54 protein-coding genes (2 of these 54 only partly in view) are annotated in these 55,503 nt (G+C 64.3%); 24 read left to right on the top strand and 30 right to left on the bottom strand.

Annotated features, from left to right (window positions below; genetic code table 11):
• From murQ to ACWGS8_RS16155, 7 genes are all read left to right on the top strand, one after another.
• Window positions 1-381, top strand: partial view of an N-acetylmuramic acid 6-phosphate etherase gene (gene murQ, locus ACWGS8_RS16185; protein WP_454581871.1) — the 3' end only. 543 nt of this gene lie to the left of the window's left edge; only the last 381 of its 924 coding nucleotides appear in the window; its start codon lies beyond the left edge, outside the window; it ends in the stop codon at window positions 379-381.
• Between the two features lie 123 nt (window positions 382-504).
• Window positions 505-2,022, top strand: coding sequence for an ABC transporter substrate-binding protein (locus tag ACWGS8_RS16180; protein ID WP_454581870.1), 1,518 nt, complete (start codon window positions 505-507; stop codon window positions 2,020-2,022).
• Window positions 2,023-2,169: 147 nt separating this feature from the next.
• Complete coding sequence (locus tag ACWGS8_RS16175; protein ID WP_454581869.1) at window positions 2,170-3,129, top strand: ABC transporter permease; 960 nt, start codon at window positions 2,170-2,172, stop codon at window positions 3,127-3,129.
• A complete protein-coding gene (locus tag ACWGS8_RS16170; RefSeq protein ID WP_454581868.1) occupies window positions 3,129-3,968 on the top strand; it encodes an ABC transporter permease in 840 nt (279 codons plus the stop codon). The genes ACWGS8_RS16175 and ACWGS8_RS16170 overlap by 1 nt, the downstream gene beginning before the upstream one ends.
• Entirely contained in the window at window positions 3,965-5,713 is a 1,749-nt protein-coding gene (locus ACWGS8_RS16165) for an ABC transporter ATP-binding protein (RefSeq protein ID WP_454581867.1), read from the top strand. Before ACWGS8_RS16170 ends, ACWGS8_RS16165 begins: the two co-directional genes overlap by 4 nt.
• Window positions 5,714-5,966: 253 nt before the next feature.
• On the top strand, window positions 5,967-7,028 hold the full coding sequence (locus ACWGS8_RS16160; protein ID WP_454581866.1) for a serine hydrolase domain-containing protein: 1,062 nt from the start codon (window positions 5,967-5,969) through the stop codon (window positions 7,026-7,028).
• Window positions 6,982-8,097 carry an anhydro-N-acetylmuramic acid kinase gene (locus ACWGS8_RS16155; protein WP_454581865.1) on the top strand — a complete coding sequence of 372 codons (1,116 nt, stop codon included), beginning with the start codon at window positions 6,982-6,984 and terminating at the stop codon, window positions 8,095-8,097. Before ACWGS8_RS16160 ends, ACWGS8_RS16155 begins: the two co-directional genes overlap by 47 nt.
• On the opposite strand, the gene ACWGS8_RS16150 is transcribed toward ACWGS8_RS16155, so the two are convergent.
• The 3 genes from ACWGS8_RS16150 to ACWGS8_RS16140 form a co-directional block, all read right to left on the bottom strand.
• Window positions 8,094-8,516, bottom strand: coding sequence for a GNAT family N-acetyltransferase (locus ACWGS8_RS16150; RefSeq protein WP_454581864.1), 423 nt, complete (start codon window positions 8,514-8,516; stop codon window positions 8,094-8,096). The genes ACWGS8_RS16155 and ACWGS8_RS16150 overlap by 4 nt on opposite strands.
• Before the next feature lie 66 nt (window positions 8,517-8,582).
• Window positions 8,583-9,968, bottom strand: a complete 1,386-nt coding sequence (locus ACWGS8_RS16145) for a sigma-54-dependent transcriptional regulator (RefSeq protein ID WP_454581863.1) — start codon at window positions 9,966-9,968, stop codon at window positions 8,583-8,585.
• Window positions 9,965-11,785 carry a sensor histidine kinase gene (locus tag ACWGS8_RS16140; protein WP_454581862.1) on the bottom strand — a complete coding sequence of 607 codons (1,821 nt, stop codon included), beginning with the start codon at window positions 11,783-11,785 and terminating at the stop codon, window positions 9,965-9,967. The genes ACWGS8_RS16145 and ACWGS8_RS16140 overlap by 4 nt, the downstream gene beginning before the upstream one ends.
• 289 nt (window positions 11,786-12,074) lie before the next feature.
• Between ACWGS8_RS16140 and ACWGS8_RS16135 the strand changes: the two genes are divergently transcribed.
• Window positions 12,075-13,403 carry a dicarboxylate/amino acid:cation symporter gene (locus tag ACWGS8_RS16135; protein ID WP_454581861.1) on the top strand — a complete coding sequence of 443 codons (1,329 nt, stop codon included), beginning with the start codon at window positions 12,075-12,077 and terminating at the stop codon, window positions 13,401-13,403.
• A gap of 66 nt (window positions 13,404-13,469) precedes the next feature.
• Here the strand turns inward: ACWGS8_RS16135 and ACWGS8_RS16130 are convergent, their stop codons facing one another.
• The 12 genes from ACWGS8_RS16130 to ACWGS8_RS16075 form a co-directional block, all read right to left on the bottom strand.
• Entirely contained in the window at window positions 13,470-14,477 is a 1,008-nt protein-coding gene (locus ACWGS8_RS16130) for an ROK family protein (RefSeq protein WP_454581860.1), read from the bottom strand.
• Window positions 14,474-15,196 carry a ribulose-phosphate 3-epimerase gene (locus ACWGS8_RS16125; RefSeq protein WP_454581859.1) on the bottom strand — a complete coding sequence of 241 codons (723 nt, stop codon included), beginning with the start codon at window positions 15,194-15,196 and terminating at the stop codon, window positions 14,474-14,476. The genes ACWGS8_RS16130 and ACWGS8_RS16125 overlap by 4 nt, the downstream gene beginning before the upstream one ends.
• Window positions 15,193-16,026 carry an alpha/beta fold hydrolase gene (locus ACWGS8_RS16120; RefSeq protein WP_454581858.1) on the bottom strand — a complete coding sequence of 278 codons (834 nt, stop codon included), beginning with the start codon at window positions 16,024-16,026 and terminating at the stop codon, window positions 15,193-15,195. The genes ACWGS8_RS16125 and ACWGS8_RS16120 overlap by 4 nt, the downstream gene beginning before the upstream one ends.
• Window positions 16,026-16,844: a sugar phosphate isomerase/epimerase family protein gene (locus ACWGS8_RS16115; RefSeq protein ID WP_454581857.1), complete on the bottom strand. Its 819-nt coding sequence runs from the start codon at window positions 16,842-16,844 to the stop codon at window positions 16,026-16,028. Before ACWGS8_RS16115 ends, ACWGS8_RS16120 begins: the two co-directional genes overlap by 1 nt.
• A complete protein-coding gene (locus ACWGS8_RS16110; RefSeq protein ID WP_454581856.1) occupies window positions 16,844-17,920 on the bottom strand; it encodes a Gfo/Idh/MocA family protein in 1,077 nt (358 codons plus the stop codon). Before ACWGS8_RS16110 ends, ACWGS8_RS16115 begins: the two co-directional genes overlap by 1 nt.
• A gap of 11 nt (window positions 17,921-17,931) precedes the next feature.
• Entirely contained in the window at window positions 17,932-18,753 is an 822-nt protein-coding gene (locus ACWGS8_RS16105) for a sugar phosphate isomerase/epimerase family protein (RefSeq protein WP_454581855.1), read from the bottom strand.
• 63 nt (window positions 18,754-18,816) lie between these two features.
• On the bottom strand, window positions 18,817-19,659 hold the full coding sequence (locus ACWGS8_RS16100) for a carbohydrate ABC transporter permease (RefSeq protein ID WP_454581854.1): 843 nt from the start codon (window positions 19,657-19,659) through the stop codon (window positions 18,817-18,819).
• 5 nt (window positions 19,660-19,664) lie between these two features.
• On the bottom strand, window positions 19,665-20,561 hold the full coding sequence (locus tag ACWGS8_RS16095) for a carbohydrate ABC transporter permease (RefSeq protein ID WP_454581853.1): 897 nt from the start codon (window positions 20,559-20,561) through the stop codon (window positions 19,665-19,667).
• A gap of 127 nt (window positions 20,562-20,688) precedes the next feature.
• Window positions 20,689-21,939 carry an ABC transporter substrate-binding protein gene (locus ACWGS8_RS16090; RefSeq protein ID WP_454581852.1) on the bottom strand — a complete coding sequence of 417 codons (1,251 nt, stop codon included), beginning with the start codon at window positions 21,937-21,939 and terminating at the stop codon, window positions 20,689-20,691.
• A 110-nt stretch (window positions 21,940-22,049) separates the two neighbouring features.
• Window positions 22,050-23,195, bottom strand: coding sequence for an ABC transporter ATP-binding protein (locus tag ACWGS8_RS16085; RefSeq protein WP_454581851.1), 1,146 nt, complete (start codon window positions 23,193-23,195; stop codon window positions 22,050-22,052).
• A gap of 89 nt (window positions 23,196-23,284) precedes the next feature.
• Window positions 23,285-24,235, bottom strand: a complete 951-nt coding sequence (locus ACWGS8_RS16080) for a PfkB family carbohydrate kinase (protein ID WP_454581850.1) — start codon at window positions 24,233-24,235, stop codon at window positions 23,285-23,287.
• A gap of 3 nt (window positions 24,236-24,238) precedes the next feature.
• Complete coding sequence (locus tag ACWGS8_RS16075; RefSeq protein ID WP_454582203.1) at window positions 24,239-25,039, bottom strand: aldolase; 801 nt, start codon at window positions 25,037-25,039, stop codon at window positions 24,239-24,241.
• A gap of 162 nt (window positions 25,040-25,201) precedes the next feature.
• Here ACWGS8_RS16075 and ACWGS8_RS16070 point away from each other — a divergent pair, with 162 nt between their 5' ends.
• From ACWGS8_RS16070 to ACWGS8_RS16060, 3 genes are all read left to right on the top strand, one after another.
• Window positions 25,202-25,963, top strand: coding sequence for a DeoR/GlpR family DNA-binding transcription regulator (locus ACWGS8_RS16070; RefSeq protein ID WP_454582202.1), 762 nt, complete (start codon window positions 25,202-25,204; stop codon window positions 25,961-25,963).
• 269 nt (window positions 25,964-26,232) lie between these two features.
• Window positions 26,233-27,381, top strand: coding sequence for a Gfo/Idh/MocA family protein (locus ACWGS8_RS16065; protein WP_454581849.1), 1,149 nt, complete (start codon window positions 26,233-26,235; stop codon window positions 27,379-27,381).
• A gap of 23 nt (window positions 27,382-27,404) precedes the next feature.
• On the top strand, window positions 27,405-28,355 hold the full coding sequence (locus tag ACWGS8_RS16060) for an alpha/beta hydrolase (protein ID WP_454581848.1): 951 nt from the start codon (window positions 27,405-27,407) through the stop codon (window positions 28,353-28,355).
• Here the strand turns inward: ACWGS8_RS16060 and ACWGS8_RS16055 are convergent.
• Window positions 28,343-29,377, bottom strand: coding sequence for a LacI family DNA-binding transcriptional regulator (locus ACWGS8_RS16055; RefSeq protein WP_454581847.1), 1,035 nt, complete (start codon window positions 29,375-29,377; stop codon window positions 28,343-28,345). The two genes, ACWGS8_RS16060 and ACWGS8_RS16055, sit on opposite strands and share 13 nt — an antisense overlap.
• A gap of 256 nt (window positions 29,378-29,633) precedes the next feature.
• Here ACWGS8_RS16055 and ACWGS8_RS16050 point away from each other — a divergent pair, with 256 nt between their 5' ends.
• Together ACWGS8_RS16050 and ACWGS8_RS16045 are read left to right on the top strand one after the other, a co-directional pair.
• The gene (locus ACWGS8_RS16050) at window positions 29,634-30,587 is read left to right on the top strand and encodes a sugar kinase (RefSeq protein ID WP_454581846.1); all 954 of its coding nucleotides are present in this window, start codon (window positions 29,634-29,636) and stop codon (window positions 30,585-30,587) included.
• Entirely contained in the window at window positions 30,584-31,867 is a 1,284-nt protein-coding gene (locus ACWGS8_RS16045; RefSeq protein ID WP_454581845.1) for a D-tagatose-bisphosphate aldolase, class II, non-catalytic subunit, read from the top strand. The genes ACWGS8_RS16050 and ACWGS8_RS16045 overlap by 4 nt, the downstream gene beginning before the upstream one ends.
• 69 nt (window positions 31,868-31,936) lie before the next feature.
• On the opposite strand, the gene ACWGS8_RS16040 is transcribed toward ACWGS8_RS16045, so the two are convergent.
• The 7 genes from ACWGS8_RS16040 to ACWGS8_RS16010 form a co-directional block, all read right to left on the bottom strand.
• Entirely contained in the window at window positions 31,937-32,728 is a 792-nt protein-coding gene (locus tag ACWGS8_RS16040) for a sugar isomerase domain-containing protein (protein ID WP_019856774.1), read from the bottom strand.
• A 35-nt stretch (window positions 32,729-32,763) separates the two neighbouring features.
• A complete protein-coding gene (locus ACWGS8_RS16035) occupies window positions 32,764-33,534 on the bottom strand; it encodes a GntR family transcriptional regulator (RefSeq protein ID WP_454581844.1) in 771 nt (256 codons plus the stop codon).
• Window positions 33,531-34,406, bottom strand: a complete 876-nt coding sequence (locus ACWGS8_RS16030) for an ROK family protein (RefSeq protein ID WP_454581843.1) — start codon at window positions 34,404-34,406, stop codon at window positions 33,531-33,533. Before ACWGS8_RS16030 ends, ACWGS8_RS16035 begins: the two co-directional genes overlap by 4 nt.
• A complete protein-coding gene (locus ACWGS8_RS16025) occupies window positions 34,403-35,143 on the bottom strand; it encodes a PIG-L deacetylase family protein (protein ID WP_454581842.1) in 741 nt (246 codons plus the stop codon). Before ACWGS8_RS16025 ends, ACWGS8_RS16030 begins: the two co-directional genes overlap by 4 nt.
• A complete protein-coding gene (locus tag ACWGS8_RS16020; protein WP_454581841.1) occupies window positions 35,140-35,997 on the bottom strand; it encodes a carbohydrate ABC transporter permease in 858 nt (285 codons plus the stop codon). Before ACWGS8_RS16020 ends, ACWGS8_RS16025 begins: the two co-directional genes overlap by 4 nt.
• Window positions 35,994-36,899 carry a carbohydrate ABC transporter permease gene (locus ACWGS8_RS16015; RefSeq protein WP_454581840.1) on the bottom strand — a complete coding sequence of 302 codons (906 nt, stop codon included), beginning with the start codon at window positions 36,897-36,899 and terminating at the stop codon, window positions 35,994-35,996. Before ACWGS8_RS16015 ends, ACWGS8_RS16020 begins: the two co-directional genes overlap by 4 nt.
• Window positions 36,900-36,979: 80 nt before the next feature.
• Window positions 36,980-38,251, bottom strand: a complete 1,272-nt coding sequence (locus ACWGS8_RS16010; RefSeq protein WP_454581839.1) for an extracellular solute-binding protein — start codon at window positions 38,249-38,251, stop codon at window positions 36,980-36,982.
• A 317-nt stretch (window positions 38,252-38,568) separates the two neighbouring features.
• Between ACWGS8_RS16010 and ACWGS8_RS16005 the strand changes: the two genes are divergently transcribed.
• From ACWGS8_RS16005 to ACWGS8_RS15995, 3 genes are read left to right on the top strand one after another with little or no spacing between them, the layout of a single operon-like run.
• A complete protein-coding gene (locus ACWGS8_RS16005) occupies window positions 38,569-39,861 on the top strand; it encodes an ABC transporter substrate-binding protein (protein ID WP_454581838.1) in 1,293 nt (430 codons plus the stop codon).
• Window positions 39,861-40,751 carry a carbohydrate ABC transporter permease gene (locus ACWGS8_RS16000; protein WP_454581837.1) on the top strand — a complete coding sequence of 297 codons (891 nt, stop codon included), beginning with the start codon at window positions 39,861-39,863 and terminating at the stop codon, window positions 40,749-40,751. Before ACWGS8_RS16005 ends, ACWGS8_RS16000 begins: the two co-directional genes overlap by 1 nt.
• Entirely contained in the window at window positions 40,748-41,611 is an 864-nt protein-coding gene (locus tag ACWGS8_RS15995) for a carbohydrate ABC transporter permease (protein WP_454581836.1), read from the top strand. The genes ACWGS8_RS16000 and ACWGS8_RS15995 overlap by 4 nt, the downstream gene beginning before the upstream one ends.
• Window positions 41,612-41,696: 85 nt before the next feature.
• On the opposite strand, the gene pobA is transcribed toward ACWGS8_RS15995, so the two are convergent.
• Genes pobA through pcaD form a run of 6 tightly spaced genes read right to left on the bottom strand, consistent with a single transcriptional unit; the run spans window position 41,697 to window position 46,512 of the window.
• The gene (pobA, locus tag ACWGS8_RS15990; protein ID WP_454581835.1) at window positions 41,697-42,872 is read right to left on the bottom strand and encodes a 4-hydroxybenzoate 3-monooxygenase; all 1,176 of its coding nucleotides are present in this window, start codon (window positions 42,870-42,872) and stop codon (window positions 41,697-41,699) included.
• Entirely contained in the window at window positions 42,872-43,924 is a 1,053-nt protein-coding gene (locus tag ACWGS8_RS15985) for a 3-carboxy-cis,cis-muconate cycloisomerase (RefSeq protein WP_454581834.1), read from the bottom strand. The genes pobA and ACWGS8_RS15985 overlap by 1 nt, the downstream gene beginning before the upstream one ends.
• A gap of 19 nt (window positions 43,925-43,943) precedes the next feature.
• Window positions 43,944-44,558 (bottom strand): protocatechuate 3,4-dioxygenase subunit alpha, encoded by a 615-nt coding sequence (pcaG, locus tag ACWGS8_RS15980; RefSeq protein ID WP_454581833.1) that lies wholly within the window; start codon window positions 44,556-44,558, stop codon window positions 43,944-43,946.
• Window positions 44,558-45,313, bottom strand: a complete 756-nt coding sequence (pcaH, locus tag ACWGS8_RS15975; RefSeq protein ID WP_454581832.1) for a protocatechuate 3,4-dioxygenase subunit beta — start codon at window positions 45,311-45,313, stop codon at window positions 44,558-44,560. The genes pcaG and pcaH overlap by 1 nt, the downstream gene beginning before the upstream one ends.
• Window positions 45,303-45,710: a 4-carboxymuconolactone decarboxylase gene (pcaC, locus tag ACWGS8_RS15970; RefSeq protein ID WP_454581831.1), complete on the bottom strand. Its 408-nt coding sequence runs from the start codon at window positions 45,708-45,710 to the stop codon at window positions 45,303-45,305. The genes pcaH and pcaC overlap by 11 nt, the downstream gene beginning before the upstream one ends.
• The gene (gene pcaD / locus ACWGS8_RS15965; RefSeq protein WP_454581830.1) at window positions 45,703-46,512 is read right to left on the bottom strand and encodes a 3-oxoadipate enol-lactonase; all 810 of its coding nucleotides are present in this window, start codon (window positions 46,510-46,512) and stop codon (window positions 45,703-45,705) included. The genes pcaC and pcaD overlap by 8 nt, the downstream gene beginning before the upstream one ends.
• A gap of 93 nt (window positions 46,513-46,605) precedes the next feature.
• Here pcaD and pcaQ point away from each other — a divergent pair, with 93 nt between their 5' ends.
• The 8 genes from pcaQ to ACWGS8_RS15925 all read left to right on the top strand — a co-directional run bounded on the left by pcaQ (window position 46,606) and on the right by ACWGS8_RS15925 (window position 54,694).
• Window positions 46,606-47,523, top strand: coding sequence for a pca operon transcription factor PcaQ (gene pcaQ, locus ACWGS8_RS15960; protein ID WP_454581829.1), 918 nt, complete (start codon window positions 46,606-46,608; stop codon window positions 47,521-47,523).
• A 140-nt stretch (window positions 47,524-47,663) separates the two neighbouring features.
• Complete coding sequence (locus ACWGS8_RS15955; protein WP_454581828.1) at window positions 47,664-48,980, top strand: ABC transporter substrate-binding protein; 1,317 nt, start codon at window positions 47,664-47,666, stop codon at window positions 48,978-48,980.
• Between the two features lie 15 nt (window positions 48,981-48,995).
• The gene (locus ACWGS8_RS15950) at window positions 48,996-49,739 is read left to right on the top strand and encodes an ABC transporter ATP-binding protein (RefSeq protein ID WP_454581827.1); all 744 of its coding nucleotides are present in this window, start codon (window positions 48,996-48,998) and stop codon (window positions 49,737-49,739) included.
• Window positions 49,736-50,464, top strand: a complete 729-nt coding sequence (locus tag ACWGS8_RS15945; protein WP_454581826.1) for an ABC transporter ATP-binding protein — start codon at window positions 49,736-49,738, stop codon at window positions 50,462-50,464. Before ACWGS8_RS15950 ends, ACWGS8_RS15945 begins: the two co-directional genes overlap by 4 nt.
• Entirely contained in the window at window positions 50,461-51,357 is an 897-nt protein-coding gene (locus ACWGS8_RS15940) for a branched-chain amino acid ABC transporter permease (protein ID WP_454581825.1), read from the top strand. The genes ACWGS8_RS15945 and ACWGS8_RS15940 overlap by 4 nt, the downstream gene beginning before the upstream one ends.
• Window positions 51,354-52,421, top strand: a complete 1,068-nt coding sequence (locus ACWGS8_RS15935) for a branched-chain amino acid ABC transporter permease (RefSeq protein WP_454581824.1) — start codon at window positions 51,354-51,356, stop codon at window positions 52,419-52,421. The genes ACWGS8_RS15940 and ACWGS8_RS15935 overlap by 4 nt, the downstream gene beginning before the upstream one ends.
• A gap of 2 nt (window positions 52,422-52,423) precedes the next feature.
• The gene (locus ACWGS8_RS15930; RefSeq protein ID WP_454582201.1) at window positions 52,424-53,209 is read left to right on the top strand and encodes a coniferyl-alcohol dehydrogenase; all 786 of its coding nucleotides are present in this window, start codon (window positions 52,424-52,426) and stop codon (window positions 53,207-53,209) included.
• A gap of 39 nt (window positions 53,210-53,248) precedes the next feature.
• Entirely contained in the window at window positions 53,249-54,694 is a 1,446-nt protein-coding gene (locus ACWGS8_RS15925) for an aldehyde dehydrogenase (protein WP_454581823.1), read from the top strand.
• A gap of 31 nt (window positions 54,695-54,725) precedes the next feature.
• On the opposite strand, the gene ACWGS8_RS15920 is transcribed toward ACWGS8_RS15925, so the two are convergent.
• Window positions 54,726-55,503 carry the 3' portion of an aldose 1-epimerase gene (locus tag ACWGS8_RS15920; RefSeq protein ID WP_454581822.1) on the bottom strand. It continues 149 nt past the right edge of the window, so the window shows 778 of its 927 coding nt (coding positions 150-927); its start codon lies off the right edge, out of view — the gene reads right to left on this strand; its stop codon occupies window positions 54,726-54,728.

The raw sequence follows: 55,503 nt of genomic DNA, 5'->3' as shown, positions 1-55,503 counted from the left end.
ATCGCCGACATCGCGATCTCGCCGGTCGTCGGGCCCGAGGTACTCACCGGCTCGACCCGGCTGAAGTCGGGAACGGCGCAGAAGCTGGTGCTCAACATGCTGACCACGGCGTCGATGATCCGCATCGGCAAGAGCTACGAGAATCTGATGGTGGACCTCAACCCGTCCAACAAGAAGCTGGTCGCGAGAGCCATCAGGATCGTCATGCAGACCACCGGTTGCACGGCGCAACGTGCCAAACAGGTGCTCGCCCAGACCGGCAATGATGTGAAGCTGGCGATCCTCGTGGCGATCACCGGCTTCGATGTCGCGGCGGCGCGCGCGGCGCTCGGCAGAGCCGGAGGCTTCCTGCGAAAGGCAATCAGCGACAGGACGGCATGAAGCCGCACGGGACAAGACGGCGTGAAGCCGCATAGACTGGGCCGATACTCCAAAGCATGTGTGTCTTGGAAGCGGTCCTTAGAACTGCAAGGCATCAAGTTCAAATCATAATGGGAGACGAAAATGACAAGGCATCTCACAAGAACACTCCTGTCGGGCATTACGGTTGCCGCGATGCTCGGCGTGGCTGTGGTTTCAACACAGGCCGCAACGCTGCACATGGCCTGGTCGCAGGACGCCACCGGACTTGACCCGCACAAGCAGACGGCCTTTTCGTCGCTGCGGCTCCTGGAACTGATCTATGAGCCGCTGGTGCGGGTCGATGCCAGCCTGCAGATCATCCCTGCCATCGCCACCACGTGGGAATTTTCGAAAGATGGCAAGGAACTGACCTTCAAGCTCGATCCCAAGGCGAAATTCCAGGACGGCACGGCCGTCACCTCGGCCGACGTCAAGGCCTCGTTCGAGCGCATCCTCGACGAGAAGACGGGCGCGGCCGCTCGCGCCAATTTCCTGTCGATCGCCAGCATCGACACGCCCGATGCGGCAACCGTCGTGTTCCATTTGTCGCAGCCCGACGTGCCGATTCTGACGGCGATGAGCGATGTCAACGCGGCGATCGTCCCGGCGGCCGAAATCAAGGCCGGCTCCATCGGCACCAAGGCGGTTGGTTCAGGTCCGTTCAAGCTCGACAAATGGGACCCCAACGCCAAGGAGGTGCTCAGCGCCAACAAGGATTGGGCCGGCGGCGCCACCGGCGTCGACGGCATCGAGATCAGCGTGCTGCCCGACGAAGCGGCGATCCTGGCGGCCATGCGCACCAAGCAGATCGATTTCGCCCTGCTCAACGACCCGCTGGTCGCCACACTGGTGCCGAAGGAGGCCAGCCTGCAGCTGAACCGCGTGCCGGTGCTCGCCTACCACGTGCTACAGCTCAACCCGTCGCGCAAGCCGATGACCGAGCTCAAGGTGCGCCAGGCGATCTCCTGCGCCATCGACCGCCAGGAGGTGCTGGACACCGCTTCGCTCGGCGAAGGTAAGGTCACCGGACCGCTGACCATCCCGGCGCTCGCCACCGATCCGACCCAGCTGTTCTGCTATAAGCGCGATGTCGAGAAGGCCAAGAAGCTGATGGCAGAAGCCGGCTTTGCCGACGGCTTTTCGGCGACCGTGATCGGCGCCACCGGCGAGCCGCCGACGGCGGCGGCGGAAGCCCAGGTCATCCAGTCGCAGCTCGCCGAAATCGGCGTCAAGCTCGACATCAAGATGATGGAGCTCAACGTCTATGTCGACGCCTGGCTGAAGGGCGATTTCGACATGGCGATCGCGCTCAATGGCGGCCGCGCCGACCCCTACACCATGTATAACCGCTACTGGACCAAGGCAGGCAATCTGCAGAAGGTGGCCAACTACATCGACGACACGCTGGACAGCCAGATGCAGCAGGGCCGCGCCGAGACCGACCCGGCCAAACGCAAGGCGATCTTCGCCGAATTCGAGAAGCACCTCGCCGAGATGTCGCCGTGGATCTGGCTCTACACCTCCTACAGCTACACGGCCCAGCAGAAGAACATCGCCGGCTTCGTGCCGACGCCGACCGGCACGCTGTTCAGCCTGAGCAAGGTTACCATCCAGCAGTAGCCCGGTCAGGCCCTAGAGTCGGATGATTTCAGGTCGAATCGACCTGAAATCTGAATCCTCCTCTAGATCAAAAGATAGAGCATGATGTCGTCCGAAAACCGCTTCACACTTTTCGGCATCATGCTCTAGACGAGAGGACTTCTTCGCGTGAACTATCTGATGCGACGACTGGCGACGTTTCCTCTCGTCCTGCTTGGCGTGTCCATCCTGGTCTTCGTCGCGATCCGGATGGTGCCGGGCGATTCGATCACAGCGATGCTGGGCACCGAGGCCGGCCTGCTGACGCCGGCACAGCGGGATTCGCTCGCCGCCTATTTCGGCATCGACCAGCCCTGGTTCGTCCAGTACTTGCGTTGGATCGGCGGTATCCTGCAGGGCAATTTCGGCATCTCGGTCACCTATGGACGGCCGGTGCTCGACGTCATCCTCGAACGCTTCCCGCTAACGCTGGAGCTGGCCCTGCTGTCGATGATCATCGCGCTTGCCGTCGGCATGCCGGCTGGCATCTATGCCGCCACGCACAATGAAAAACCGTCGGATCTCGGGGTGCGCATCGTCGCCATGATCGGCCAGTCGACGCCGAGCTTCGTGCTTGGCCTCTTGATCATCTACACGCTGTCGGCCGGCTTCGGCGTGCTGCCGGCGATGGGCGAATTCGCGCCGCTCTGGCAGGATCCCTTGCGCAATCTCGGCCAGATGATCCTGCCCGCCATCACGCTCGGCTTCGCCTTCGCCGCGTCGATCACACGCATATCGCGTTCGGCGATGCTCGACGTGCTGAGCGACGACTATGTGCGCACCGCGCGCAGCAAGGGCGCGTCGGCGCGCAGCGTCATCTGGCGCCATGCCTTGCCCAATGCGCTGATCCCGGTGGTGACGCTGAGCGGCATCGAATTCGGCTATCTCCTGGGCGGCGCCGTCATCGTCGAGCAGATCTATGCCTTGCCCGGCCTCGGACGCATGGTGCTCGACGCCATCCTGCAGCGCGACTACGCGCTGGTTCAAGGAGCCGTGCTGTTCATCGCCTTCAACTTCATGATCGTCAATCTCCTGGTCGACCTTGCCTATGTCGGGCTCGATCCGCGCATCCGGCTGGGAGAGGCCTGATGCGCATCCTGCGCGCCATCTTCGGCCATGGCAGCGGCCGCATCGGCGGTATCATCGTCGTCGTCTATTTGCTGATCGCCATCCTTGGCCTGTTCGGGCTGACGCCCCACAATCCGATCACGCAGTTCCGCGTCGACCGGCTGCACGCACCCAATGGCGCCTACTGGATGGGCACCGACTTGTTCGGCCGCGACGTGGCCAGCCGGCTGATGGCCGGCATCGGCCAATCCTTCACCGTCGCCTTCTTCTCGGTAGCCTTCGCGACCCTGGCCGGCACCGTGCTGGGGCTGGCGGCGGCCTGGCTCGGACGCCGCTGGGATGGCGTGGTGATGCGCATCATGGATGTGCTTTTGGCTTTCCCGGCGATCCTTCTGGCATTGCTCATTGTCACCGTCGCCGGGCCAGGCACATGGACCAGCGTGGTGGCGATCGGCATCGTCTATACGCCGATCTTCACGCGCGTGGTGCGCGGCCCTGCCCTTTCGCTGAAGGCACGCGAATTCGTCGACGCCGCGCGCACCTTCGGCAGCAGCTCGAGTTACATCGTCACGCGTCATCTGCTGCTCAACCTGGTAGCGCCGCTGACCGTGCAGGTGACGCTGGCCCTGGCCTGGGCGCTGCTGACGGAAGCAGGTTTGAGCTTCCTTGGGCTCGGCACACAGCCGCCCGCCGCCTCGCTCGGGCTGATGCTGAGCGACAGCCGCAATCTGATGGAGACCGCGCCCTGGCTGATGATCTTTCCAGGCCTGACCATCATGATCAGCATCCTCGGTTTCAACCTTCTGGGTGACGCCTTGCGCGATATCCTCGACCCCAGGATGCGGAGGGCGACGGCATGAGCCCGCTGCTGTCTGTTCGCGATCTGCGCGTCGGCTTCGGCCGCAATCCGCACGCCAACGAGGTGGTGCGTGGCGTCAGCTTCGACCTCGCCGACGGCGAAACACTGGCTATCGTCGGCGAAAGCGGCTCCGGCAAATCCGTCACCGCCCTGTCGATCAACCGGCTGATCGATTTCGGCGGCGGCCGCATCACCGGCGGCGCGATGAAGCTGAAGCGAGCCGATGGCGGCATCTTCGACCTGATAACTGCTATCGAACCACAACTGACCGGCATTCGCGGCGCCGAGATCGGCATGATCTTCCAGGAGCCGATGACCTCGCTCAATCCGGTGCTGACCATCGGCACGCAGATCGAGGAATCGTTTCGGCTGCATCGCGGCCTGACCGGCAGGCAGGCCATGGCCGCAGCCAAGGATGCGCTCGACCGCGTGCGCATTCCCGATGCCGCGCGACGGCTGAAATACACGCCCAACCAGCTGTCGGGCGGCATGCTGCAAAGGGTGATGATCGCCATCGCGCTCGCCTGCAATCCGCGCCTGCTGATCGCCGACGAGCCGACCACCGCGCTCGACGTCACCGTGCAGGCGCAGATCATGGCGCTGCTGGCCGAGTTGAAGCGCGAGACCGGCATGTCTGTCATCTTCATCACCCACGATATCGGCCTGGTTGCCGGCATCGCCGACAAGGTGATGGTGATGCAGAACGGGCAGGCCGTGGAGCAAGGCGAGCTGAACCAGATCCTCGACAGGGCACGGCACCCCTACACCCAGCATCTGCTGCAGGACGTGCCGCATTTCGCCAGGGGAAGCGCGACCCGCGCGGACGGCCAGCGCGACAAGGGTGAAAACACAAAGCCGGCCTTGAAGGTCGACGGACTGGTGGTGCGGTTTCCCCTCAAGAGCAATTTCTTCAGCCGCGCCACCGGCGCGGTGCACGCCGTCGACGGCGTCGATTTCGACCTGATGCCAGGCGAGACGCTGGCCATCGTCGGCGAAAGCGGTTCGGGCAAATCGACCACCGCCAAGGCGGTGCTCGGTCTGGTGCGCTCGACGCGCGGCAGCTTCTCGGTCGGCGCTCGAAAGGCTTCGGCCGAGCGCAGTGCCAAGCCTGTGCAGATGGTGTTCCAGAATCCCTATGCCTCGCTCAATCCGAGGCTGACCATCGAGAGCATCCTGGCCGAGCCGGTGATCGCAAACGGCGGCCGGGTGAATGCAGAAACACGCGCCAGGATGGCGAGCCTGCTGGAACGCGTCGGCTTGCCTAGGAATAGCCTGCAGCGCTATCCGCATGAATTCTCCGGCGGCCAGCGGCAAAGGCTGTGCATCGCCCGTGCGCTGATGCTCAACCCGTCCGTGGTCGTTCTCGATGAGGCCGTGTCGGCGCTGGACGTCTCGGTGCAGGCCAAGGTGCTGGAGCTGCTGGTCGAACTGCAGCGCGAATTCGGGCTGGCTTATCTCTTCATCTCGCACGACATGGCGGTGGTCGAGCGGATCGCGCACCGGATCGCCGTCATCTATGCCGGCCAGATCGTCGAGATCGGCGATGCGGCCTCGGTGCTGTCGAAACCGAAGCACTCCTATACGAAGAAACTGATCGCGGCGGTTCCGACCATCGACCGGCGGCGCGAGCATTTCGAGATCGACACACGCCAGGTTCCCTCGCTCGTGCGCCCGCAGGGGTTCGAGCCGGCTCCGGCGCAATGGGAGCAGTTCGGGCCGGACCATCGAGCGAGGGTTGAGGCGTGACTTCAGTCCTCAAGACATTTCCGGACTTGGCGGGACAGCGCCCCCCTCTGCCCTGCCGGGCATCTCCCCCACATGGGGGGAGATCGGATGTCGCCGTGGCTTTCGTGGGGGGTGAGAAGTGGTCCGCGCAGCGGACGGAAAGCCAATTGCTTGGCTTTCCGAACGACGAACGCCCGGAGCGACAGCGAAGGGCCGGAGCCGGCAGGACAGAGGGGGGCGCGAAGGATCTCGGCCTCTCCAATGGAGGTCGACATTGAGCGACCTCGTCCAGTTGTTCGACCGCGCTTTCCAACCACTCGCAACAGCGGTGTCCACCAAGCGCATTCCCGGCGGCGTGCTCGGCATTGTCGACAGCAATGGCCGCCGCATCGTCAGGGCAATCGGCTCGGCGCAACTCGTGCCCGAGCAGCGTCCAATGACCGTCGAAACCTGGTTCGACCTGGCATCACTAACCAAGGTCATCTTCACCACTCCGCGCATACTGGCGCTGGCGGAAGACGGCGTCATCGATCTCGACGCGCCACTGATCTCGGTTCTGCCCGACCTTCGCCAGTACGATCAACAGGCCTGGGAGCGGAAGGTGACGTTTCGCCAGTGCCTCGGCCACCAGACGCCGTTTCCGGCCGTCGAGCCGATCTACACTTACGGACGCGATCCCGACCTGCTGCGTGCCTTTATCCTGCAGCGCGAATGGCGCGCCCGTGAACCCGTCTATTCCGACATCAATTTCATCCTGCTCGGCTTTGCCCTCGAGCGGCTGTCGGGCAAGACCATCCGCGACATGGATCCCGGCACTGGATTTGGCTGGTCAACCGAGCCGGATGCCGCCGCGGCGACAGAGGACTGCACCTGGCGTCATCGCGTGCTGTCCGGCGAGGTGCACGACGACAATTGCTCGGCGCTGCAAGGCGCCGGTCACGCCGGCCTGTTCGGGACAATCGCTTCGGTGCTGGATTTCGCGCAAGGGCTGCTGGACGGCAGCGGTGCCAGCGAACGGTCGATCGCGCTGATGCGCACACCCTTATCCGCCACCCGCACCCATGGATGGGAGCGCCCCTATGAAGGCTGGTCGGGCGGGAAGTTGTGCAACCCGGGAGCGATCGGCCACACCGGCTTTACCGGCACCGGACTGTGGATAGATTTCGACAGCGGCAAGGCGTGGACCTTGCTCACCAACCGGATCCATCCGACACGTCATTTCGACAGCGGAATCATCTCGCTGCGGCAGACGGTCGGCGATCTCGTCAACGGACTTTGGGAGCTAGATGATGGAACCAATCTGGGCCGTCGGCCTGATGACCGGCACGGTGCTTGACGGCAACATCGACGTGGCGCTGATCAAGACCGATGGCGAGAGCATCGACGATTTCGGCACCTACCGGCTGATGCCCTATCCCCCGTCGATCCGCTCGCTGCTGGAAGAGACGCTGACGGCGGCGCGGGCCTGGAATTTTGTCGGGCCGGAACCGGCGATCTTCCGCACGGCCGAGGAAGCGCTGACGCGTGCCCAGTCGGCCGCGGTCAGGGAATTGGTCGAGGGCTATGGCATGACGATGGCCGATATCGGCGTCGTCGGCTTTCACGGCCAGACGGTGCTGCATCGCGCGCCGCAGGTCGGACGGCTCGGCCAGACCCGACAACTGGGTGACGGCGAGCTGATGCATGCCCTGTTGGGCACCAAGGTCGCCTATGATTTCCGCTCGGCCGACATGCGCGCCGGCGGGCAAGGCGCGCCCCTGGCCGCCGCCTATCATACCGCGCTGATGCGCAGCGCCGGCGCCAGCGGCGAGGTGGCCGTGCTCAATCTCGGCGGCGTCGCCAACATCACCTGGTGGGATGGGGCCGACAATGTCGTTGCCTTCGACACCGGCCCCGCCAATGCGCCGCTCAATGATTTCATCAAGTCGAGGGGGCTCGGCGACATGGATCGCGACGGCGCGCTTGGCCGCGCGGGAACCGTCGACGAGGCAAGGCTCGCCATGCTGTTGCAGCATCCTTATCTCACCAAGCCCTACCCCAAATCGCTCGACCGTTTCGATTTCGGCGCGGCCATGGCCGACGGCCTCAATATCGAGGATGGCGCGGCCCTGCTCACTGCTTTCACCGCCGGCGCCGTCGGCAAGGCGCTCGACCTGTTGCCCATCCGGCCTAGGAAATTGGTGGTCAGCGGCGGCGGCCGGCACAACCCGACGATGATGGCCATGCTCGCCAGCCGCGCCGGCGTCGAGGTGGTGCAGGCCGAAAGGCTCGGCTGGAGCGGCGATGCGGTGGAGGCCGAGTGTTTTGCCTTCCTGGCGGTGCGCGTGCTGCGCGGCCTGCCGATCAGTTTTCCTAGCACCACCGGCGCGCCGCAGCCGATGCGCGGCGGAAAGCTTGCCGGCTAAACCAGCTTCTTCTGCAGGAAGATGCGGCTGCGGCCGACCGGGAAATCGGCCAGCGTTCCGAACGGCTGATAGCCCTGGCGCTGGTAGACCTTGGCGGCGTTTGGATTGAAGGTGTCGATCCAGGCGTTGTTGCAGCCGCGCGCCACGGCTTCCTGTTCGGCCGCGTCCAGCATTTTGCCGGCCATTTGCTGGCCGCGCAGCCTTTCATCGACCCACAGCCATTGCACGTAGAGCCAGCCCCAGGCGGTGTAACCCGAAATGCCGGCGACGACCGCGCCAGTCTCGTCGCGCACGAACACAGCGAGCGCCTTTCTTTCGGACGCGCCGACATCGCCGTCATTGAACGACGTCAGCCGTTCGGCGAGAAAGGCAAGGTCTTCCGGCAAGGGGTTTGCCGTTGTTTCGACTGTCGTGTTCATGGCTCTTTCCGGAAAGCTCGGCTGGCTGGAATGAAGGGTTGCGGGCGTAAGGCTCTCGGGCAATTTCTATGTCTGTACCCGAACAGGGTGCGGATCGCCGCCATTGCGGAATTCGGATGCGGCAATGCCATAGCGCTTGAGCTTGTCGTAAAACGTCTTGCGCGGCACGCCGAGCGCGTCGATGGCGCCGCGCACATCGCCGCCATGCTCGCGCAGCGCATCGCGGATGAGCCGCGCCTCGTAGTGGCCCACGCGTTCGGGCAACGGGGCCGCTGGCTCCGCCGATTGCGGGGAAACCGCTTTCGTCTCGTCGTCAGGCCCAAGACCAAGCGTGACGCGATCGGCGAAATGGGCGAGTTCTCGCACATTGCCCGGCCAGACATGCGACTGGAGATGATCGCTGACTGCGGCGTTGACCTTGGCGACCGGCCGGCCGAACCGTTCGGCCGCCTTGCCGAGGAAATGCCCGAACAGCATCGGGATGTCGCCGCGCCGCTCGCGCAGAGGCGGGATGCGCAGCGTCACCACGTTGAGGCGGAAATAGAGGTCCTCGCGGAAATCGCCGCGCTGGTCAGGCCGGCCGAGATCGACCTTGGTCGCCGCCACGACCCTCAGATCGAGGCGCCGCGTCTCGTTCGAGCCAAGCGGCGTGAGGCTGCGCGTCTCCAGCACCCGCAGCAGCTTGACCTGCAGGGCCGGCGGCATGGATTCGATCTCGTCGAGGAACAACGTGCCGCCGCTGGAATGTTCGACGCGGCCGATCCGCCGTCGCTGCGCGCCGGTGAACGCACCGGCCTCGTGGCCGAACAGCTCGCTTTCGATGACGGTCTCGGGCAGCGCGCCGCAATTCAGCGCCACGAAGGGCTTGGAACGCCGCCGGCCCCAGCGGTGCAAGAGGTCGGCCACCACTTCCTTGCCGGTTCCTGTCTCCCCTTCCACCAGCACGTCGACATCCATATCGGCGATCTGGCGCAAGGTTTCGCGCAGCCGCCGGATGGCGGGCGCCTCGCCGATCAGCGGCAGGCCGTCGGCAGCTAGTGCGGCGGCTTGGCGCAGCCGCCGGTTCTCCATCACCAGCCCCCGCTTCTCTGAGGCCCGTCTCAGCGCCTCGACAAGGCGGTCTCCGGCGTAGGGCTTTGGAATGAAATCGTAGACACCGTCCTTGAGTGCGGCGACAGCAAGATCGACATCGCCATGCCCGGTGACGAGGATCACCGGTATGTCCGGGTCGATCGCCTTGATGCGGTCGAACAGCTGCAGGCCGTTCATGCCCGGCATGCGGATGTCGCTGACGACCACGCCATCGAAGTCCCTGTCGACGACGGCAAGTGCGGCCTCGGCGGCCTCAAGCGCAACCACGGTGAAACCGGCGAGCTCGAGCAATTGCGTAGTGGCATGAAGTAGGTCCGCATCGTCCTCGACGAGCGCCACCCGCCCTGATCCCTCATTCATTCAATTCGCCTCAAATCGATGGTGAAGGATGCGCCCTTGGCGCTGTCGGAATCGAGCCGCAGCGTGCCGCCCAATTCCTGGGCGATCTCCTGCGAGATCACCAGCCCGAGGCCGAGCCCTTTCTCCTTGGTGGTCTGGAACGGCATGAACAGATTGCCGGCCGCTTCCGGCCCGAGGCCGGGACCGTTGTCGCGCACCGAAATCAGCACTCGGTCGTCGCGCTCGGCGAGGTCAATGTCGATGCGGGGATCGGGCTGGTCCTTCATGGCGTCGAGCGCGTTCTGCAAGAGGTTGACGAGGATCTGCTCCAGCCGGATGCGGCTTGCCATCACAATCGGTGATGGGTTGCCTTGCGGCTTGACGATGGTGACACCGGAATCGCGAATGCGGCCGGAGAGCAGCGACAGCGCGCCGTCGATCGCCTCGCGCACCGGCAGTGGCGACGCGGCGACACCGGGCCGGCGCGCGAAGGTGCGCAGCGTATTGGTGATGGCGCCGATGCGTTCGGTCATCGAGACGATCGAGGTCAGATTGCCGCTCGCCGGTTCGGTCTTGCCGCTTTCGAGAAAGCGGCCGGCATTCTCGGCATAGGTGCGGATCGCGGCGACCGGCTGGTTGATCTCGTGCGCCACGCCGGCAGCGATCTGGCCAAGGATGGAGAGCCTGTTGGCCTGGGCAAGATCGTCGCGCAGCCGGCGGACCTTGGCCTCCGCATTTTCACGCTCGGCGATCTCGCCGGCGAGCGCGGCGTTGGAGCGCGTCAGCTCGGCCGTGCGTGTGCTGACCCGGCTTTCCAGCTCGGCATTCATGCGCGCCAGCGCCTCCTGCCGCAGACGGCGTGTGCGGCGGCGCCTCGTGAACACGTAGGCAAGCAGGCCGGTCAGCAGCAGCCCGAGCAGCGTCGTCAGCCGCGCCGTGTTGGCGGCGGACGAGAGAGCGGCATCCGCCGGTGTCAGCAGCCAAAGGCGCCAGCCGGGGACCGCGCCGGACAGGTCCTGCACCACCTCGACAAACTGGCGCGGCTTGCCGGGGCCGTCGATGGTCGCCAGGCCGTCACCGGCACCGCGCCGTATTGGCAGTGGTTCGAAGGCGGGATCGGTCAGCTGAAGCTGCTCACGGGCAGCGGCGGCATCTTGGGCGGAAAGCGGCGCCAGCGCATGAAACCGCCATTCGGGCTGGCTGGTGGCCAGCACGACGCCGCGTTCGTCGGTGACGAAAACGAGAAACCCGCTGGAGCGCCAATTGGCCTCGACACCGTCAAGCTCGACCTTCAGCACCGCTACGCCCAGCGGCGTGCCGTTGTCATCGACACGGCTCGAAAGATAGAGTCCCGGCCGGCCGCTGATCGTGCCAAGGCCGTATTGGCTGGCCGCGCCCTTCGCCATGGCCTCGTTGAAATAGTGGCGGAAATTATAGTCGATGCCGACAAAGCTCGTCGGCTCGCCGGCATTGCTGGCCGATATCGCGATGCCCGCCGTGTCGATGACGTAGATGGCGGACGCCGAGGCATCGCCGGCGATCGCCTTGAGCTTGTCGTTGAGGGCCGCTTCCTGCATCTTTCCGGCCCGGCGCAGCGCCCCGCGCACAGCATCATCGCGGGCCAATACCAAGGGAACCAGGCGCTGCTTTTCGATTTCGCCGGTCAGGGTTCCCGCCGCCAGCGGCAGGGCGGCGAGCGCGCCATCGCGCAGGTCATTGGTCGCCTGGCCGATGGCGATGCGCCCAGCGATCGCGATTGCGCCCGCCAGTATCGCAAGAGCAATGACAACAACAAGCCAGCGGCCATCGCGCAGCCGCGCCACCGCCTCGCGGAGCAAGTCGCCACCGGCCGCGGCGCGCCTATCCGTGCTTGCTTGCGACGTCTGCTCTCTCCTTTTTCTCGCGGCCTTGCCGTCACTCTAATGCGAAATTCCGCCCAGGCAAACGCCTCCTGTGCGGAAATCCGCACACGCCTCCACCGAAGGACGCCCGGAATCCCTGGATTTCGGGCTTCCCACGATCTGGCACAGCGCTTGCAAAACTCCTTGCCAGCGGCGGGCGACCGGAACGCCGCGATGGGAGAAGTCACGCAGGGCGGGTTCCGTCCATCCGGCCAGGGAGAGTTCGATGCACATCGCAGACCAATCGGGCGCGGCTGCCGCGCAGCGCAAGCCCCTCTATGCCCAACTCTACGTGCAGGTGCTGGTGGCGATCACCGTCGGCATCCTGCTCGGCCATTATTATCCGTCGATCGGCGAGAGCATGAAGCCGCTTGGCGACGCCTTCATCAAGCTGGTCAAGATGATCATCGCCCCGGTGATCTTCCTGACGGTGGCGACCGGCATTGCCGGCATGAGCGACCTGCAGAAGGTCGGCCGCGTCGCCGGCAAGGCGATGCTCTACTTCCTCACCTTCTCGACGCTGGCGCTGATCATCGGCCTCATCGTCGCCAATGTCGTGCAGCCCGGCGCCGGCTTCAACATCGACCCGACCACGCTCGATGCCTCGACCGTCAACACCTATGCCGCCAAGGCGCATGACCAGTCGGTCACCGGCTTCCTGATGAACATCATCCCCGGCACGATCGTCGGCGCCTTCGCCGATGGCGACATCTTGCAGGTGCTGTTCTTCTCGGTGCTGTTCGGCATCGCGCTGGCGCTGGTCGGCGACAAGGGCGCGCCGGTGCTCAACTTCCTGCAGGCGCTTATGGCGCCGATGTTCAAGCTGGTCAGCGTGTTGATGAAGGCCGCCCCCATCGGTGCGTTCGGCGCCATGGCCTTCACCATCGGCAAATACGGCATCGGCTCGGTCATCAACCTGGCCATGCTGGTCGGCACGTTCTACGCGACGTCTCTGCTTTTCGTGTTCGTCGTGCTGGGCGCGGTCTGCCGCTACAACGGCTTCTCCATCCTGTCGCTGCTGCGCTACATCAAGGAAGAGCTGCTCTTGGTGCTGGGCACCTCGTCGTCGGAAGCCGCCCTACCCTCGCTGATGGAGAAGATGGAGAAGGCCGGCGCCAAGCGCTCGGTGGTTGGCCTGGTCATCCCCACCGGCTATTCCTTCAACCTCGACGGCACCAACATCTACATGACGCTTGCGGCGCTGTTCATCGCGCAGGCGACGAACATCCATCTGTCGATGGGCGACCAGATCCTGCTGCTGCTGGTGGCGATGCTCTCGTCCAAGGGTGCCGCCGGTATCACCGGAGCCGGCTTCATCACGCTCGCCGCGACGCTTTCGGTGGTGCCTTCGGTGCCGGTCGCCGGCATGGCGCTTATCCTCGGCGTCGACCGCTTCATGTCGGAATGCCGGGCGCTGACCAACTTCATCGGCAATGCCGTCGCCACGCTGGTCGTCGCGCGTTGGGAAGGCGAACTCGACCAGGCAAAGCTGGCGAGAGCCCTGGCCGGCGCGGCCGACGACAGCCTGCCGGCGGATATCGTTCCCGCCGAGTAATTCGCGCGGTCGCACACCAAATGGCCGGAGGCATCGCGCCTCCGGCCATTTTGTTGCGTTGACGTGTCAGCCATTGAAGTCCGGAAACGTGCTTGGACCGACAGGCATGCGGGCCGCCAGGCTGCCATCATCGAACAGGACAAGGCTGGCGGCGCCGACCAGCCCGGCGTGGCGGCCGAGCTGGGCCTGGATGACCGGCACGTCGCGATAGGCGCGCATGGCGCGCTGGCGGATGGTCGCCTCGATGACCGGATGCATCAGGTCGAGGCCATTGGCGATGCCGCCGCCGACGACCAGCACGTCGGGCGAATAGAGATGCAGCAAATTGGTGAAGCCGATGCCCAGCCAGCGTGCCTCCTCCTCGAGCAAGGCCAAAGCGAGGTCGTCTTGCAGCCGCGCCGCCTCGACCACGTGGCGGCCGGTGACCTCAGCATTGGCCGATAGGCGGCGCAGCGTCGAGCCGTCAAAGGCTGATGTCGCCGCGTTGGCGCGCCGGCCAAGTGCCGTGCCCGAGGCGATGGCCTCGAAGCAGCCGACGACGCCGCACACGCAGCGCTCGCCCTCGTTGGTGATGGTCATATGGCCGATCTCGGCAGCCAGCCCACGGCGGCCGTGCAAGATGCGCCCGTCGGCAACGACACCACCACCAATGCCGGTCGAGACGGTGACGAAGACCAGCGAGCGCGCGCCATGGCCGGCACCGAAACGCCATTCCCCGAGTGCGGCCGCGTTGGCGTCATTTTCCAGCCGCACCGGCAGGCCGAGCCGGCGCTCGAGGATATCGGCCAGCGGAACATCCTGCCAGCCGGCGAGCGTCGGCGGCCCGACGGCGATGCCGGCCAGCGGGTCGAGCGGCCCCGGCGCGCCGACGCCGACGCCAATAATGGCGAGGCCCGGCGCCTCGGCATGCACGGTCGCGGCCAGCGCCTCGATCTGGCCGATCACCACGTCGGGTCCCGCCTGCGCCTGCGTCGGCACGGCGGCGAAGGCCAGGATCTTGCCGTCACGATCGACCAGCGCGGCACGAAGCTCGGTGCCACCAAGATCGATCGCGAGGGCGGCTTCTGTGCTCATGCCGCGACCTTCAGCCCATGCAGCCAGCCGATGCGGCCGGCGAGATCCTTGTCGCCGAAGGCGAGCGAACCGAGAACCACGGTCTCCGCACCGGCGGCACGCAGCAACGGCACGGTCTCGTGGCGGATGCCGCCATCAGCGGCAAGCACGACGGCGTCCTCGCGGCCGGCCTCCCGCAGGATGGCGCGGGCGGCGCCCAGCCTGTCGCATGCCTTTTCCGACAGGCTCTGGCCCTTCACGCCGATCGCGGTTCCCAGCAGCGTGACGAAGGCGACCTCGGAGACGAAGGGCTTCACTGCCTCGACCGGCGTCTCGAGCCGCAACACGACGCCCGTTTCGGCGCCGAGTTCGCGCGCCAGCCGCACGGCGCGCAATCCCGCCTCGCCGTTCTCGGCGTGGACGCTGATCATGTCGGCGCCGGCCTCGATGAACTGGCGCGTCTGCGTTTCGACGATTCCCGCATCGACCATCAGATGGACGTGGATGGGCTTGGCCGTCAGCCCGGCGATACGGGCGACAAGATCGGGAAAGAACAGGAAGGACGGTGCAAAATGGCCGTCCGCCACGTCGATGTGATGCAGATCGACATGGGGTTCGATGCGCCTGAGGTCGCTCTCGAAATTGGCGAGATTGGCCGACCAGAGCGAGAATTCAGCGATCAAGCGATCGCGCGGCAATGCGGCGATTGCCGCCGGGCCTGACAGGGGCTTTGAAGTCATGTTTGGTCCTGATTGTTGAAATGTCTGTCTAGAAAGCCGCCTATGGCGGCGCGGATTTCGGCGAAATGGCGATCCTTGTCGGCGGCTTTCGGCGTCACCTCGCCGAAGGCCGCATTGGGGATGGTCTCGGCAAGTTCGCGGGCGGTCGCAAGGGGATGGACGAGATCGGTGCCACTACCGATGACCAGCGTGGGGACTGCGAGGCCGGCGGCTGCCGCCCGCGTCACGCCAGGCCCATCATTGGCGATCGCTTGCATCACCTCGGCAAAGACGGCCGCATTCTCACGCGCGAAGAAGCCGAGCAGCGAGGCCAGATTGTCCGGCGCTTCACTGCGGAAGCGGGCCGATGTCGCGGCGGACGCGAAGGCGTCTCGCGCCTCAGCCAGCGGAAGCCGGCGGATGAGCTCCGCCACTTCCGTGTAAGGGCGCATGTTTTCGGGAGCCGCATCAAAGGCCCAGGCAGGGCGCACCAGCACCAAGCCAAGCACACGGTCCGGGTGTCGGCTCACGAGGTGAAGCCCGATCGCCGCGCCCATCGAGATGCCGCCGGCGACGAAGCGGTCAATCCCGGCCGCATCGGCGGCGGCCAGCACATCGTCGGCGAACATGGCGATCGAGAACGGACGCCTGCTGCCGGCACTGGAGGCGCCCTGCGCGCGGCATTCGACGGTCAGCCGGCGGTATGATGGTTGGTCAGGAAAATTCTGCGCCACCTGGGCGGCATCACCTCCGAGACCATGCTGGAAAACGACCGATAGCCCGCTCTGCCCCGTGTCGAAGACACGAAGCGCGGCATCGTCGCGCAGCAAATTCGTCGGCGTGGCGCCCATCAGAGCAGCCCCCGCAGGAAGGCGGCGACTTCAGGCGCCTCATCAGCGGACAGTCCGTGAGTGACGAGCCCGCCGTCGAAACCCACGGCCTTCAGCCGTGCGACGAAATCGGCGAAGTCAACGATGCCTTGCCCCGCCGTGGCGAAGCGGCCGTCACCATGCCGGTCCTTGGCATGCGCCATGGCGATGTGGCCGGCGGCCTCACCGATCGCGGCGGCGACGATAGCGCGCGCTTCGTCGGGCGTCGCGTGCTCGAACAGGTTGGCCGGATCGAGCACGATTTTCAGTCGCTTCGAGCGCATGTCGGCGATCAGGCGCGTCGCGTCCCTGGCCGAGGTGACGATGTTGGCCTGCTCGGGCTCGATGCCGAGATCGATGCCGGCATCCTCGGCCAGCACCAGCGCCTTGCCCATCTCGGCGGCCATGTCGAACCATGCGGAAGGCGTCGCATTTTCGGGATGATAGGCCCATTGATCGGCGATATTGCGCGAGCCGGTGCAGAGAGTGACCAGCGGGATGCCGAGGGATGCCGCCGTCTCGATGACAACGCCAAGACGCCGCAGGCCATCGTCGCGCACCGCCCTGTCGGGATGCGCCATGTTGTAGGTGCCTGACAATGCAGCGAGCGAAACCCCCGATGATTGCGCGGCAGCGCGGATGGAAGCGATGGCATCCGCCGGGACGGTATCCGGCATGGACGGCAGGCCGGCGCAGGCGAGATTGAATTGCGTCGTCTCGTATCCGGCCTGCTTCACCGCGGGCAGCACGGCGGCAGGATCAGTGCCCGGAAAAGTCTTGGCGAAGATGCCGAGGCGCATCAGACCGCACCCGAAACCGAGGCGAGTTCGACCCGCTCGCCTGATACAACAGAGCGGGCAATCGCCACCATGGCGCGGATCGAGGCGACGCCATCCTCGACATTGGCGCCGCGCATCGGCGCACCGCTCAGCACTGTATCGGCAAGACCTTCGAGTTGGCGGCGGAAGAAATGGCCGTCGGCGCCGAGCGGCTTGCGCGAGGTCGCATCCTTCTCATGAAAGATATCGACCTCGCTGGCGCGGAAGTACCAGGGGTTGAAGGTTTTCGCGATAACGGAACCGTTCTCGCCATAAAGCTGGAAGCCTTCATGCCAGTCCATGCGTACGGCGACGGTGAGGTCGAGATGGCCGAGCGCGCCATTGGCGAATTCGGTCTCGACGAACCAGCAATAGGCGCCGAAACGCTCGTTGAGACGGGCCCGCACGGCAGTGATCTCGCCGCAGAGGAAGCGCGCCGTGTCGACGAGATGCGAGCCATGCGCCAGCATGAAATATTGCCTGAGATCCGCCTTCGGATTGCCCGAAGGTTTCCTGGCCAGCCTGCTGGTGACGGGCAGCGGCTGCACGGCATCGGTGTTGGTGTAGCGGTGGGTGGAATCGCAATACCAGGCCTTCAGCGCCAGCACCTCGCCCATCTCGTCGCGGACGAAGTCGCGCGCCGCCTCCAGCGCCGGATCGAAGCGCTTCATGTGCCCGACCTGCAGCATCTTGCCCGAACGCTTCACCGCCGCCACCAGCGCCTCGCCCTCCTCCACCGAAGTGCCGATCGGTTTTTCGCAGAGAACATGCTTGCCGGCGTCGAGCGCCTTGATCGACATCGGCACGTGATAGGCGTCCGACGTCGCGACGATCACTGCCTCCAGCTCGGGATCGGCGAGCATGGCGTCATAGTCGGCATACATTTTTTGCGGCTCGTAGGTGGCGCCCATGCGGGCGAGCAGATCGGGAGCCGCGTCGCAGATGGCGTAGAGGTCGGCATTGCCGGCCTTGGCGCAGGATTCCAGATGCGCGAACTGCGCGATCGGGCCGCAGCCGAGCACACCGACTCTCAGGCGTCTGTCGTGTTTCTTGATCATCGTCTCGTTCTTCAGGCGCCGTAGCTGCGCATCGTCTGGCGGTTGGTCTTGACCGCACCGGCGGGATCGGCGGCGGCCGTTTCGGATTCCTCTTCGAGCACCAGCCAGCCATTGAAGCGCGGCGCCGTGTTTGCGATCTCGATGACCGCCGGGGTGTCGCAGACACCTTGGCCGAGCATCGCCCAGGTGCCCTTGGCGTCGACGTCCTTCAAATGGATATAGCGGATGCGGTCACGATAGGTGCGCAACGTATCGGCCATGTCCTTGTGGCCGCGCAATATGTGGCCGGTGTCCGGCACCCAGCCGACCAGATCGGGATCGAGCAAAGCAAAGATCCTGTCGTAGTCGGCGCGGTCGAACAGCAGCGTATTGTGGTGCGAACTCGGATGCACCGCCACCTGGACACCAGCCCTGCGGCCGAGCTCGCCGGCTCTGTTGTAAACCTCCGCGGCGATGGCGAACTTGTCGTCGCGCGGCCCGTCGGAGACCACGGTTGCCGACCCCATCGACACCAGCGCGCCGGGAAAGGCGGAAGCAAAATCGATCCAGCGCTGCGCCGCCTCGAGGTCGGCGCCGATCTCCTCCTTCAGCGTAAAGCCGCTGTTCGAGCCGAAGGCAAAGGAGACCAGCGTCAGGCCGGACGACTTCAGCGCGGCGGCGAACTCCGACGGTCGGTCAGCGTAGCGGCCGATCATCGTGCCGGTGATCTCGATGCCGGCATAGCCGCCATCGGCGATGGCCTTCAACAGATCGTCGGGGCCGCCGGCAAAACGGTCGCCGAGCATTTCCCACGTAAAGGTCTGGCAGCCGACTTTGAGGTCTTTCACGTTCATCATTTCAATCCTTGATACCGCTTATTACTTGATGCCGCGCTGCGTCGCCGTGGGAAGGACATCCTATTTGACCGAGCCCGCCGTCATGCCGGCGAGGAAGTACCTCTGGGCAACGAGGTAGATCAGCAAGAGCGGTAGCGAGCCGAGCACGCTCATCGCCATCATCTGGTTCCATTCGAAGGCGTGCTGCCCCATCAACAGCTGGATGCCGATCGGGACGGTCCGCATGGTCGTTGACTTCGTCAGCGTCAGCGCAAAGAGAAATTCGTTCCAGCACAACAGGAAGGTGTAGACCGACGTCGCCACGATGCCAGGCAGTGAAATCGGGACGATCACCCGCCAAAGCGCTGTCCAACTGGTGCCGCCATCGACAGCCACGGCTTCATCTAGATCGCGGGGCAAGGTGTTCAGATATCCCGTCATCAGCAGGATCGCGTACGGCAGTGTAAACACCAGGTACGTCAGGATCAGTGCGACATAGGTATCGAAGATACCGTATGAGACAACAAGCCCGAAGAAGGGGATCAAAAGTGTGATCGGCGGAATCGTCTGCGTGCTGATGATGAGTGTGTTCAGACTGCCCTTGCCGCGGAAGTTGAAGCGACTGAACCCATAGGCCGCCAGCAAGGCGATGAGCACCGTCAGCACGGTCACCGCTCCCGCTACGAAATAGCTGTTGAAGAAGAAGCGCAGCTTTACCGGGTCGCCGAGGATGGCTGCATATGCTTCCAGCGTGAAGGCCTTTGGCAGGATGGTTGGTGGCAGGGCAAAAATTTCGGTATTCGATTTAAACGAACTGCTCAGCATCCAGTAGATCGGGAATGCCGCGAAAAAGAGCCCCGCTACAAGTGCTACATGGAGCGAGACGGTGACCAGCCTGTCTTTTGGCGTATGCCTTTTCCTCATGGTGACTACCGAGCCTTTTGATAGCGGATATAGAACAGCGTCAGGCCGAGAGAGATCAACAAGATGACCACGGCGCTCGCCGAAGCCTGCGACAGGTTGTAACTCGAAAACGCCAGCTTGTACGTGTAGGTGCTGAGGACCTCGGTCGAGTAGATCGGGCCACCACCCGTCGTTATCCAGATTAACGGGAAGACCTGCATGGTCCAGATGAAGTCGAGCAGCGAGATGCTGATGATGATCGGCATCAGCTGCGGGATAGTGATGAAGATCAGCTTCTGGTAGGCTTTCGCCCCATCGATATCGGCGGCCTCGTAGAAATCCTTGGGAATGCCCTGCAAACCCGCGAGCAGGCTGACCATGAAGAGCGGATAGCCCGCCCAGATATTGGCGAAGGTGACGGCGTGCAGCGCGGTCTCAGGCGAGGAAAACCATTCGACCTTGGAACCGATGATGCCGATTTGCATGAGAATGCTATTCACGACACCGTTCGGGTCGAGCAGGAGGCGCCAGATCACGGCGATAATCACCGCGGTGAAAAGCCAGGGCAGTATGTAGAGCACGCGCAGAATATTGCGCAGCGTCGGATTGATGCGGTCGCTGTTCAGCATCAGCGCGAAGACCATGCCGATGGTCATGTGAAAAATGACACTCATGCATGTGAAGTAGAGCGTATGCCAAAGCGAAGCCCAGAACACCGGGTCGTCGAAGATCGCCTGGTAGTGTTTCAGTCCGGCAAAGGATGGGTCACGACGCAGCACCGCGCTGTTCTGGAACGAATAGGCAATCACCGTCACCATTGGCAGCAGCATCAGAAGCCCGATTATGAGCAGCGAGGGCGACAGATAGAGGTAGGGTGCGACCGCTCGTTTCAGCTTGTGGCGGGAGCGCTTTTGCCGGGTCATGTGCCAACCTTGGGATACGCCTTCAAGAGAAGGTAAGCTTCGGAAATAGGTCCATCTCAAATTGCCGATCCGTTATTGCCGGGTGGCCGAAATCAGGCCACCCGATCGAAGACAGCAGGCAGGCCGATCAGAATTTCGCCAACCAGCCCTTCTGAGCGGCGGCTGCGGCTTGTTCCGGAGACTGCTCGCCGGCGAGCATCTTCTGGGCTTGCACGTCGAACTGGGTCATCAGGTCCTCAGCGACCGGCAGGCCCGTGAACTCGTTGGCGAGATAACCGGTCTTGAAGATTTCAAAAGCCTTGCCGAAAGCCTTGTCCGAGGTCACGAAATCGGGCTTGGCGTTGACGTTGCCCGGGAAGGCGTTTGCAAGCGACACCAGCTTGGCGTTCACCTTTTCGCTCATCAGATATTGGACGAGTTTCCAGGCCTCTTCCTGATGTTTCGAAACAGCAGAGATGCCGATGCCCCAGGAGGCATAGGGAAGGCCGCGCTTGCCGGTATAGTTTTCCACGACCGGGACCGGGATGAGGTCGAAGTTCAGCTTGGGATTGCGCTTGCGGATGAGGTTTACATGCGCGAGCGAGTCGATCATCATCCCGACGCGGTCGTTGACGAATTCCTCGACCTTTTCCTGCTCGGTCTTGGTGGCGATGCCGGGCGAGATTGTGCCGGCGTCGTTGAGTGATTTGACGAAGGTGAGCATATCCACCACCGGTTTGCCCTCAAGGCCTGGCTTGCCGTTCGCCATCATCGACTGACCCGAAGCCCAAACCCACGACATCATGTCATTCTGGACGCCGGATGGCGTTTGCAGCGACAGGGGCAGCACCCAGCCATATTGGTTTTTGTCGGCGTGCGTCATCTTCTTGGCGGCGTCGAGAAACTCCGCACGGGTCGACGGCAGCTTGGTCACGCCTGCCTGGGCGGCGAGGTCCAAATTCACGAAGACCGGATAGACGAAGGAAGCCACGGGAAACATCACCGCCTTACCGTCCACCTTGATGATGTCGGCGACTTGGGCTTTGTCGAACTTGCTCGCATCCATCATCGGGTTCATGTCGGCGAGTGCGTTCTGCGCATTCAGATTGTTCACCCAGGCACCGTCGAGACCGACGACGTCGCTGAGCGTTCCAGTTGCAGCACCAACCGAGATCTGGTCTCGCGTGGTCGCGTAGGGGCCGCTGACCAGCGTCACCTTGATTCCGGGGTTTGCGGCCTCGAAGTCATCCATGATTGCCCTGAGCGAGCCAGCCGGCAATTCGGGCTCCCACCATTGGGTGAATTCCAGCGTCGTGTCCGCCGCCATGGCGCCGGTTGCGCCAAGCAACCATGCGGCCGCGGCTATTTTCAGCATCGCGGGTTTTATACGAAATGTCATTTTCTCCTCCTTCTTTAGGATCGACCGCACAATGCGGCCGATCGTCTGGTTATTCGAAAGCCTTCCTATGCAGGCGCCTCACCCTCGCCCGCGGGTCTCGTCGCGGATATTCAGATCGCCAGATGCGTCTCGGGATCGAAGAAATGCAGCTTGGCGTCATCCACGGCCAACCTGATTTCCGAGCCGGAGCGGACTGTGCTGACCGGTTCGAATTTCGCCACCGCATTCGACGCCAGGCCGAAATCCTGCACCGCGTCAGGGTCGCCGGAGTCCACCCGGACCGCGTCGATGTTGAGATGGACGATGTGTTCGGATCCGAGTTCTTCGATCGAGGTCACCTTTGCCGGTATCGTCTGATATTTGCGGCCGGATTCGAGGCTGCTGTCATAGAGATGCTCCGGTCGGATCCCGAACACGACCTTGCGCCCCATATATGATCTCAAACCCGGTCTGCGCAGGAAGGCCGCATCCTGCAGCCGGATGGTGAAGGTGCCGGCCATAAGCTCGTCGCCGGTCAGGGTCGCTTCGAAAAGGTTCATCGAAGGAGAGCCTATGAAGCCGGCGACGAAGGCGTTCACCGGTGATTCATAGAGCCTCTTGGGCGTATCGACCTGCTGCAGCACGCCACCTTTCAACACCGCGACCCTGTCCCCCATCGTCATGGCTTCGGTCTGGTCGTGGGTCACGTATATGGTGGTGACGCCGAGCTGCTTTTGAAGGCTGGTGATTTCGGCGCGCATTTGCACGCGCAGTTTCGCGTCCAGATTGGAAAGGGGTTCGTCCATCAGAAAGGCGGCCGGCTCGCGCACCATGGCGCGGCCCATGGCAACGCGTTGACGCTGTCCGCCGGAAAGGTTGGCAGGTTTGCTGTCCAGCAGCGACGTCAGTTGGAGGGTCTTGGCGATCTCGTCCACGCGCTTCTTGCGCTCGGCCTTCGGCTTGCCTGCCAGCCGCATCGAAAAGGCGATGTTTTCGAACACCGTCATATGCGGGTAAAGTGCATAGCTCTGGAAGACCATCGCAATGTCGCGATCCTTGGGGGGCATGTCGACGACGTCGGTACCGCCGATCCGAAGGCTGCCGCTTGTGATGTCCTCCAGTCCCGCGATCATTCGCAACGCGGTGGATTTGCCGCAGCCGGACGGCCCGACGAGAATCAAAAATTCTCCGTCCTCGACAGACAGGTTCAATTGGTCGATTGCACGAAAATTGTTCCCGTATGTCTTGCAGATATTCTCAAGAATGACTTCTGCCATGTTCCTCCCTCCACAAGTATAAGCCACTGATTGTTGTTATTCTCCTTGGCCCATTTCGCTCGTGAAATACTTCATCGGATAGTTGCAGACTATGTTCCGGTATCGAATTGCACATATTTCAGTTCGACTGCCGACGGCGCACTCGCCGACGCCAGCAGTTCCATGACCTGGTCATTCGTCGGAAGCGCCTCGCGCCCGCCACGCCCCGTTATCGAAAGGGCCGCCGCCGCGGCAGCGAATGCCACCCGGCCTGCGGTGCCGGCGCCGCGCGTCAATGCATGGGCATAGGCGCCGTGAAAGCAGTCACCGGCGCCGGTCGAGTCGACGACGGCGACCCGGTGCGGTGGCAGGTGCCAGAGCCGTGTCTCTTCACGCCCGCGATAGTACACGCCCCTGCCGCCATCGGTCAGAACCACGGCGGATCGCGACGGCGACCACAATGCATCGAGCATCTCTGCGGGCAATCGGCAGCCCGTAGCGGTCCGTGCAAAGCCGAGGGGAAGAATGAGGTGGTCGCAGAGCGCGATCAGCCTCTCGGTGGCTGGGCCGCCGCTCCATTCGATATCGCCGAGGATCGCAAGGCCGAGATCGCGAGCCCGAGCCACGACATCCATCGACCGGATCGCGTAACTGTCGACGATCAGGACGGTCGCTCGGCCGAGGACCTCGTCTGAGAAATCCGGCGTGGTGCCCAGCATCGCGTCGTCGTCATAGGCGATGAACCGCTCTCCGTCCGAGCCGACCGTGATGCGTGAGCGCACCGGGCGCGCGTCGGCGTGGCGCGGCGCGAATGCGGTTTCAACACCGCTCTCAATGAGATCGCACAGCACGGCGTCGTCCGCGGCATTGCCCAGCCATCCGACGAACCCGGCGCTTCCGCCGAGCCGTGCGACGGCGGCAAGGGCCGTCGCGACATTTCCCCCGAAAGCCCGGGCACATCGCCGAACCTTCCCCTTGCCTGCTGACAACGGTTGATCGACATAGACGATGTCGTCGATCGCAATAGCACCGAAGCCGAGGATTGAGGGGACGATGGGCATCGCTCAGGCCCCCGCTTTCGCCAAGGCGTCTTGCGCCGAAAGGCCGTCATGGATGACGCCCCGAAAGGCAAGCGCTGCCTTCTGAGGATCGCCATGCCCCCAGAGATTACGGCCCACCACGGCACCGCGCGCGCCGGCACGAATGGCGTCCGACGTCTGCTGAAGCGCGCCGAGCAGCGTATCGGTCTTCGGCCCACCCGCTATCACAACCGGTACCGGGCAGGTTCGCACGGTCTCTTGGAACGACTCGAAATCGCCCGTGTAGCCGATCTTGATCACGTCGACGCCGGACTCGTAGCCGATGCGCGCCGCATAGGCGATCTCGTCGGGGGTGAAGACGATTTTTGGCCCGTCGGTGAAATCGCGAGGGTAGATATGCGCCACCACCGGCATGCCATAGCGGGCCGCCGCATTCACCGAATCGGTTAGCCAGCGAATATATTTGCCCTCGGTCGCGCCGCGCACCGGAATGGCCACGGCCAACGCATCGGCGCCAGCGCGCACCGCATCCTCGGGCGTTGCAATCAGTTCACTGATGCGATCGTCAGGGGTAAAGCAGCCGGCCTGGATCACCAGGGAAGCCTTGCCGGCGTATTGCGGCCACAGATGGCGCGCGGTGCCAGGCTGGATGCTGACGTAGTCGGGTTTGCCCACCATGACGCGTGCAAGCGCGCTCGGCAGATCGGCAAGACCGCCTTTGCGCACGTCGCCATAGCCGACGAAGTGGTCGACCGCGCCGCCAAAAAGATTCCCCGATGGATGTGAGAAGAGGCGCGCCAGGCGCACCTTGGTTCCGAGGCTCATGATTCCAAAACTCTCCAATCGATTGATTTCAAAATCCAGGATGCAGTGTTTGCGAAAGAAAGAATAAATGCAATCTTTCGAAAGCTTTCGAATTCGCGTAATTTTGGTAGAGTGAACCGAGGCCAGGGCGATCGCTTGGCGCATGAAGGCAAGGACAGGGCAATGTTGTCGGAGCAGAGACGCCAATCGATCCTGGGTGAAGTGCAACGCAGCGGACAGGTTCGCATCAAGGACCTGTCAGACGATTTTGGCGTATCCGAAGTCACGGTGCGCTCCGACCTCGAGATACTGGACCGCAAGGGACTGCTGACCAAGACCCGTGGAGGGGCGGTGACCCGGACCACGGATTCGACCACGGCCGCGTTCGCCCGGCGGATGCAAACGAACCTCGACGCAAAGAAGCGCATCGCCCGGGCTGCGGTAGGGCTGTTCGAGGACAACCAATCGGTCATCTTCGACGGTGGCTCGACATTGATGCAGGTTGCCATGCTGCTACCGCCGCTCAGCAATGTCGTGGTCGCGGCCACGGCAATGAATATCGTGCAGCATCTGATGCATCGGCCCGGGCTCGACGTTCACATGATCGGTGGCCGGGTCTATCCAGACACGGTGAGCACGCTGATCACCGATGCCGACACGGCGCTCGGCGGCCTGGTGGCGCATCAGGTCTTTGTTGGAGCGCATGCGATTGACTCGTCACTGGATGTGGTCGACGTGAACGAAGACATGGCGCGAACGAAGCGAAACCTCGTGCGCATGGCCCGGCGCGTTGTCCTCCTTGCGGATTCGAGCAAATGGGGCGTCAGCGGGACCTCTAAGGCATTTTCGCTGTCGAGCGTCGACGTTGTGATCACTGACGATGGCCTGTCCGGCCCGATACGCAGCCAGCTTGATAGGATCGGGGCCACGGTGATCTACGCCTGACCCGATCGCGGTCCCTGGCAGCGACGGAAATATCCAATGCGCGCGTGCCCCACGGGATTCGCATCGGCGGTCGGCCGTTTTTTCATGTCTGTCATTTTCTCCTCCCAGGGCTGGCAGCCCTCCCGATGCTGCGCCAGCGTTTCCGCATGGTCTATAAAAATTTTACGCGCGTCAATATTTAAAATGTTGTATAGCGCTTTTCCGGTATGATCCATTGCCGGCGCAGCGGATCCAGCAGAGCATGACCCTATTGGGAGGACCGACCAGAAATGCAGGCAAGATCAAAGGCGAAGCTCGCAATTGGCGCCATCGGGTGTGGCAACATCTCGATGACCTACCTGCGCAATGCCGCCCTCTTCGGTGGAATCGAGCTGCGCGCCTGCGCCGACATCTCTGCCGACATGGCGGCGTTGCGGGCCAAGGAATATGGCATCCAGGCGCTTGGCGTCGATGCGCTGCTTTCCGACCCCGAGATCGATCTCGTCCTCAACCTGACCATTCCCGCCGCGCATTTCGACATTTCGTTGTCAGCCCTTTCGGCGGGAAAGCACGTCTTCACCGAAAAGCCGCTGGCGACGTCGGCCAGCGACGGCCGTCGTCTTGTGGAGGAGGCGGCCAAGCGCGGCGTGCTGCTCGGCTCGGCGCCTGATACCTTCCTCGGCGCCGCTGGACGCCGCGCGCGCCGTCTGATGGATGAGGGCGCAATCGGCCGCCCCGTCACCGGCACCGCCTTCATGATGGGGCGCGGCATGGAGCACTGGCATCCCAACCCGCAATTCTACTATCAGCCGGGTGGCGGCCCGGTCTTCGACATGGGGCCTTACTATCTGACCATGCTGGTCAATCTGCTCGGCCCGGTCGCGCGCGTCATGGCGATGGCGACACGCGGCCAGGAGGAACGTCTGATCACTGCCGAAGGGCCGTTCAAGAACACGACATTCAAGGTCGGGACGCCGACCAACGTGCTGTCCCTGCTCGAATTCCGCTCGGGCGCCACCGTTACGTTCGGCGCGTCATGGGACGTCTTCAAGCATTCCAACCATCCGATTGAACTGCATGGCACGGAGGGCTCGCTGCGCCTGCCCGATCCCGACACCTTTGGCGGCACCGTCTCGCTGTCCGAACGCGGCGCGGGGTGGAAGGATTTCGCCAGCGAAGGCGAGTTCTATGGTGCCCGCAACTGGCCGTATGTGGCGCCTGATCGTGCCAATTATCGCATGCTTGGCGTCGCCGATCTGGTGCGTTCGCTGAGGACAGGCGCGACGCCCCGCGCCTCCGGCAATCTGGCGCTGCACGTGCTGGAGATCATGGAGGCAATCCTGCATTCCGGCGAAACGAAAAGTTCCGTCGCCATCACCGGCGATGTCGTCCAGCCGGCGCTGTTGACCGAGGACGAGGCAAGCGGTTTGCTGGCCTAAGCGCGGCCATTATGGAGATGGCGATGACGCTCGACCCCGATGCCTTGCGCGCCCTTGAAATCGGCCGTGCGGCCGGCGGCAAGCCTTTCGAAAATGGCAGCGTGGCGGCGGCTCGGGCTGCCTATGAGGTTTCGTTCCCGACACAGCAGGGCGAACACGAGCCGGCGGCGGCGACCTTGCAACAAGAGATAGACGGGCCGAACGGCCCGGTCACGATCCGCATCCATCGCGGCATCGGCGCACCGCGGGCCGGGGCGCGCGCCGTGCTCTATCTGCATGGCGGGGGCTGGGTCGTCGGCAATCTCTCCTCGCATGACGAAATCTGCCGCTGGCTGGCCAATCTGGGCAACGCCGTCGTGGTCTGCCCCGATTACCGGCTGGCGCCGGAGCACAAGTTTCCCGCCGGGATCGAGGATTGCTCGGCAGCGCTCCGCTTCATCGCGGAGAACGCCGAAGGACTGGGCATCGACCTGGACCGCATCAGCGTCGCCGGCGACAGCGCCGGCGGCAACCTTGCCGCCGTTCTGGCGTTGCTCGCCCGTGACGGGCTGGTACCCCGGCTTGCCGCTCAGATCCTGATCTATCCCAACACCGATGCACGCCAGACGGCGGACAGCTACAGGCGTTTCTCAGACGGCTTCGGGCTCACAGCCGCCACCATGGCCTGGTTCCGCGACCACTATGTGCGGACGCCGGACGACATCACGGACTGGCGCGTCTCGCCGCTGCTGGCATCAAGCCTTGCCGGCGCGGCACCTGCATTCGTCGTGATCGCCGGCCATGACATTCTTGCCGATGAGGGCACGGCCTATGCCGAGCGTCTGCGGGTCGCAGGCGTGCCGCTGGTGCTGCGGCCCTGGCCGGGTCAAATCCACGGCTTCGTCTCGATGGGCCGCCATATACTGGCGGCGCGGCAAGCGGTGAGCGAGGCGGCGGCCTGGCTGCAATTACAAACGCGTGCTCAGGCCGACTGACGCATCACCAGCGTCGCGCCGAGCTTGACGTTGCGCGCCAGACCCTGGCCGGGTGCATCTGCCTCATCCAGCAAGGCCAGCAGGATCTCGACGCTGCGGCCGGCCATGGCGGCGAAATTCTGCGCCATGGTGGTCAGCGCCGGACAGGTGTAGCGGCTCAGCGGATGGTCGTCATGGGCGGCGACACGGAAATCGCAATCGGCCCGGCGGCCGATCTTCAGCCCGCGCGAGAAGGCCGCCGCCATGACGCCGAAAGCAAGACGGTCATTGGCGCACAGCAGCGTGCGCGCCGGCAAGCCGCCTGTCTCGATCGTCCTGTCCATCCATTCATGGCCGATGCGCTCAAAATCCCAGCTGTAGTCGCCCGCCGCCTTGAGCACGACGGGTTCCAGGCCGGCGGCCCTCATCGCGTCGATATAGCTCTGCAGGCGCTCGCCGGAATTGTGATTGACGTGCGGAATGTCGACATAGACCGGCGGTTCGCCGGACCGGCAGAGATAGTCGACGATGGTCGACGTGCTCTGGCGGTTGTCGTTGCCGACGAAAGGCGTGTCGCCCTCGATATAGGTGTCGAAATAGACGATCGGTATGTCCTCGCTCATCCGCTCGAAGACACCGGGCTCGGAAACCAACCCCAGCGGCGCGACGATGGCGCCGGCAACCTTCAGCGACATCAGCGTCCTGACCGATTCCGCCTCCAGTTTCGGTGAGCCGTGCGAGGAGATGACGATCGGCCAGAAACCTTCGTCGCGGCAGCGCAACTCAATGCGGCTGACCATTTCGGCATAGAACGGATCGGTGAGCGCCGGCACGACGATGCCGACATTGCGGGTGCGCTTGCGGTTGAGATTGCGCGCGAAAACGTTTGGCTGATAGTCCGAGGATCGCAGTGCCGCCTCGATGCGCGCCCGCGTCGCCGGCTTCACGCTGGCCGGATCGTCGAAATACTTCGACAGGGTCGGCCGCGACACGCCTGACGCCCTGGCGAAATCATCCATCGTGCGGTGGGTCTTCTTCGCCATCGATATGTCCAGCCCCTTTTGCCCGCTCCGCCAATCTTCCCGGCCAGAATCAGTCTTGCGGCCGTTGCCGCGAGGCAGCATTGCTTGACCGAATTTGTTCAGTCAAATTTCAGCGTTTCCAGTACAACGCAAAAGAGTTGCGCGCGTCAAATTATTTATTGACGCTCCAAAAGCTGCGACTTAGGTTTTGAACCCGCACGGACATGAAGAAAGGCGCTCGGCAACCGGCCGCCAACCATCCGGCAATGGTGAGGACATGAAGAAACTGGTTTGCGCCGGCGAGATCCTGGTCGAGATCATGGCCGAGCGGATCGGCCAGAGTTTCCTTGCCCCCGGCCCGCTGGTCGGCCCGTTTCCATCCGGCGCGCCGGCGATCTTCATCGATCAGGCGGCGCGGCTCGGCCAGCCGGCTGGCCTGATCGCGGCTGTTGGCGATGACGATTTCGGTCATTTGAACATCGAGCGCCTGCGCGCCGATGGGGCCGACATCTCGGCCATCAAGGTCCATCGTGGTGCCGCCACGGGCACGGCTTTCGTGACCTATGAAACCGATGGCAGCCGGCACTTCGTCTACAACATCAAGCACAGTGCGGCCGGCCTGATCGAGATCGGCGCCGAGGCGCGCGCGCTGCTCGCCGGTGCCGACCATTTTCACGTCATGGGCACCTCGCTGTTCTCGCCGGACGTGATCGAGGTCGCGCGAGCCGGGATCGAAGCGGTCAAGGCGCGCGGTGGCACGGTTTCCTTCGACCCCAACATCCGCAAGGAGATGCTCGATCTTCCAGGCCTGCGCGACGCACTGCATTTCGTGCTGTCGAAGACCGACGTTTTCCTGCCGAGCGGACCGGAACTGTTCATCTTCGCCAAGGCGACCGACGAAGAGAGCGCGGCGCGCGAAATGCTGGACCGCGGCATCTCCGTCGTGGTCGTCAAGAAAGGCGCGCAAGGCGCCGCTCATTACGACAAGACGGGACGCACCGCGTCACCTGGCTTTGTCGTCGAGGAAATCGACCCGACCGGCGCCGGCGACTGCTTTGCCGCGGCCTTCGTCTCCCTCTGGCTGCGCGGAGACGCATCCGAAAAAGCGCTGCGTATCGCCAATGGCTGCGGCGCGCTGGCGGTGACCAGGAAGGGACCAATGGAGGGCATCGCCTCGCTTGCCATGGTCGAGGCCTTCCTCGCGACCGCCAGGGCCGGAGCGCTGGCATGAGCCAGGCGACGGACAGGCTGGCGGCCATCGCGGCGCGCCGTGCGGCCGGCGAACGCTTCGGCATCGCCTCGATCTGCTCGGCCCATCCGCTGGTCATCGAAGCGGCGCTGCGCCATGGCAAGGCCCGCGATGCCGACGTGCTGATCGAGGCCACCTGCAACCAGGTGAACCATGAAGGCGGCTACACCGGCATGACGCCACCGGATTTCCGCCGCTTCGTCGAGACGATCGCCGGCAAGATCGGCTTTTCCCTCGACAGGCTGGTGCTCGGCGGCGACCATCTCGGCCCCAATCCGTGGAAGCACCTGCCGGCGCCCGAGGCGATGGCCAAGGCTTCGCGCATGGTCGACGCCTATGCCGAAGCCGGCTTCACCAAGATCCATCTCGATGCCAGCATGGGCTGCGCGGGCGAAGGCGCCGCACCGCCCGATGCGACCATCGCCGCGCGCGCCGCCAAACTGGCGGAGGTGGCGGAGGCCGCGACCGAACGAACGGGCGGCCCCAAGCCTGTCTATGTCATCGGCACCGAAGTGCCGGTGCCGGGCGGCGCCCTGGAAGCGATGGACCATCTGGCGGTGACGACGTCCGAGGCGGCACGAGAGACGGTGCGGATCCACCGCCATGCCTTCAGCCAGCGAGGCCTCGACCAGGCCTTTTCGAGGGCGCTCGGTATCGTCGTGCAGCCGGGTGTCGAATTCGGCAATGCCGAGGTGATCACCTATAGACCTGAACGCGCCCGTGCTTTGGCCGGCACGTTGCGGGATCTGCCGCAATTCGTCTTCGAGGCGCATTCGACCGACTACCAACCGGTCTCGGCTCTGACCGCGTTGGTCGATGACGGCTTCGCCATCCTTAAGGTCGGGCCGTGGCTGACCTTCGCGCTGCGCGAGGCATTTTATGGCCTGAGCCATATCGCCGACATTCTGGTTCCCGACCCGGCGCGCGAAGGCCTGCCGGCGGCGATGGAGCGCGTCATGCTGGCGGCGCCGGGCAATTGGAAGAATTACTATCAAGGATCTGAATCCGAACAGCGCATCGAACGCCATTTCTCCTACAGCGACCGCATCCGCTACTATTGGCCGGCGCCGGCAGCCCAGCAGGCCACCGACTCGCTGATGAAGGCGCTCGGCGACCGCGACATCCCCCTGCCCCTCATCAGCCAGTATCTCGGCCGCCTCGACGGCGCGGTGGCCAACGGGTCCGTGGCGCCAAAAGCCGGGGAGTTGCTGATCGCTGGCGTGACAGAGGTCCTCGACATCTATGCCAGCGCAACCGGCTGATCCGCCGGTCACGGCAGCAGGACCAGGATCGGAAGCGGGAGGCGCAGTGGCACCTCCCGATCCCCAATATCACTCGCCGCGCATCGTCGCCTGGAAGGTCGGCAGATGCTTCTTCTGCGCTTCCAGCATGCGTTCGCGGTAGACGCCGTAGATGACGTCGGTATCGTGCAGCGTCACGCCTGCGATCGTCGGCGAGGCGAAGACCGGCAGTTCGATGCCGCGCTTGGCGAGCTGCTCGGCGGTGCGCGCGATCAGTTCATGCGCCAAGATCATGGCGAGCACCGTCGACGAGCCCGACACAGGACGGCTCCAGCCTTCGACCGGCACGATGGCGTCCTCGATCGGCGAGCAGGTGTCGATGACGAGATCGGCGGCATCCGCCAGCCGCTTGCCGGAGGAGTGCGTCGCCGGCTTGTCGAGATTGTTCTTGCTGGTCACCGCGACGACGAAGATGCCGCGTTTTTTGGCATAGAGCGCGGTGTCGATGCCGGAGGAGTTGCGGCCGCTATGGCCGAAGATAATGATCGAATCGCCCTTGTTGAGCGGCTGGTGGTCGAGGAATTTCTCGGCGTATTTTTCCGTCCGCTCCAGCCACAAAAGCTCGCGCACGCCGCCGGCGCCGAGCACGTTGTGCCACATGACACGAGGGTCGGTCAGCGGGTTGAAGCCGACGTAGCTGCCATAGCGCGGGAACACCTCCTGCACCGGCAGCACCGAATGGCCCGAGCCGTAAAGATGGACCAGCCCGCCGCCTTCAAGCGAGTCGGCAAAGCGGCTGGCGGCCTGGCCGAAGGCCTCTTCATTGGCTTTCGCCGCCTGGTCGATAAGAGCAGTGAGACGGTGGATGTAGAGATCGGACACTTGGGTACTCCTGTTATGTGTCGGCTTGGAAAGGATCAGCTTCTGGGGGCTGACGGGACGCGGCCGGCGCGCAGCGTCGAACGGATCTCGTAGCGGTCGCCCCGCATGATCGAGACGGTGAATTCGAATGGGCCGCGCTCGTCGGTGGTAATACGCTCGACGACGAAAGCGGGGCTGCCGGCCGGGAGATCGAGCAGTTCGGCATCTGCCGCGCCGACGGCGCCGACGCGATAATTCTCCCGTGCGGCCACTGGCACTATGCCGTAATGGCGCTCCAGCGCCTCGTAGAGCGAGCCCTGCAGCAGGCCGGCGTCGAGGAAGCCCGGCACGCGCACAGCCGACAACTGCGCCGTCTGGATGCCGATCGGCTCATTGTTGCCCAGTCTCAGCCGCCGGATGCGCACCACCGGATCACCCTCCTCGATCTCCAGCGCGCCGGCTGCGGCTGCATTGGCGGTGGTGAGGCTGCAATCGAGCAGGCGCGAGCCGGCGACCACGCCCATATTGCCCATCTCCTGGGTGAAGCTGGTCAGCTCGCGGGTGCCGGCGACAAGCGTCGTCGAGCGCACGAAGGTGCCGCGGCCATGTTCGCGGCGCAGCAGTCCGGCCTCCTCAAGATTACGCAGAGCGTGGCGCAGTGTGATGCGGCTCACGCCGAACAGCGCGCACAACCTGTCTTCGGCCGGAATCTGGTCGCCCGTTGCCCATTCGCCGCTCTTGACGATGGCGCGGATCGCTTCCTCGACCTGATACCAGAGTGGCTCCGGCCTTCTGCGGTCCGGCTGCTGAAAGCTCGCTTCGCTCATCGCACCTGCCTCCACCCTTTCCCCACACGGCCGGCCAGCGCCGCGCCGAGAAGTCCCGCGTCCGGGCCGAACCGGCCGGCCTGAATCTCGATGCCGCGTAAATGCGAGGGCACCTGACGGTGCAGCGCGGCGAGCAGCGGCTGGCGCATCACGTCCAGCGCCTCGGCCAGCCCGCCTGAAATCAGCACCGCGTGCGGATCGAGCAGCGCCACCGCGCCGGCAAGCGCCGTGCCGATCTGGCGCGCCGGCACTTCAAGCAAGGTCTGCGCGGCCAGTTCGCCGGCGCGGGCAGCGGCGATCAGCTGCCGGCCGTCTGCAAGCCCGATCTGACCGGCAAGCGCATCGAGCGCCCGGCCGGATGCGACGCGCTCCAGCCAGCCGCTGCGCTCCGCGCCATGGTCGTTGATGTCGGCGCATGCCCAGCCGAACGAACAGGCGCCACCATGCGCGCCGGCAACGATGCGGCCATTGGCCAAGACAGCCGAACCGATGCCGGTGCCGATCGCCAGCAGGATCGCATCCGACAGGCCTTTCGCGCTGCCTTCGACGGCTTCCGCCAGCAGTGCGATCTGCGCGTCATTGCCGAGCGCGATGCGCAGGTCCGGAAACAGCGCCTGGAGGTCGACGCCGTCTAGGAATGGCAGGTTGGGAATCCAGCGGCAGGCCGAGCCCTCGACCAGCCCCGGCACGGCGATGCCAAGCGCCTCGACCGGGCCGGCTTCCGCGCACAGCGCGTTAGTGCGAGCGACAAGAGCATCGAGGCTTGCCGGCGCCGGCTCCCGGCTCAGCACCTTCAATGCGCCGATGTCGCCGGTCGAGATGGCGGCGCGCAGATTGGTGCCGCCGAGGTCGATGGCCAGAACCCGCATCATCGGCCCGACCCTTTGCCGAACCGTGGCGAGAACAGGCCGCTGCCGGCATTCCAGGAATGCGACGCCGCCGCGAAAGCCTGGGCATGGCGCGTGCCGCGCAGGCAGCCACGCAGCCGGTAGAGCGCGCTGTAATAGTCGACATAGGGAAAGCTGCTCAGGCCCCGCGCCAGCTCGTATTCCTTGACCGCCCCGGTCCAGTCCTCGAAGCCGTCGCTGACATCGACGAGATGCTCGGGGCGGAAACCGTCATCGTCCTCCCAGTTCTCGCCGAACAGCAGCAATTGCGGCGTGTGCGCGGCATGATCGCTGGCAATCGTCGGCAGGGCGGCGAAGAAGATGCCGGTTTGGGTGAGATGCGCGGCGGCGCGATGGTCCTTGTGCCAGCTGCCGTGCCAATGGGTGATGACGATCTCGGGCCTCAGCTCGCGAATGACGTCGCACACTTCCAGCGCCGTCTCGTCGTTGGACGCCAGGAAGGCATCGCGCAGTCCAAGACTGCGCGATGTAACGCCGAGCCGCGCGGCTGCCCTACCCGCTTCCTCTTCCTTCTGCGCGCAATAGTGCTGTGGGATGAGGCAGGGGTGACCCTGTTCGCCCATGGTCAGATGCAGGAAGGTTACCGCGGCCCCGCGCTTGACGGCGGCAGCCGCCAGCGGCCCGGCGATCACCTCGGCATCGAAGGCATGCGCGCCGATCACCAGGATGGAGTGCGCAGCGTAGATCCTGTCCTCGATCATTTCATGCCTCCCCCGGCGCCGACGCCCTCGCGAATCTGGCGCGCCAGCAGACAATACATGATCAGGATGGGCGCCATGGAGATCGCCAGCGAAGCGAACACCAGACCCCAATCGGTGCGGAACTGGCCGACGAAGACGCTGATGGCCAGCGGCACGGTCTTGTAGCGGTCGTCGAAGATGAAGATCAGCGGGAAGAAGAAATCGTTCCACACGGCGATCGCCGTGAAGATGGCGACGATCGACACCGCCGGCCTCACCATCGGCAGGATGATCTGAAACAGGATACGGACCTCGCCGGCGCCGTCCATGCGCGCCGCCTCGTCGAGCTCGGAGGGTAAGACGCGCATGAAATTGGCGAAGATGAAGACAGCGAAGGGAATGCGGATCGCCGAATAAACGAGGATCAACCCGGACGGCGAATCCAGAAGGCCGAGATTGCGCATCAGCGTGAACAGCTCGACCGAGGCCAATCTGATCGGCAGCATGATGCCGGATAGGAACAGGCCGAGCATGACAGCGTTCCAGCCGAGCCGATAGCGGCTCAGCGGATAGGCGGCCATCGCCGAGACGACGATGGTGAGCACCACCGCACCGCCGGTGACGATCAGGCTGTTGATGAAATTATGGCCGAGATCGGCGCGCGTCCAGGCGTTGACGAAATTGTCGAAAGCCCAGCTCCGCGGCAGGCCAAGCCGGTTGTCGTAGATCTCGGCCGTGGTCTTGAAGCAGGAGATGAGGAGAATGTAGAGCGGCAACAGCACGGCCGCCGTCCACACGGCGAGCACCGTCCAGCCGGGCAGTCGCGCCAGTTGCCGCGAGAGGACCGGTCCGCGTGAAATCGCCAGCGCGCTCATAGCTGCACCGTGCGGCGGTCGAAGAAGCGCAGCATCATCAGCGTGCCGAGGCTGAGGATCAGGAAAAGCATGGTGCCTAGGGCCAAAGCGAGACCGATATCGGTGATGCCGACAGCCCCCTCGGCGCCGAAGGCCAGCCTGTAGAAATAGGTCACCAGCGTGTCGGTCGAATAGCTCGGATTGCCCTGCACGCCTTGCATCACATAGACGATGTCGAACTGGTTGAAGGTGTTGATGAACGACAAGGTCGTCAGCGTGCCCAGCGCCGGCATCAGCAGCGGCAGCGCGATCGAAAACAGCATGCGCGCATTGCCGGCGCCGTCTAGCTTCGCCGCCTCGAAGATCTGGCCGGAGATTTGCCGCAGACCCGCCGTGTAGATTAGCACCGGCAGGCCCATCCAGTTCCACGCGTCGACGGCAATCAGCATGCCAAGCGCGCTGTGGCTGTTGCCGAGCACGGTAAGGCTGCCCTGGTGCAGGCCAAGCCCATTGAGTGCCCATTCGACGACGCCCCCCGGTGCCAACAGCAGCCGCCACAGGGCACCGACAATGACCGGGCTCAGCACCGCCGGGAAAAAGAACACCGACTGGAAGAAGGCGACACCCTTGTCGCGCAGGAAGAGCAGCCAGGCAAACAAAAGCCCGATGCCGTTCTGGAAGACCATGATGCCGAAGAACCAGGCGGTGTTGTGCCAGAGCGCGCCATAGAGCCGCGCGCCGCTGGGGAAAACAAACAGCCGCGAGAAATTCGACAGGCCGGCGAATTCGACCATGCGCAGCCCCTTCCAAATGAAGAAGCTGCCCCACAGCGACATCGCCAGGGGATAGAGGACGAAAAGGGCATAGACCGCCAGCGCCGGCAGGATGAACAGCATGGCCATGCGCTGCTGCGTGCGCTTCAAGCTACTTGTTCGGCGAAGGGCGGTCATGCGCTGTGCTGATCCGGACGAGAGGCCGGCCGGGACGCGGCCGGCCCGGCTCCTTACTGTTTTGGCTTGAACCAGGTGGCGACGGCGGCCTGCATGTCGGCCGCCAGTTTCTCCGGCGCGATGTTGCCTTCGACCATGTCGATGATCTCCGACTGCAGCACCGACGACGCCGTCGGCGACTGCCAGCGGAAGCCGACCAGGGTCAGATAAGGCGTCGAGTTCTTCGACATCGCCATCATCTCGGCCAGCACCGGATCCTTCACCGTGACATCGGCGCGGGCCGGCGGCCAGCCGAGTTCATCGGCGAACATCTGCGCGAACTCGGCGGAGGCCATGAAGCCCAGCACCTTGGTCGCGGCTTCCTTGTTGGCGCTTTCGGAGACCTGGCCGTAGGAGCCGTCGGAGAAGGCAGAGGTGTAGAGTTTTGCTCCGGCATCATCGGCCGGGAACGGGAAGATCGAGAATTTCAGCTTCGGGTTCTGCGCCTTGAAGCTGCCGTTCTCGAACGAGCCGCCCAGGAACATCGCCGCCTTGCCGCCAATGAACTGTTGGGTTGCGGTGGTGTAGTCGATGCCGGCGAAGCCATCGGGGAAATACGGTTTCAAATCGGCGAAGCGCTTCAGCGCCGCGACATAGCGCGAATCCTCGAAGGTCGCCTTGCCGGTCATCATCTCGTCGTAGAAGCCCGGGCCGTAGACGGTCGGGCCGATGACGCCGACGCCAATCTCCAGCTCCCAGGCCGAGCCGTTGGCACCGCCGGTGGCGATCGGCGTGATGCCTGCTGCCTTCAGCTTCTCGCAAGCGGCGACGAAATCCTTGTAGGTCTTGGGGATCTCGATGCCCTGGGCTGCGAAAATATCCTGGTTGTAGAAGACGCCCATCATCGGCACCGAATAGGGCACGCCATAGAGCTTGCCGTCGGTGCGACCGCGCGCGCCGCCCAGCGCGGCGGCCGCCATGTTCTTCAATTCGGGGACACTGTCGTCGAGAGCGTCGAGATAGCCGGCGTCGACGAAGGGCTGCAATTCGCCATAGGCCTTGAGCTGGGCGATATCAGGCCCACGGCCGCCGCGCAGTGCCGTGCTCAGCCGGTTCTGGTAATCGGCATCCGGCGTGAACTGGATGTCGACCTTGATGCCGGGGTTCTTGGCCTCGAAGGCGTCGAAGATACGACGCATCGCGGCCTCGTCCTCGGTGCGCCAGCTCCACAGCGTCACCGTGCTGTCGGCCCTCGCCGGCAGGGCGATGAAGACGCCGGCGCAGGCGGCGGCAAGGCCGCCGATCAGGCCAAGGGCGGCGCGCCGGTGAAGTGAAAGCATGCTCATTGGCAGTCTCCCATTAGTTTTCTGTCCTTGGCGTCCCGCAGTGCTTCGATGCCGCGAGAGAGTCATTTGCTCGACCAAGTCATTATAACGACATAGCAGCATTCGCAAGAGGTCTGACGCACCCCCGGAATGGCTCCAACAGGGAGCAACTGGCGGTTAAATGCCATCAATATATTGCTTCTAAATGATAAAATCGTCGTACCCGGTATGGCTGAGAAATCTGAAACCGTTCAATACGAAGCTTTTTCGCCAACAGGCTCTTGCGCCATCGCCTGAACTTGTCATAACGTCATCGTGATCGATAGGGAGGATGAGGAATGTCGTTTGCCTGGACTTCGAAACTGGTGCTGGCCGCGGGCCTGGCCATCCTGCCCGCCACCGCCTGGTCGCAATCGGTCAACATCTCCTATTTGACGCACTGGTCGCCGGAGACGGTCGCGCTGCTGGAAGCGGCGGCCAAGGACTATGCGAAGGCCAATCCGGATGTGAGCGTCACAGTGCGTGCCGTTCCCTTCGGCGATCTCCTGACCACGCTGCGCTCGCAAGGCGGCGGCGCGGACGGGCCGACGATCGGAGGCATCTACGATCTGTGGCTGCCGGAACTCGCCCGCGACAAGCTGGTCGCGCCCGCCCCTGATCCTGTGGCCAGCGAGGTCAAGGCCTCGTGGCCAGCGGGCATCACCAGCGCCGCCTCAGTCGGCGGCAAGCTCTACGGCATTCCCAACGAGATCGACGTCTATGCGCTGAACTACAACAAGGCGCTGTTCAAGCAGGCCGGCATCGCCGCCCCGCCCAAGACCTGGGACGAATTCAAGGATGCGGCCAGGAAACTGACCAACAAGCAGACCGGGCAGCAGGGTTTCGGCATGATCAATAGCTGGGCCGCAGGGGTCGTCCATCCCTTCGCCTCGTTGCTCGTTTCCAATGGCGGCGATCTGGTCAAGGACGGCAAGCCGGCGCTGGACAGCCCGCAGGCTGCGCAGACCTTCCAGCTCTATGAGGACCTGATCAAGTCGGGCGCAAGCGTGCCGGCCATGGCGACGGCGGACGCCAACACCACGGGTCCGTTCCTCGACAATTTCGTCTCCGGCAAGACCGGCATGATCATCATGGCCAATTGGTGGGAAAGCGCGCTGAAGACCGGCATGGGCGATAAATTCGCGAACATCGCCACGGCACCCGTCCCGGTCGGTCCGAGCGGCGACAAGCCACATTCAATCTCCTATTCCTGGATGACCGTGGTCAACGCCAATGCGGGGGCTGCCGAGCAAAAGGCAGCTTGGGAATTCCTCGCCTGGCTCAACAATCCGAAGTCCGGCAAGAACGGCGCCTCGGCCATGTCGGATATCTTGATGTCGATGGGCATCCTGCCCTCGCGCCTGTCCGATATCGACGCACACAAGGACAAGCTCGGCTCGGAATTCCTCTCCGGCTATGTCAGCGTGCTTACCGATGCCAAACCGTTCCCGGTCGTGCCGGGCGGACAGGAATTCTCGGAATCCCTGCAGCAGACGCTCGAGGCGTTGCAGTATGGCCAGGTCTCGGCCAAGGATGCGCAGGCGACGGCGCAGGCCGACGCCACCTTGATCCTGGAGCGCGCCGCCAAATAATGATCCAGAGGTACCGTGCCTCGGCGGGCATCATGCTCGCGCCCGCCGTGACGCTGATCGGCATCTTCATCCTGTTGCCGATGCTGCTCACCGTCTGGCTGTCCTTCCAGGACTGGTCGACGCAGACGCCGTTTTCCAGCGCCAGCTTCGTCGGCCTCGACAATTTCCGCGAGATCTTTGGGGCCTCGTCGGTCGGGCGTGACTTCATAGGCGCACTCACCAATACCGCCATCTACACCGCGCTGTCCGTCATCCTCATCCTGCCGCTGTCGGTGGTCTTCGGCCTGATGGTCTACCAGCATGACGTCGCCGGCGGCACGGGGCTGCGCACGGTGCTCTTCTCCACCTACATGGTGCCGATGATCGCGGTGGCGCTGGTCTGGTCGAAGCTTTATTCGCCGAGCGAAGGACCGCTCAACCAGATGCTCGGCCTGGTCGGCATCGGCCCGCAGCCCTTTCTGTCATCGCCGCGCTCGGCGCTGGTCTCGATCGTCTTCCTCAATGTCTGGCAGCAGGTCGGCTACTTCACCGTGCTGGCAATCGCCGGCCTCACACAGATCCCGGGCAGCCTTTACGAGGCGGCGAAGCTCGACGGCGTCAACCGCTTCGAGCAGTTCCGCTTCATCACACTGCCGCTGATGCGGCGCACGCTTTTGTTCAGCGCCGTCATCGCCATCATCAATGCCGTGCAGGTGTTCGAGCCGGTGGCGCTGATCACGCAAGGTGGACCGGTCGGCTCGACCAATGTGCTCACCTACCATATCCGCCGCGTCGGCATCGAACGCGCGCAAGGCGGGCTGGGTTCGGCCATGGCCGTCATGCTGATGCTGTCGCTGATCGTCGTGGTCTGCGCGCTGTTTGCTCTCGCCAACCGGAAGGATCAGGAATGAGCCGGGGATCGTCGAGCCGGCTGCCGCGCAAGCGCCCGTCCGGCCGCAAGGCGCTGCTGGCGACGCTGATGCTGCTGGTCGCCGTCGCCTCGGCCTTCCCACTGGTATGGATGGTGCTGTCGAGCCTGAAAACCCCGGCCGAGAGCATGCAGGTGCCGCCGGTGTGGATACCGCACACACCGAGCCTTGATGCCTATGAGAAGGTTTCCGGCGTGGTCAATGTCGGCCGCTCGATGTGGAATTCCCTGGTCATCGCCTCGATCACCACCGCCGGCATCCTGATCACCAGCATGATGGCCGGCTATGCGTTCGCCAAATACCACTTTCCCGCCAAATCGCTGCTGTTTTCGCTGCTGATCGCCACCATGTTCCTGCCGCCGATCGTGACGTTGATCCCGCTCTATCGCCTCGTCGGTTCGATCGGCCTCAATGCCAGCCTGGCGGGCATCATCGTGCCCAACCTCGCCAATGCCTTCGGCATCTTCCTGATGCGCCAGTTCATCGCAGGCGTGCCCGAGGACCTTATCGATGCGGCGCGCATGGACGGCGCCTCGGAGTTGCTGATCCTGTTCAAGATCGTGGCGCCCAGCGTCGCGCCGGCGATCGCAGCCCTGGCTTTGTTCGCCTTCGTCTACCACTGGAACAGCTATCTCTGGCCGCTGACCGTACTGCAAGGCAATGCCGACGCCTACCCAATCGTGATCAGCCTCAGCCGCCTGCTCAGCTATAACAGGGGCGCGGTCAACACCGGGCTGGTGATGGCTGGCGCGACGCTCGCCGTGCTGCCGCCGCTCATCCTGTTCGTCCTGCTGCAGCGCTTCTTCGTCGATTCCATCGTCGGCTCGGCAATCAAGGGATAAAGCAGTTCCAGGAAAAGTGTGGAGCGGTTTTCCCGGGAAAAACGCATAGCGTTTTCCCTTGGGAATTGCGTCAACGAAAGAGCCTTCACCAGGGCAGACCGACATAGTTCTCGGCGAGCGCGGTCGACGCCGCCTGCGAGTGTACGAGATAGTCGAGCTCGGCTTCCTGGATGCGCTGGCCGAAGTCGCCTGTGTCGGGAAAGCGGTGCATCATGGTCGTCATCCACCAGGAAAAGCGCACCGCCTTCCACACCCGCGCCAGCGCTTTTTGCGAATAGGCCTCAATGCCAGCTTGGGACTTTCCAACGTAGAACTCGCGCAGACCGGCGAAGAGATAGCGCACATCGCTGGCGGCGAGGTTGAGACCCTTGGCACCGGTGGGCGGCACGATGTGGGCGGCGTCGCCAACCAGGAACAGCCGGCCGAAGCGCATCGGCTCGGCAACGAAGGAGCGCAGCGGCGCGATCGACTTTTCGAAGGATGGCCCGGTGGTGACGCTCGCCGCGGTCTGTTCGGGCAAGCGGCGGCGCAATTCGTCCCAGAAGCGGTCGTCGGACCAGGCCTCGACGCGGTCGTCCTGCGGGCACTGCACATAGTAGCGGCTGCGATGCGTCGAACGCATCGAGCACAATGCAAAGCCCCGCTCGTGATTGGCATAGACCAGTTCGTGATCGGCCGGCGGCACTTCGGCCAGCACGCCGAGCCAGCCGAACGGATATTGCCGCTCGAAGGTTTTCAGCGCGCGCTCCGGCACCGATTTGCGGCTGACGCCGTGATAGCCGTCGCAGCCGGCGATGAAGTCGCAATCGATCCGGTGAGAGACGCCATCCTTGTCGTCGTAGGTAACGAACGGCGCAGCGCCATCGAAATCATGCAGCGCGACATTAGCGGCATCATAGACGGTGACGAGGCGAGCCGCCTCGCGCTTGTCCATCAAATCATGCGTCACTTCGGTCTGGCCATAGACGGTGACATGCTTGCCGCTGGTGAGCGCCGCGAGATCGATGCGGTGCAGGCGCCCGTCGAAAGCCAGCGAAATGCCGGAATGCGGCAAGCCTTCGGCATGCAGCCTTGCGGCAACACCAGCCTCTTCCAGCAACTCGACGGTGCCCTGTTCGAGCACCCCTGCCCGCACACGGCCAAGCACATGCTCGCGGCTCGATCGTTCCAGAATGATGGTCTCGACGCCGATGCCGGCCAGAAGCTGGCCAAGCAGCAGGCCGGAGGGTCCCGAGCCGATAATGGCGACCTGCGTGCGCATCAGTGACCGAGGCTTTCGATCTGCCCGGCCAGCTCGGCGGCAAGGCGCAGCGACGCGGCAGCGGCGACCGCCATCTGCGGCAGCAGCAGCCATTCCAGCGTCCATGCCGCGCCCGAGCGCTCCTGCTCATGCACCAGCGCCTGATGCATGCCGGAAAGCTGCGTGGCGTTGAAGCGGGCGAGCGCCACCAGCGCTTCGGCCTTTACCGGGTTCTGCTTGTGCGGCATGGCCGACGAGCCGCCACCTCCGGAAAGCGCGATGTCGGTTCCGCCCTGGGCCATCAGCGCGATGTCCTGGCCGAACTTGCCGAGACTGCCGGTCAGCAGCGACAGCCAGCCGGCAAAATCGGCGAGCGCGTCGCGCTGGCTCTGCCATTGCGGCGCATCTGCAAGACCGAGTTTTGCGGCAAGCGCGGCGCGCACCGCCGGCCTCTTGTCGCCGAGCTTTTCCAGCGTGCCGGCGGCACCGCCGAATTGCACCACCAGCAGACGTCCGGACTGTTCCGGCAGTCTTTCCTGATGCCGCTGCAGCGGCGCCCGCCAGGCTGTCACGCGATCCGCCACTCTGATCGGGATCGCTGGCTGCATGCGCGTCATGCCGGTCAGCGCCCTGCCGCCAAAGCGCTCGTCGAGCGAGGTGAGGCGCAAGACGGTTTCGGTCAGCAGCAGGCCGAGGTGCTCGACGATCGCTTTCAGCCGAAGCACCAGGCTCGTGTCGATGACGTCGTGGCTGGTCGCACCGAAATGCACCTTGCCGCCATGCGGTTCGCCGACCGCAGCCGTGATCTGGCGCACCAGTTCCGGCACCATGACGCCGTCCTTGGCGACAGCGGTCCGCAGCAAAGCGGTGTCCGGCCGAAACGAGCTGAGCGTCGCGCTGATCGCCGCTGCCGCGTCTTTGGTGATGATCCCGTTCGCAGCCTCGGCTTCCGCCAGCGCGCCCTCGAACGCCAGCGCCGCCTCGATTTCCGCCTCGACGGAAAAATGCCTCGATGCTTCCTCGTCGCCTAGGAGAGCCGAGAGCAGCGGATGGTCGAAGGGCGATACGGTCATGTCCTGTTCTTCCTGACCATCAGCTGTCGAAGAAGACCGTTTCCTTCTCCCCCTGGAGATGGATGTCGAAGACGTAGGTGCCGCCCTGGCGCTCGGCGATCAAAGTCGGCACGCGGACGCGATGCTCGATGCGCGCCAGGATCGGATCCTGCGCATTGGCCTTTTCCTCGTCGGAAAAATAGAGCCGCGTGTGCAGGCCGAGATTGATGCCGCGCGCGACGATCCACAGCGTGATGTGCGGCGCCATCAGCCTTCCATCCCGGAACGGCACGCGGCCCGGCTTGATCGTCTCGAATGCACAGACGCCCGTGTCCATGTCGGTCGGGCAGCGGCCCCAGCCGAAGAAGTTCGGATCGGCCGCGCCGCGCAATTCGGCCGGCGAATTGTAGAGCCCGTCCGCGTCCGCCTGCCAGATCTCGATCAGGGCGTCCTTAAGCGGCGTGCCGGTGCCGTCGAGCACCCTAATTTTGAGACCGATGCGCTCGCCACTGGTCTTGTCGTTGACCATGGTCGCGCCGAGATCGCTCGCATAGACGCCACTGATGCCGCAGAAGTTCGGCGTCAGCCCGATATGGACGTAGGGGCCCGCGGTCTGCGAGGGGCTTTCCCTGAGGCGGTCGAGCGATTGGCGCATCAATTGCCCTCCAGTCGGTTTTCGAACGGCGACGAGCGGCGGCCGCGCAGCACGATGTCGAACTTGTAGGCGAGCGCATCCATCGGAATGGTCGCCTGCGTGTCGAGGATGGCCGTCAGCGCCTCGATTGCCGCCTTGTCGGCGATGCCGCGCACGATCGGGCACTTCCAGATCAGCGGGTCACCCTGGAAATACATCTGCGTGATCAGCCGCTGCGCGAAGCCATGGCCGAAAACCGAGAAATGGATGTGCGCCGGACGCCAGTCATTGGGACCGTTGGGCCACGGGTAAGGCCCGGGCTTGACGGTGCGGAAGGCATAGCCGCCATCCTCGCCTGTGATGGCGCGGCCGCAGCCGCCGAAATTCGGATCGAGCGGCGCCAGATAGCCGTCCTTCTTGTGGCGGTAGCGGCCACCGGCATTGGCCTGCCAGAATTCGATGAGCACGCCGGGAACGCCAACGCCGCGTTCGTCGAGCACACGCCCATGGACGATGATGCGCTCGCCGATGGCGCTCTCGCCCGGCCTGGCGAAATTATGGATCAGGTCGTTGTCGAGTTCACCCAGGATGGCGTGGCCGAAGACCGGTCCGGCTATTTCCGACAGCGTGTTGTCGAAGGACAAAAGCGCCTTTTGCGGCGAGCGCAGCACCGAACTCTTATAGCCCGGCGTCAGTGCCGGAGGATGCCATGTCCGGTCGCGCTGGAAGAAGGCGCCGGTCTCGGGCTTCCGGTTCGAGCCGGACTCAGCGGGCATTGTCGGCTCCGTCCATCTCCGAAAACACGTCCTTGGCTATTCTAAAGGCACGGTTGGCGGCCGGCACGCCGGCATAGATGGCGACATGCAGGAACGCCTCGCAGATATCGTCGCGCGTCGCACCGGTGTTGGCGGTGGCGCGCACATGCAGGGCGACCTCCTCATCATGGCCGAGGGCGGCCAGCAGCGCCAGTGTGACGATCGAGCGCTCGCGCTTGCTGAGACCCGGCCTTGCCCACACCGTTCCCCAGGCAGCCTCGGTGATCAGTTCCTGGAAGGGCTGGTCGAAATCGGTGGCGGCGACCTCGGCGCGATCGACATGCCGGTCGCCGAGCACCGCGCGCCGCACCACGAGGCCAGTGCGATATCTGGCTGCGTTGCCGGGGACTTCATCCATGGTTTTCTGCTCCAGGGGCAAGCGATGCGACAAAATCGCGGATCAGCGCGGTGAGCGCTTCAGGCTGTTCGACGCAGGGAATATGTCCGGCGTCGCGGATGATCTCGAAACGCGAACCGGGGATCAGAGCGGCCAGCGAGCGGACGAGATCGGGCGGCGTCGACCCATCCTGGTCACCAACGATGCAGAGCGTCGGCACCGCGATGCGGCGCGATGCGTCGGTGAAATCCGCGGCGCGTATGGCTGCGCAAGTCCCAACGTAACCGGCGACAGCCTGCCGGGTCATCATGTTCCAATAGCCGTCCAGCTCGGCCACCCGCGCGGTGTGGAAGGCGGGAGTGAACCACACTTTGAGGATGCCATCGGCAATAGCCTGGATGCCCTTGCGCTCGACGACCGCGATACGTGTGCTCCAGCTCTCGTCGGTACCGATCTTGTGGGCCGTGTCGCACAAGATCATGGCTTCGACGATCTGCGGCCGCCTGGCGTAGAGCCCTTGCGCGATCATGCCGCCGACCGACAGGCCGCACAGCACGATCTTCTCCAAACCGAAATGATCGATGAGCCCCGAGAGATCGTCGACATGATCGTCGATCGAGCTGATGTCGCCGATGTCGGACAGCCCGTGGCCGCGCTTGTCATAGACCAGCAAGGACATTTCGCCATCAAGTGCGGCGACAACATCGTCCCAGATGCGGAAGTCGGTGCCCAGCGAATTGATGAATATCATCGCGCGCGCATTGCCGGTCGCCTTGAGGTGGCGATGGTGCAGCGTGATGCCGCCGATGGTGACGAATGACACGATTCCGATCCTCCATCTCCACATTGCACAAGGCATTTGGTTCGGTAAAATGATATTTTGCGCCATTCCATTAACTCAGGGGTTATCAAATCCATGGCTGAGAGCCGAATCCGCTTTCGTCATCTGCAGGCATTCCTGGAAGTCGCGCGGCAAGGCAGCGTGGCCCGCGCCGCCGACTTCCTGCATGTCAGCGCGCCGGCGGTGACCAAGACGTTGCGCGAGCTGGAAGAGGCGCTCGGTGTCGCCGTTGTCGAGCGTGACGGGCGCGGCATCCGGGTCACAAGGCTTGGCGAGATCTTCCTCAACCATGCCGGTTCGGCGATCACGGCGTTGAAGCGCGGCGTCGATTCCGTTCGCCAGGATGGCGCCATCAACCGTCATCCGATCCGCATCGGCGCGCTGCCGACCGTATCGGCCAAGGTCATGCCCAAGGCCATGAGCCTGTTCCTCGGGGAAAATACCGGCGCGGCGATCAAGATCGTCACCGGCGAGAACGCCGTGCTGCTCGAGCAATTGCGCACCGGCGCGCTCGATCTCGTCGTGGGACGGCTGGCGGCGCCCGAAAACATGACCGGCTTCTTCTTCGAGCATCTCTATTCCGAACAGGTGCTGTTCGTGGTGCGGTCCGGACATCCGCTGCTGGAACCGGGGGCGGATATCTTCGCGCGGCTCGATGAATTCCCGGTGCTGATGCCAACCCGGGAATCCGTCATCCGCCCCTTTGTCGATCGCCTGTTCATCACCAATGGCATGACCGCGCCGGCGACCGAGATCGAAACCGTCTCGGATTCGTTTGGCCGCTCCTTCATGCGGCAAAGCAATGCGGTGTGGATCATTTCGGCCGGCGTGGTCGCCAACGAGGTCGCCAGCGGCGCCTTCGTCGCCTTGCCGGTCGACACCGAGGAAACCAAGGGACCGGTCGGGCTGACGATGCGCACCGATACGGCGCCATCGCCGGCCTTCACCATCCTGTTGCAGACCATTCGCGAGGCGGCAATGCCGGGCAAGTGAGGCGTCGGACCATTCGGACCGATCCCTGCGTTCTTCGGAAATCCCCTAACCCCAAGGTTAATGAAACACCGCAAAATATCATTTTACCGAACCAAAACGCTGGTGCACTGTGCCGATGGAGGAGCACTAGGGAGGAATGCATGACCTACGCTAACGGTAGCAGATCCAGTATTCGTGGCGTGTCGCGACGCCAGTTCATTGCCACCTCGATTGCCGGCGGCGCTGCGCTCGCGCTCGGCGGCAAGAGCGCTTTCGCCCAGGCAGGCGAAACGCTCAAGGTCGGCTTCGTCAGCCCGCGCACCGGGCCGTTGGCCGGCTTCGGCCAGACCGACGGTTATGTGCTCGACCTTGCCCGCAAGGCGTTGGCCAGCGGCCTCGAGATCGGCGGCAAGAAATACAGCGTCGAAATCCTCGACCAGGACACACAGTCGGATCCCTCCCGCGCCGGCCAGCTCGCCAAGGACCTGATCAACAACCAGGCCATCGACCTGATGCTGGCGGTGTCGACGCCCGAGGTGATCAACCCGGTCGCCGATGCCTGCGAGGCCGCGGGGGTGCCCTGCCTGTCGACCGTCATGCCGTGGGAGGCCTGGTATTTCGGCCGCGGCGCCAAGCCGGGCGCGCCCTCGCCGTTCAAATGGACCTATCATTTCGGCTTCGGCGTCGGCGAGTTCTTCAAGACATACATCTCGCAATGGAACCTGATCGAGACCAACAAGAAGGTCGGAGTCATGTATCCCAACGATGCCGACGGCAACGCCATCCGCGCCAATCTGGCGCCGCTCTTGGCCAAGCAAGGTTTCACCATCGTCGATCCCGGTGCCTACGAGACCGGCACCACCGACTATTCCTCGCAGATCGCGCTGTTCAAGCAGGAGGGCGTCGAGATCTTCAACTCCTTCCCGATCCCGCCAGACTTTGCAGCCTTCTGGCGCCAGGCGGCACAGCAGGGGCTGATCAAGCAGATCAAGATCGCCCAGGTCGCCAAGACCGGCCTGTTCCCGTCCGACGTCGAGGCGCTCGGTGACCTCGGCATGAAGATTTCGAGCGCCGCCTACTGGCATAAGGCCTTCCCCTACAAGTCGCCGCTAACCGGTGTCTCGGGCACTGAGCTGGCCGACGGTTATGAGGAGGCGAGCGGCAAGCAGTGGACGCAGCAGCTCGGCGCCTCGATGTCGCTGCTCGACGCCGGCTTCGAAGCGCTGAAGGCAAGCACCAACGCCAAGGACAAGGCGGCGGTGGCCAAGGCGCTGAGCACGCTCAAGACCGAGACGATGATCGGCAAGGTCGATTTCACCAGCGGCCCTGTCGCCAATGTCTCGCCCGGCCCGATCATCGGCACGCAGTGGGTGGCCGCCAAGGAAGGCAGCAAATTCCCACTCGACTATGTGGTGACCGAAAACGCCACCGATCCGAAGGTGCCGGTCGAAGCCAAGCTCCAGCCTTACAACGGCTGATGGACCGCTGAGGAGGTGGTGACCCATCCGCAACAACAGGCTGTTCTCACCGCCGCCGGCATCCACAAGCGCTTCGGCGCGCTTGTGGTGCTGGATGCGGTCGACTTCACCATGGACGTCGACGAGGCGGTTGGCATTGTCGGCCCGAACGGCGCCGGCAAGACGACGCTGCTCAGTGTGCTTGCAGGCGCCTTCCCGCCAAGTGCGGGCACGGTCAGCTTCAAAGGCGATGACGTGACATCCCTGCCGGCAACGCAGCGCTGCCGGCTCGGGCTGGTGCGCACGCACCAGGTGCCCAAACCATTCAGCGGCATGACCACTTTCGAGAATGTCTTCGTAGCCGCCTCGCATGGGGCCGGCCTCGGCCGCGACGAGGCCTATGAGGAGGCGCTCGGCTCGCTGAAGCTGTGCGGCATGCTGGGTGTTGCCAACCGCCGCGCCGAGACGCTCGGACTGCTCGACCGCAAGCGGCTGGAACTGGCGCGCGCGCTGGCGGCAAGGCCGACACTGCTGCTGCTGGACGAGATCGGCGGCGGCCTGACCGACGGCGAAGCCGGCGAGCTTGTCGATACGATCAAGGAACTGCGCCGCCGCAAGATCGGCATCGTCTGGATCGAGCACATCGTCCACATCCTGCTGCAAGTGGCCGAAAGGCTGATCTGCATGGATGCGGGAAAAATCATCGCCGACGGTGAGCCGCAAGCCGTTATGGCCGATCCGGAGGTCGTTCGCGCCTATCTCGGCGGAGGCCCGAAATGAGCCTGCTGTCGGTCGAGAACCTGGTTGTCCGCCACGGCCTCTTGCAGGCGGTGCGCGGCGTGAGCTTCACTGTCCAGCGCGGCGAGACGCTTGCGCTGGTCGGCGCCAATGGCGCCGGCAAGACGACACTGCTTAGGGCAATCGCCGGCGCGCACCAGCCGGCGGCCGGGCGCCTGCTGCTGGACGGCGCCGATCTCACCAGCGTGCCATCGCATCGGCGCGTCGGGATGGGCATTGCGCTGGTGCCGGAAGGGCGAAAGCTGTTCGTGCAGATGACGGTCGAGGAGAACCTTTTGCTCGGCCGGACCGCCGGCCGGCCGGGCGACTGGAGCGTCGACAAAGTACTGGAGATGTTTCCCAACTTGAAGCCGCGCCGGCATGCCAAGACCGGCCATCTCTCAGGCGGCGAGCAACAGGCGACGGCGATCGGCCGGGCACTGATGAGCAATCCCGAAGTGCTTTTGCTCGACGAGGTTTCGCTTGGCCTGTCGCCGCTGATCGTCGACCGTGTCTATGCTGCCCTTCAGGGGCTGATCGCTTCCGGCACGACCATCATCCTGGTCGAGCAGGACCTCAACCGCGCGCTGTCGGTCTCCGACAGGGTCATCTGCATGCTCGAAGGGCGGATCGCGCTCGAAGGGCCGAGCAAGGCGGTGTCGCGCGACGATGTGACGAAAGCCTATTTCGGCCTGCACCGGAAAAGCCCCGGGAGCGTTCCGGCATGAGCAACCAGATCATCCAGGGCATCCTGCTCGGCGGCTATTACGCGCTGATCGCCTGCGGCCTGTCCTTCATGTTCTCGGTGATGCGTATCATCAACCTCGCACATGGCAGCCTCGCCGTGTTCGCGGCCTTTGCGCTGTGGTGGCTCGCCTCGCGGTACCATGTCTCGCCCTTTGTCGGCCTGCTCATCGTGCTGCCGCTGATGGCGGCGATTGGCTGGGCACTGCAGCGCTTCCTGCTCGAGCGCAGCGCACGCGGCGGTGCGCTGTTGCCGATCCTGACAACGTTCGGACTGGCCATCGTCATCGACAACATGCTGTTCGAGCAGTTCGGCGCCGACACCCGCTCACTGGCGCCCTATATCGGCAGCCTGTCCTATGATTCCTGGGAGTGGCCAGGCAGCGTCTATGTCGGCAAGCTCGCCGTGATCATGTTCGCCACCGCGGTGGTCCTGCTGGGCGGGCTGCAGCTGTTCCTCACTCGCACCCGGCTTGGCCGTTCGATCCGCGCCACGTCGGAAGACCCTGATACGGCCGGCCTGGTCGGGGTCGATGCGCGTCGCGCCAATGCCATTGCGGCGGCGATAGCGATGGTCACGGTCGGCCTTGCCGGCGCGTTCCTGGGCATGCGCGCCACCTTCGATCCCTATGCCGGCGCGCCGCAATTGCTGTTTGCTTTCGAAGCCGCTGTGATCGGCGGCGCCGGGTCGCTGTGGGGAACGCTGGTCGGCGGCATCGTGCTGGCGCTTGCGCAGACACTCGGCGCGCAGGTGCATCCGCAAGGCTTTCTGATCGGCGGCCATGCGGTGTTCCTCGTCGTGCTGTTCGTGCGGCTGTCAACGTCCGGCCTTGGCCTGCGCAGCCTGCTGCGCCTGCCTTCCCGGAGCGCGTCATGAGCGCGGTTTCGTCCTCGCCGGTCATCGAGCGCGGCACGGCGACGTCGCGGATCGCGGCGATCGCGGTCGCCATCATCATCGCGCTGCTCGCCATCGCTCCGCAGTTCCTCTCGGCGGGCGCGGTCGACCGCATGACGGCACTGTTCATCTATGTGATCCTGGCGGCGATGTGGAACGCTCTGGCCGGCTTCGGCGGCTTGGTTTCCGTCGGCCAGCAGGTGTTTTTCGGGCTCGGCGCCTATTTCGCCATCCGGCTGGCCGATGCCGGCCTCAACCCTTTCGCCTCGCTTTTCGTTTCGGCGATCGTTGTCGGCCTTGTCTCCTGGCCGCTGTCGCTGTTCATGCTGCGACTGAGGAACGGCGAGTTCGCCATCGGCATGTGGGTGATCGCGGCGCTGACGCATCTCCTCGTCAATCTGGACCGGCTGGTGCAAGGCGAAACCGGCACCTCGCTGATCTCGCTCAACGTCTACGATGCCGGCACCAGGCGGGTGATGATCTACTGGCTGGCGCTGGGCTTGATGACCGCCCTGCTCGCCATCCTGTTCGGCCTGTTGCGCGGCAGCACGGGGGCAGCCATCCGCGCCATCCGCGACAATGAGGATGCAGCAGCCTCGGTCGGTGTGCGCGTCACCGGCACCAAGCGGCTTTTGTTCGTGCTTGCCGCTTTCGGTATCGGCGTTGCCGGGGCGCTGTGGCTGGCGACCTCCATCACATTCCAGCCGAAAACCTACTTCAACGTCCAGTGGACCGCCTACATGATCTTCATGGTGCTGGTCGGCGGCATCGGAACGTTCGAGGGCGCCATTCTCGGCGCGCTGGTGTTCTTCCTCATCGAGACCTGGTTCGGCGGCACCGGCGTCTGGTACCTCGTCGGCCTCGGCGCCACCGCGGTTCTGTTCTCGCTTTTCCTGCCACGCGGCCTGTGGGGAACGATCGAGGAACGCTTTGGCCTGCGCCTGCTGCCGGTCGGCTACCGCGTCAGGCTTCCGGGCAATACTCCGGGCGATGACAGCACCGCCCCCTCGCCGGAGCGAACCTCACTTGATCAGGAGAAGGCATGACCATGCTTTTCGGCAAGACGATCCTTATCACCGGCGTCGCTTCCGGCATCGGTGCGCGCACGGCGGAACTCGCCGGCCAGCTTGGCGCGGACGTGATCGGCGTCGATGTCCGTGAGCCGGCGGCAGCGGCGGGCAGTTTCGTCAAGGCCGACATCTCGTCGAAGGCCAGCGTCGACGAGCTGGTCGCGCGACTGCCGCAGCGCATCGATGCGCTGTGCAATGTCGCCGGCCTCTCCGGCAACACCGGCGCGGTGTCGACGCTGGCCGTCAACTTCTTCGGGCTGCGGGCGCTTTCGGAAGGCCTCGCGCCAAGACTTCGCGAAGGCGGCGCCATCGTCAATGTCGCGTCGATCGCCGGCTATGGCTGGCGCGCCAATCTCAACCGAGCGGCCTCGATGGTCGGCATCGAGGGTTTCCCGGATGTCGCCAAGGTGGTCGCCGACCACGCGGTCAAGAACGAAGAAGGCTACCCGGTCTCGAAGGAGCTGCTCCTGCTATGGACCCTTCGCGCGGCGCACCAGGATCTGTTCAAACGCCGGGGCATCCGCGTCAATGCGGTGAGCCCGGGACCGGTCGAGACGCCGATCCTGAAACAATTCCGCACCGTGCTTGGCGATGCCCGCGTCGACAGCGACATTGCCAGGGTCGGACGAGCCGGCACATCGGGCGATATAGCGCCTGTCGTGCTGTTCCTGTGCTCGGACGGCGCGCGCTGGGTCAACGGCGCCAACGTGCCGGTCGACGGCGGCCTCGAAGCATCTATCAACGCCGAAGTGCTCGGCTTCTAAAACCAATGAGGCGCTCCTGATGGAGCGAGGGAGACAATCATGGATATCGGACTTCTGATCGACGGCGACAAAAGGGATGCGTCCGGCGCGGCCGCCTACGAGCGCATGGACCCGTTCACCGGCAACCTGGCGACGCGCGCCGCGGCGGCCAGTGTTGCCGATGCCAATGCCGCAGTCGACGCCGCCGCAGCCGCCTTTGCGACCTGGTCGAAGATCGGGCCTGGCGAGCGCCGCGCCTTGCTGTCCAGGGCGGCTGACGTGATGGCCTCCAAGGTCGGCGAATTCACGAAATTGATGATGGAAGAGACGGGGGCCACCGGCCCCTGGGCTGGCTTCAACGTCATGCTGGCGGCAAACATGCTGCGCGAGGCAGCGGCGATGACGACGCAGATTTCGGGCGAGATCATCCCTTCCGACAAGCCTGGGACGCTGGCCATGGCGATCCGTCAGCCGGCCGGCGTGTGTCTCGGCATCGCGCCGTGGAACGCGCCGGTCATTCTCGGCACCCGCGCCATCGCCATGCCTATCGCCTGCGGCAACACCGTCGTGCTGAAGGCCTCCGAAATGTGCCCGGGCACGCATCGGCTGATCGGCCAGGTTCTGGTCGATGCCGGCCTGCCCAAGGGCGTCATCAATGTCGTCACCAACGATCCCAGGGATGCCGCTGCGATTGTCGGGACGCTGGTCGCGCATCCCTCGGTCAGGCGCGTCAACTTCACCGGGTCGACCAAGGTCGGCCGCATCATCGCCGAGCTCGCCGGCCGGCATCTGAAGCCGGCGCTGCTCGAACTCGGTGGCAAGGCGCCGCTGCTGGTGCTGGACGATGCCGACATCGACGCGGCGGTCAATGCGGCGACCTTCGGCGCCTTCATGCATCAAGGCCAGATCTGCATGTCGACCGAGCGGCTGATCGTCGATGAGAGGATCGCCGACGAATTCGTTTCCAAGCTGGCCGCCCGCGCTTCGAGCCTGCCGGCCGGCGATCCGGGCGGCCATGTCGTGCTGGGCTCGCTGATCAGCAGCCAGGCGGCCGACAAGATGGAGGAGCTTGTCGCCGACGCCGTCGCCAAGGGCGCCAAGTTGGTGGCCGGCGGCAAACGCACGGGCACGGTTGTCGAGGCAACGCTGCTCGACCATGTCACGCCGGCGATGCGCGTCTATGCCGAAGAGTCCTTCGGGCCGGTCAAGCCGGTGATCCGGGTGAAGGGCGAGGACGAGGCGGTGCGTGTCGCCAACGACACGGAATACGGCCTGTCGTCAGCCGTGTTCAGCCGCGACATCAAGCGCGCCATGGCGGTCGCCGCACGCATCGAAGCCGGCATTTGCCACATCAACGGCCCGACCGTTGGCGACGAGGCCCAGATGCCGTTCGGCGGCATCAAGGGCTCGGGCTATGGCCGCTTCGGCGGCAAGGCCTCGATCGCCGAGTTCACCGATCTGCGCTGGGTGACGATCGAGGATCCCGGCCAGCGTTATCCGTTCTGAGCCGGCCTCGTCTCGCGGTTGACAATGAAGGTCAAACGGCCAGGGACGGCGTGAAGCGAACGCTGGCGGATCGCATCAGGCCGGGCGCCAGTACGATGCAGCCAGTGTCGATGCGGCCGCCGGTGCGGTTGAAGGCATCCGTGATGTTGCTGACCGGCTCGGCGCAAAAGAACGGCTCGCCCGGCGGCGTGTAGAGGACAAGGAAATCGAGCGGCGCCTCGGCCTCGATGTCCAGCCGTCGTCCGTGTTCGGGCCAGGTGATCCGGGCACGGCGCGCCCATCCGGTGAAAACCGTGTCGAAGTCCACTTCCGATACGTCGAAACCGATCGACGGGTCGGCTCCTACCGGCGGCAGGACATGCCGGACGGGCAGGACCTCCGTGTCCGTCTCCCACATGCCGGACACCGGCGCCTGGACATGCGTCCACGGCGTCGACAGGAAATAGGGATGGAGGCCGAAGCCAACCGGCATGGGCGCCTCCGACAGGTTGCGCACGGCAATGGTCACGCAAAGCCGGCCGTCAGCCAGCGTGATCTCTTGCTCGGCCTCATAGCTCCACGGCCAGGAATCGGCGGCGTGGCGGTAGCGTAGAACGATCGTGCTGGCTTCGTGTCTCACGACCACCCAAGGCCGACGCCAGCCATGACCATGCTCATGATGTGGATCGTCGGCAGTCGTCGGAAGCCGGATGGTGCGTCCCGCGAACTCGAACCGGCCGCCCCTTATGCGGTTGGAATAGGGAATGAGGGGGAAGCAGGCCATGGCGCCGGCATCGCGGCTGCTGATCGCGGCCGGATCGGCCGGGCGC

The organism is Mesorhizobium sp. 43Arga, assembly GCF_053714255.1.
Note: the sequence above shows the minus strand (reverse complement) of the source record. Positions and strands in the feature narration are given on the sequence as shown.

What these genes read in the sequence shown, in the direction of transcription:
- ACWGS8_RS15935 (WP_454581824.1), top strand. Translation starts at nt 51,354, where the DNA reads ATGAGCGCGGTTTCGTCCTCGCCGGTCATCGAGCGCGGCACGGCGACG.
- ACWGS8_RS15925 (WP_454581823.1), top strand. Translation starts at nt 53,249, where the DNA reads ATGGATATCGGACTTCTGATCGACGGCGACAAAAGGGATGCGTCCGGC.
- ACWGS8_RS16150 (WP_454581864.1), bottom strand. Translation starts at nt 8,516, where the DNA reads ATGAACACGACAGTCGAAACAACGGCAAACCCCTTGCCGGAAGACCTT.
- ACWGS8_RS15945 (WP_454581826.1), top strand. Translation starts at nt 49,736, where the DNA reads ATGAGCCTGCTGTCGGTCGAGAACCTGGTTGTCCGCCACGGCCTCTTG.
- ACWGS8_RS16020 (WP_454581841.1), bottom strand. Translation starts at nt 35,997, where the DNA reads ATGAGCGCGCTGGCGATTTCACGCGGACCGGTCCTCTCGCGGCAACTG.
- pcaH (WP_454581832.1), bottom strand. Translation starts at nt 45,313, where the DNA reads ATGCCCGCTGAGTCCGGCTCGAACCGGAAGCCCGAGACCGGCGCCTTC.
- ACWGS8_RS16090 (WP_454581852.1), bottom strand. Translation starts at nt 21,939, where the DNA reads ATGACATTTCGTATAAAACCCGCGATGCTGAAAATAGCCGCGGCCGCA.
- ACWGS8_RS16060 (WP_454581848.1), top strand. Translation starts at nt 27,405, where the DNA reads ATGACGCTCGACCCCGATGCCTTGCGCGCCCTTGAAATCGGCCGTGCG.
- ACWGS8_RS16045 (WP_454581845.1), top strand. Translation starts at nt 30,584, where the DNA reads ATGAGCCAGGCGACGGACAGGCTGGCGGCCATCGCGGCGCGCCGTGCG.
- ACWGS8_RS15985 (WP_454581834.1), bottom strand. Translation starts at nt 43,924, where the DNA reads ATGACCGTATCGCCCTTCGACCATCCGCTGCTCTCGGCTCTCCTAGGC.
- pcaQ (WP_454581829.1), top strand. Translation starts at nt 46,606, where the DNA reads ATGGCTGAGAGCCGAATCCGCTTTCGTCATCTGCAGGCATTCCTGGAA.
- ACWGS8_RS16080 (WP_454581850.1), bottom strand. Translation starts at nt 24,235, where the DNA reads ATGCCCATCGTCCCCTCAATCCTCGGCTTCGGTGCTATTGCGATCGAC.
- ACWGS8_RS16130 (WP_454581860.1), bottom strand. Translation starts at nt 14,477, where the DNA reads ATGAGCACAGAAGCCGCCCTCGCGATCGATCTTGGTGGCACCGAGCTT.
- ACWGS8_RS16070 (WP_454582202.1), top strand. Translation starts at nt 25,202, where the DNA reads ATGTTGTCGGAGCAGAGACGCCAATCGATCCTGGGTGAAGTGCAACGC.
- pcaG (WP_454581833.1), bottom strand. Translation starts at nt 44,558, where the DNA reads ATGCGCCAATCGCTCGACCGCCTCAGGGAAAGCCCCTCGCAGACCGCG.
- ACWGS8_RS16095 (WP_454581853.1), bottom strand. Translation starts at nt 20,561, where the DNA reads ATGACCCGGCAAAAGCGCTCCCGCCACAAGCTGAAACGAGCGGTCGCA.
- ACWGS8_RS16135 (WP_454581861.1), top strand. Translation starts at nt 12,075, where the DNA reads ATGCACATCGCAGACCAATCGGGCGCGGCTGCCGCGCAGCGCAAGCCC.
- ACWGS8_RS15995 (WP_454581836.1), top strand. Translation starts at nt 40,748, where the DNA reads ATGAGCCGGGGATCGTCGAGCCGGCTGCCGCGCAAGCGCCCGTCCGGC.
- ACWGS8_RS16110 (WP_454581856.1), bottom strand. Translation starts at nt 17,920, where the DNA reads ATGATCAAGAAACACGACAGACGCCTGAGAGTCGGTGTGCTCGGCTGC.
- ACWGS8_RS16165 (WP_454581867.1), top strand. Translation starts at nt 3,965, where the DNA reads ATGAGCCCGCTGCTGTCTGTTCGCGATCTGCGCGTCGGCTTCGGCCGC.
- ACWGS8_RS16145 (WP_454581863.1), bottom strand. Translation starts at nt 9,968, where the DNA reads ATGAATGAGGGATCAGGGCGGGTGGCGCTCGTCGAGGACGATGCGGAC.
- ACWGS8_RS15930 (WP_454582201.1), top strand. Translation starts at nt 52,424, where the DNA reads ATGCTTTTCGGCAAGACGATCCTTATCACCGGCGTCGCTTCCGGCATC.
- pobA (WP_454581835.1), bottom strand. Translation starts at nt 42,872, where the DNA reads ATGCGCACGCAGGTCGCCATTATCGGCTCGGGACCCTCCGGCCTGCTG.
- ACWGS8_RS16180 (WP_454581870.1), top strand. Translation starts at nt 505, where the DNA reads ATGACAAGGCATCTCACAAGAACACTCCTGTCGGGCATTACGGTTGCC.
- ACWGS8_RS16170 (WP_454581868.1), top strand. Translation starts at nt 3,129, where the DNA reads ATGCGCATCCTGCGCGCCATCTTCGGCCATGGCAGCGGCCGCATCGGC.
- ACWGS8_RS16105 (WP_454581855.1), bottom strand. Translation starts at nt 18,753, where the DNA reads ATGAACGTGAAAGACCTCAAAGTCGGCTGCCAGACCTTTACGTGGGAA.
- pcaC (WP_454581831.1), bottom strand. Translation starts at nt 45,710, where the DNA reads ATGGATGAAGTCCCCGGCAACGCAGCCAGATATCGCACTGGCCTCGTG.
- ACWGS8_RS16075 (WP_454582203.1), bottom strand. Translation starts at nt 25,039, where the DNA reads ATGAGCCTCGGAACCAAGGTGCGCCTGGCGCGCCTCTTCTCACATCCA.
- ACWGS8_RS15940 (WP_454581825.1), top strand. Translation starts at nt 50,461, where the DNA reads ATGAGCAACCAGATCATCCAGGGCATCCTGCTCGGCGGCTATTACGCG.
- ACWGS8_RS16000 (WP_454581837.1), top strand. Translation starts at nt 39,861, where the DNA reads ATGATCCAGAGGTACCGTGCCTCGGCGGGCATCATGCTCGCGCCCGCC.
- ACWGS8_RS16065 (WP_454581849.1), top strand. Translation starts at nt 26,233, where the DNA reads ATGCAGGCAAGATCAAAGGCGAAGCTCGCAATTGGCGCCATCGGGTGT.
- ACWGS8_RS16010 (WP_454581839.1), bottom strand. Translation starts at nt 38,251, where the DNA reads ATGAGCATGCTTTCACTTCACCGGCGCGCCGCCCTTGGCCTGATCGGC.
- ACWGS8_RS16055 (WP_454581847.1), bottom strand. Translation starts at nt 29,377, where the DNA reads ATGGCGAAGAAGACCCACCGCACGATGGATGATTTCGCCAGGGCGTCA.
- ACWGS8_RS16125 (WP_454581859.1), bottom strand. Translation starts at nt 15,196, where the DNA reads ATGACTTCAAAGCCCCTGTCAGGCCCGGCGGCAATCGCCGCATTGCCG.
- ACWGS8_RS16155 (WP_454581865.1), top strand. Translation starts at nt 6,982, where the DNA reads ATGGAACCAATCTGGGCCGTCGGCCTGATGACCGGCACGGTGCTTGAC.
- ACWGS8_RS16085 (WP_454581851.1), bottom strand. Translation starts at nt 23,195, where the DNA reads ATGGCAGAAGTCATTCTTGAGAATATCTGCAAGACATACGGGAACAAT.
- ACWGS8_RS15955 (WP_454581828.1), top strand. Translation starts at nt 47,664, where the DNA reads ATGACCTACGCTAACGGTAGCAGATCCAGTATTCGTGGCGTGTCGCGA.
- ACWGS8_RS16005 (WP_454581838.1), top strand. Translation starts at nt 38,569, where the DNA reads ATGTCGTTTGCCTGGACTTCGAAACTGGTGCTGGCCGCGGGCCTGGCC.
- ACWGS8_RS16025 (WP_454581842.1), bottom strand. Translation starts at nt 35,143, where the DNA reads ATGATCGAGGACAGGATCTACGCTGCGCACTCCATCCTGGTGATCGGC.
- ACWGS8_RS16115 (WP_454581857.1), bottom strand. Translation starts at nt 16,844, where the DNA reads ATGCGCCTCGGCATCTTCGCCAAGACTTTTCCGGGCACTGATCCTGCC.
- ACWGS8_RS16050 (WP_454581846.1), top strand. Translation starts at nt 29,634, where the DNA reads ATGAAGAAACTGGTTTGCGCCGGCGAGATCCTGGTCGAGATCATGGCC.
- ACWGS8_RS16030 (WP_454581843.1), bottom strand. Translation starts at nt 34,406, where the DNA reads ATGATGCGGGTTCTGGCCATCGACCTCGGCGGCACCAATCTGCGCGCC.
- ACWGS8_RS16120 (WP_454581858.1), bottom strand. Translation starts at nt 16,026, where the DNA reads ATGGGCGCCACGCCGACGAATTTGCTGCGCGACGATGCCGCGCTTCGT.
- ACWGS8_RS16035 (WP_454581844.1), bottom strand. Translation starts at nt 33,534, where the DNA reads ATGAGCGAAGCGAGCTTTCAGCAGCCGGACCGCAGAAGGCCGGAGCCA.
- ACWGS8_RS16100 (WP_454581854.1), bottom strand. Translation starts at nt 19,659, where the DNA reads ATGAGGAAAAGGCATACGCCAAAAGACAGGCTGGTCACCGTCTCGCTC.